The organism is uncultured Bradyrhizobium sp., assembly GCF_964252615.1.
Classification (GTDB): Bacteria; Pseudomonadota; Alphaproteobacteria; order Rhizobiales; family Xanthobacteraceae; genus Bradyrhizobium.
The window spans coordinates 57,672-115,342 of the sequence record NZ_CAXUNQ010000006.1; the positions used below are offsets into that span (position 1 = coordinate 57,672).

48 protein-coding genes and 1 pseudogene (1 of these 49 only partly in view) are annotated in these 57,671 nt (G+C 61.1%); 13 read left to right on the forward strand and 36 right to left on the reverse strand.

The window, feature by feature from the left end; genetic code table 11:
- Window positions 1-609: 609 nt before the first annotated feature.
- Together ACFE72_RS05705 and ACFE72_RS05710 are read left to right on the forward strand one after the other, a co-directional pair.
- Complete coding sequence (locus tag ACFE72_RS05705) at window positions 610-999, forward strand: tautomerase family protein (RefSeq protein WP_375412096.1); 390 nt, start codon at window positions 610-612, stop codon at window positions 997-999.
- A gap of 138 nt (window positions 1,000-1,137) precedes the next feature.
- Complete coding sequence (locus ACFE72_RS05710; protein WP_375412097.1) at window positions 1,138-2,451, forward strand: MFS transporter; 1,314 nt, start codon at window positions 1,138-1,140, stop codon at window positions 2,449-2,451.
- Between the two features lie 199 nt (window positions 2,452-2,650).
- Here the strand turns inward: ACFE72_RS05710 and ACFE72_RS05715 are convergent, their stop codons facing one another.
- The 7 genes from ACFE72_RS05715 to ACFE72_RS05745 all read right to left on the reverse strand — a co-directional run bounded on the left by ACFE72_RS05715 (window position 2,651) and on the right by ACFE72_RS05745 (window position 9,438).
- Entirely contained in the window at window positions 2,651-3,262 is a 612-nt protein-coding gene (locus ACFE72_RS05715; RefSeq protein WP_375412098.1) for a cell envelope biogenesis protein TolA, read from the reverse strand.
- Window positions 3,263-3,315: 53 nt separating this feature from the next.
- Window positions 3,316-4,449, reverse strand: coding sequence for a M20 family metallopeptidase (locus ACFE72_RS05720; RefSeq protein WP_375412099.1), 1,134 nt, complete (start codon window positions 4,447-4,449; stop codon window positions 3,316-3,318).
- A 375-nt stretch (window positions 4,450-4,824) separates the two neighbouring features.
- Complete coding sequence (locus ACFE72_RS05725; protein WP_375412100.1) at window positions 4,825-6,504, reverse strand: cation acetate symporter; 1,680 nt, start codon at window positions 6,502-6,504, stop codon at window positions 4,825-4,827.
- 11 nt (window positions 6,505-6,515) lie between these two features.
- Complete coding sequence (locus tag ACFE72_RS05730; RefSeq protein WP_375412202.1) at window positions 6,516-6,824, reverse strand: DUF485 domain-containing protein; 309 nt, start codon at window positions 6,822-6,824, stop codon at window positions 6,516-6,518.
- A 955-nt stretch (window positions 6,825-7,779) separates the two neighbouring features.
- On the reverse strand, window positions 7,780-7,992 hold the full coding sequence (locus ACFE72_RS05735) for a hypothetical protein (protein WP_375412101.1): 213 nt from the start codon (window positions 7,990-7,992) through the stop codon (window positions 7,780-7,782).
- Window positions 7,985-9,211, reverse strand: coding sequence for a radical SAM protein (locus tag ACFE72_RS05740; RefSeq protein WP_375412102.1), 1,227 nt, complete (start codon window positions 9,209-9,211; stop codon window positions 7,985-7,987). The genes ACFE72_RS05735 and ACFE72_RS05740 overlap by 8 nt, the downstream gene beginning before the upstream one ends.
- A gap of 2 nt (window positions 9,212-9,213) precedes the next feature.
- Entirely contained in the window at window positions 9,214-9,438 is a 225-nt protein-coding gene (locus ACFE72_RS05745; protein WP_375412103.1) for a hypothetical protein, read from the reverse strand.
- A 320-nt stretch (window positions 9,439-9,758) separates the two neighbouring features.
- Between ACFE72_RS05745 and ACFE72_RS05750 the strand changes: the two genes are divergently transcribed.
- Window positions 9,759-11,381 carry an ABC-F family ATP-binding cassette domain-containing protein gene (locus ACFE72_RS05750; protein WP_375412104.1) on the forward strand — a complete coding sequence of 541 codons (1,623 nt, stop codon included), beginning with the start codon at window positions 9,759-9,761 and terminating at the stop codon, window positions 11,379-11,381.
- 113 nt (window positions 11,382-11,494) lie between these two features.
- Window positions 11,495-11,943: pseudogene (locus ACFE72_RS05755) on the forward strand (cupin domain-containing protein).
- Between the two features lie 92 nt (window positions 11,944-12,035).
- Here the strand turns inward: ACFE72_RS05755 and ACFE72_RS05760 are convergent.
- From ACFE72_RS05760 to ACFE72_RS05775, 4 genes are all read right to left on the reverse strand, one after another.
- Window positions 12,036-12,758: a sulfite exporter TauE/SafE family protein gene (locus tag ACFE72_RS05760; protein ID WP_375412105.1), complete on the reverse strand. Its 723-nt coding sequence runs from the start codon at window positions 12,756-12,758 to the stop codon at window positions 12,036-12,038.
- A 96-nt stretch (window positions 12,759-12,854) separates the two neighbouring features.
- Window positions 12,855-13,850 (reverse strand): ABC transporter substrate-binding protein, encoded by a 996-nt coding sequence (locus ACFE72_RS05765; RefSeq protein WP_375412106.1) that lies wholly within the window; start codon window positions 13,848-13,850, stop codon window positions 12,855-12,857.
- Between the two features lie 25 nt (window positions 13,851-13,875).
- Entirely contained in the window at window positions 13,876-14,700 is an 825-nt protein-coding gene (locus ACFE72_RS05770) for an ABC transporter ATP-binding protein (protein ID WP_375412107.1), read from the reverse strand.
- Window positions 14,697-15,467, reverse strand: coding sequence for an ABC transporter permease (locus tag ACFE72_RS05775; RefSeq protein ID WP_375412108.1), 771 nt, complete (start codon window positions 15,465-15,467; stop codon window positions 14,697-14,699). The genes ACFE72_RS05770 and ACFE72_RS05775 overlap by 4 nt, the downstream gene beginning before the upstream one ends.
- Before the next feature lie 109 nt (window positions 15,468-15,576).
- Between ACFE72_RS05775 and ACFE72_RS05780 the strand changes: the two genes are divergently transcribed.
- Genes ACFE72_RS05780 through ACFE72_RS05790 form a run of 3 tightly spaced genes read left to right on the forward strand, consistent with a single transcriptional unit; the run spans window position 15,577 to window position 19,087 of the window.
- Window positions 15,577-16,704, forward strand: a complete 1,128-nt coding sequence (locus tag ACFE72_RS05780) for a mandelate racemase/muconate lactonizing enzyme family protein (RefSeq protein ID WP_375412109.1) — start codon at window positions 15,577-15,579, stop codon at window positions 16,702-16,704.
- Window positions 16,705-16,722: 18 nt separating this feature from the next.
- Window positions 16,723-18,318, forward strand: a complete 1,596-nt coding sequence (locus ACFE72_RS05785) for a GMC family oxidoreductase (RefSeq protein WP_375412110.1) — start codon at window positions 16,723-16,725, stop codon at window positions 18,316-18,318.
- A gap of 46 nt (window positions 18,319-18,364) precedes the next feature.
- Window positions 18,365-19,087 (forward strand): GntR family transcriptional regulator, encoded by a 723-nt coding sequence (locus tag ACFE72_RS05790; protein ID WP_375412111.1) that lies wholly within the window; start codon window positions 18,365-18,367, stop codon window positions 19,085-19,087.
- A 10-nt stretch (window positions 19,088-19,097) separates the two neighbouring features.
- Here ACFE72_RS05790 and ACFE72_RS05795 read toward each other — a convergent pair whose 3' ends face one another.
- The 11 genes from ACFE72_RS05795 to ACFE72_RS05845 form a co-directional block, all read right to left on the reverse strand.
- Window positions 19,098-20,918, reverse strand: coding sequence for a chloride channel protein (locus ACFE72_RS05795; protein WP_375412112.1), 1,821 nt, complete (start codon window positions 20,916-20,918; stop codon window positions 19,098-19,100).
- Between the two features lie 56 nt (window positions 20,919-20,974).
- A complete protein-coding gene (locus tag ACFE72_RS05800; RefSeq protein WP_375412113.1) occupies window positions 20,975-22,615 on the reverse strand; it encodes an arylsulfatase in 1,641 nt (546 codons plus the stop codon).
- 45 nt (window positions 22,616-22,660) lie between these two features.
- Complete coding sequence (locus tag ACFE72_RS05805) at window positions 22,661-23,407, reverse strand: GntR family transcriptional regulator (protein ID WP_375412114.1); 747 nt, start codon at window positions 23,405-23,407, stop codon at window positions 22,661-22,663.
- Between the two features lie 47 nt (window positions 23,408-23,454).
- Window positions 23,455-24,507, reverse strand: coding sequence for an ABC transporter ATP-binding protein (locus ACFE72_RS05810; protein WP_375412115.1), 1,053 nt, complete (start codon window positions 24,505-24,507; stop codon window positions 23,455-23,457).
- Window positions 24,504-25,343, reverse strand: a complete 840-nt coding sequence (locus ACFE72_RS05815; protein ID WP_375412116.1) for a carbohydrate ABC transporter permease — start codon at window positions 25,341-25,343, stop codon at window positions 24,504-24,506. Before ACFE72_RS05815 ends, ACFE72_RS05810 begins: the two co-directional genes overlap by 4 nt.
- A complete protein-coding gene (locus tag ACFE72_RS05820) occupies window positions 25,340-26,257 on the reverse strand; it encodes a carbohydrate ABC transporter permease (protein WP_375412117.1) in 918 nt (305 codons plus the stop codon). Before ACFE72_RS05820 ends, ACFE72_RS05815 begins: the two co-directional genes overlap by 4 nt.
- A 23-nt stretch (window positions 26,258-26,280) precedes the next feature.
- A complete protein-coding gene (locus ACFE72_RS05825; protein WP_375412118.1) occupies window positions 26,281-27,675 on the reverse strand; it encodes an ABC transporter substrate-binding protein in 1,395 nt (464 codons plus the stop codon).
- Window positions 27,676-27,796: 121 nt separating this feature from the next.
- Entirely contained in the window at window positions 27,797-29,665 is a 1,869-nt protein-coding gene (recQ, locus tag ACFE72_RS05830) for a DNA helicase RecQ (RefSeq protein ID WP_375412119.1), read from the reverse strand.
- A gap of 217 nt (window positions 29,666-29,882) precedes the next feature.
- A complete protein-coding gene (locus ACFE72_RS05835) occupies window positions 29,883-30,860 on the reverse strand; it encodes an NAD(P)-dependent oxidoreductase (protein WP_375412203.1) in 978 nt (325 codons plus the stop codon).
- 29 nt (window positions 30,861-30,889) lie between these two features.
- Complete coding sequence (locus ACFE72_RS05840; protein WP_375412120.1) at window positions 30,890-32,737, reverse strand: TRAP transporter large permease subunit; 1,848 nt, start codon at window positions 32,735-32,737, stop codon at window positions 30,890-30,892.
- Window positions 32,738-32,858: 121 nt separating this feature from the next.
- Window positions 32,859-33,890, reverse strand: coding sequence for a TRAP transporter substrate-binding protein (locus ACFE72_RS05845; protein WP_375412121.1), 1,032 nt, complete (start codon window positions 33,888-33,890; stop codon window positions 32,859-32,861).
- Window positions 33,891-34,133: 243 nt separating this feature from the next.
- Between ACFE72_RS05845 and ACFE72_RS05850 the strand changes: the two genes are divergently transcribed.
- From ACFE72_RS05850 to ACFE72_RS05865, 4 genes are read left to right on the forward strand one after another with little or no spacing between them, the layout of a single operon-like run.
- Window positions 34,134-35,009, forward strand: coding sequence for an S-methyl-5'-thioadenosine phosphorylase (locus ACFE72_RS05850; RefSeq protein WP_375412122.1), 876 nt, complete (start codon window positions 34,134-34,136; stop codon window positions 35,007-35,009).
- Between the two features lie 25 nt (window positions 35,010-35,034).
- Entirely contained in the window at window positions 35,035-36,144 is a 1,110-nt protein-coding gene (gene mtnA / locus ACFE72_RS05855) for an S-methyl-5-thioribose-1-phosphate isomerase (RefSeq protein WP_375412123.1), read from the forward strand.
- Window positions 36,145-36,159: 15 nt separating this feature from the next.
- Window positions 36,160-38,211 (forward strand): bifunctional aldolase/short-chain dehydrogenase, encoded by a 2,052-nt coding sequence (locus ACFE72_RS05860; protein ID WP_375412124.1) that lies wholly within the window; start codon window positions 36,160-36,162, stop codon window positions 38,209-38,211.
- Between the two features lie 31 nt (window positions 38,212-38,242).
- Window positions 38,243-39,637 (forward strand): M20 family metallopeptidase, encoded by a 1,395-nt coding sequence (locus tag ACFE72_RS05865; RefSeq protein ID WP_375412125.1) that lies wholly within the window; start codon window positions 38,243-38,245, stop codon window positions 39,635-39,637.
- On the opposite strand, the gene ACFE72_RS05870 is transcribed toward ACFE72_RS05865, so the two are convergent.
- The gene (locus ACFE72_RS05870; RefSeq protein ID WP_375412126.1) at window positions 39,627-40,484 is read right to left on the reverse strand and encodes a VOC family protein; all 858 of its coding nucleotides are present in this window, start codon (window positions 40,482-40,484) and stop codon (window positions 39,627-39,629) included. The two genes, ACFE72_RS05865 and ACFE72_RS05870, sit on opposite strands and share 11 nt — an antisense overlap.
- 90 nt (window positions 40,485-40,574) lie before the next feature.
- Here ACFE72_RS05870 and ACFE72_RS05875 point away from each other — a divergent pair, with 90 nt between their 5' ends.
- Complete coding sequence (locus ACFE72_RS05875) at window positions 40,575-41,903, forward strand: NAD(P)/FAD-dependent oxidoreductase (protein WP_375412127.1); 1,329 nt, start codon at window positions 40,575-40,577, stop codon at window positions 41,901-41,903.
- An 89-nt stretch (window positions 41,904-41,992) separates the two neighbouring features.
- Here ACFE72_RS05875 and ACFE72_RS05880 read toward each other — a convergent pair whose 3' ends face one another.
- From ACFE72_RS05880 to ACFE72_RS05900, 5 genes are all read right to left on the reverse strand, one after another.
- Window positions 41,993-43,627 (reverse strand): ABC transporter ATP-binding protein, encoded by a 1,635-nt coding sequence (locus ACFE72_RS05880; RefSeq protein WP_375412128.1) that lies wholly within the window; start codon window positions 43,625-43,627, stop codon window positions 41,993-41,995.
- Window positions 43,624-44,454: an ABC transporter permease gene (locus tag ACFE72_RS05885; protein WP_375412129.1), complete on the reverse strand. Its 831-nt coding sequence runs from the start codon at window positions 44,452-44,454 to the stop codon at window positions 43,624-43,626. The genes ACFE72_RS05880 and ACFE72_RS05885 overlap by 4 nt, the downstream gene beginning before the upstream one ends.
- A 3-nt stretch (window positions 44,455-44,457) precedes the next feature.
- Window positions 44,458-45,435, reverse strand: a complete 978-nt coding sequence (locus ACFE72_RS05890; protein ID WP_375412130.1) for an ABC transporter permease — start codon at window positions 45,433-45,435, stop codon at window positions 44,458-44,460.
- A 24-nt stretch (window positions 45,436-45,459) separates the two neighbouring features.
- The gene (locus ACFE72_RS05895; RefSeq protein WP_375412131.1) at window positions 45,460-47,076 is read right to left on the reverse strand and encodes an ABC transporter substrate-binding protein; all 1,617 of its coding nucleotides are present in this window, start codon (window positions 47,074-47,076) and stop codon (window positions 45,460-45,462) included.
- A 132-nt stretch (window positions 47,077-47,208) separates the two neighbouring features.
- On the reverse strand, window positions 47,209-49,338 hold the full coding sequence (locus ACFE72_RS05900) for an acetate--CoA ligase family protein (RefSeq protein WP_375412204.1): 2,130 nt from the start codon (window positions 49,336-49,338) through the stop codon (window positions 47,209-47,211).
- Window positions 49,339-49,642: 304 nt separating this feature from the next.
- Here ACFE72_RS05900 and maiA point away from each other — a divergent pair, with 304 nt between their 5' ends.
- A complete protein-coding gene (gene maiA / locus ACFE72_RS05905; RefSeq protein WP_375412132.1) occupies window positions 49,643-50,302 on the forward strand; it encodes a maleylacetoacetate isomerase in 660 nt (219 codons plus the stop codon).
- A gap of 41 nt (window positions 50,303-50,343) precedes the next feature.
- Here the strand turns inward: maiA and ACFE72_RS05910 are convergent, their stop codons facing one another.
- The 8 genes from ACFE72_RS05910 to ACFE72_RS05945 form a co-directional block, all read right to left on the reverse strand.
- Window positions 50,344-51,447, reverse strand: coding sequence for an amidohydrolase family protein (locus tag ACFE72_RS05910; RefSeq protein WP_375412133.1), 1,104 nt, complete (start codon window positions 51,445-51,447; stop codon window positions 50,344-50,346).
- Window positions 51,447-52,346: an NAD(P)-dependent oxidoreductase gene (locus tag ACFE72_RS05915; RefSeq protein ID WP_375412134.1), complete on the reverse strand. Its 900-nt coding sequence runs from the start codon at window positions 52,344-52,346 to the stop codon at window positions 51,447-51,449. Before ACFE72_RS05915 ends, ACFE72_RS05910 begins: the two co-directional genes overlap by 1 nt.
- 28 nt (window positions 52,347-52,374) lie before the next feature.
- Entirely contained in the window at window positions 52,375-53,100 is a 726-nt protein-coding gene (locus ACFE72_RS05920) for an ABC transporter ATP-binding protein (RefSeq protein WP_375412135.1), read from the reverse strand.
- Window positions 53,090-53,842: an ABC transporter ATP-binding protein gene (locus ACFE72_RS05925; protein WP_375412136.1), complete on the reverse strand. Its 753-nt coding sequence runs from the start codon at window positions 53,840-53,842 to the stop codon at window positions 53,090-53,092. The genes ACFE72_RS05920 and ACFE72_RS05925 overlap by 11 nt, the downstream gene beginning before the upstream one ends.
- Window positions 53,843-53,844: 2 nt before the next feature.
- A complete protein-coding gene (locus tag ACFE72_RS05930) occupies window positions 53,845-54,765 on the reverse strand; it encodes a branched-chain amino acid ABC transporter permease (protein WP_375412137.1) in 921 nt (306 codons plus the stop codon).
- On the reverse strand, window positions 54,762-55,628 hold the full coding sequence (locus tag ACFE72_RS05935) for a branched-chain amino acid ABC transporter permease (RefSeq protein ID WP_375412138.1): 867 nt from the start codon (window positions 55,626-55,628) through the stop codon (window positions 54,762-54,764). The genes ACFE72_RS05930 and ACFE72_RS05935 overlap by 4 nt, the downstream gene beginning before the upstream one ends.
- 55 nt (window positions 55,629-55,683) lie before the next feature.
- Window positions 55,684-56,931 carry an ABC transporter substrate-binding protein gene (locus tag ACFE72_RS05940; RefSeq protein WP_375412139.1) on the reverse strand — a complete coding sequence of 416 codons (1,248 nt, stop codon included), beginning with the start codon at window positions 56,929-56,931 and terminating at the stop codon, window positions 55,684-55,686.
- Window positions 56,932-57,258: 327 nt separating this feature from the next.
- Window positions 57,259-57,671, reverse strand: the final stretch of a protein-coding gene (locus ACFE72_RS05945; protein WP_375412140.1) for a DNA/RNA non-specific endonuclease. It continues 1,549 nt past the right edge of the window; the window shows 413 of its 1,962 coding nt (coding positions 1,550-1,962); its start codon lies beyond the right edge, outside the window — the gene reads right to left on this strand; it ends in the stop codon at window positions 57,259-57,261.

Genomic DNA, 57,671 nt, shown 5'->3' on the forward strand with positions numbered 1-57,671 from the left:
TGCCGCCGTTTGATATTTTCACGCTCCGGATATTTTCAGAAAATGCTTCGATGCGAAGCGCTCCAGAGCGTAGCGTGCAGACGTTGAACTGACCAGCCGGTTAGCAGACAATTTCCATTCACGAACTCTAGGCGAGGGAAACGTTAGGTATTTCCGAATTCACAATGCTTGAATTCCAGTTTGTCCGAGTCCGACTGTCCATATACGCAGTAGCATATGAACATCGCTGCACAAATTTTTTCGCGAAGCATTCTCCAATCGGTTGCATTGATTGGTTTTGCACGGGCCGATAATCGGAATGCGGCAAAAGCGGTTGCGCCCGGCATGCTGGTCACGTCATTCCACCTGGGATGTATATGCAAATCGCTCACGAGTTTGGCGAGAACATCGCGGCTAACTCGCCATTGAGCGTGCGAGCAGAACTGCTACGGCGCCGGAGGAATGATGAAGGCTGGGTAATGAAAACGATCTTCTTCAGCTTCGCTTGCAACGAGATCTATTGAGGTTTCTCAACCCGGTGATGCTGCTGAAGACAGAGTAAAAGGTGAATAAAGCAGCACCGTAAGCATTCAGGTCAACCAGAGAACGACAACGAGAGGGAAGTAAATAATGCCAGATATCCTAACCGAGGTGAGAGGCTCGTGGCTTCAAGGCAAGCAAGCCGCGTTTTTGGAAGCCATACACCAAGCGGTTGTGGAAGCTTTCAAAACGCCGGACGACGAACCGTTGGCGCGTCTCATAGAACATTCGGCCGGCAGTTATCTTACGCCGTTCGCAGCGGGAGAGCGCTTCACGCGGATTGAGATTGTTCTATTCGAGGGGCGGTCCCTCGAAGCCAAACGAGAATTATATCGGGCCATGGTACGAAATCTTCAACCGTTCGAAGTTCCTGCAGAGGATGTGAAGGTTGTTTTGGTTGAAACGACCCCTGAAAACGTCGGCTTCAGAGGCGGGCAGGCGGCCTGCGATCTCGATCTTGGGTACACGCTGCAGGTCTGAGTCGCAGCTTCCTGCAGCGTTATGAAGTTACCCTTTCAGAGTGATCCATCCCGACAAGGGATGCTTTGCACGATGGTCGCATCCGCCACCACAGTCACATCAACTTCAACCTTACCAAGGCATGGATCAGGGGCCGACATGCTCAAGCAGGCACCATCGAAACCATACGGCGAAGCCGATATGATCCCAAGCAAGTCGTCGGCAAGGAAGATTATCGTCGGCGCGGGAATCGGAAACGCCTTGGAGTGGTACGATTTCAGCATATATGCGATTTTCGCACCGTTTTTCGCCCATCAGTTCTTTTATCGCGACGATCCACGCGCAGCACTCCTGGCAAGTCTCGCTGTCTTCGCGGTCGGTTTCCTGTTCAGGCCGATTGGAGGAATATTTTTTGGTTGGCTGGCAGATCGCCGGGGTCGCCGGTATGCCATGCTTGCTTCAATGGTCTTAACCGCCGTCGGCAGCCTGATTATTGCAATAGCGCCCCCCTATGCCAGCATCGGCCTTTCGGCGCCTGTTCTCTTGGTGCTAGGCCGTCTCACCCAAGGATTCGGCTTGGGAGGCGAGATCGGGGCGTCGTTTACTTTCCTTGTCGAAAGCGCACCGCCGAAACATCGCGGTCTCTGGGCGAGCAGCATGTTTATCGCAGTGAGCTGTGGGGCGCTGTCGGCTGCGGGGGCCGGTCTGCTTCTCACCTCCATTTTCGATGGCGATGCCATGCAACGTTATGGCTGGAGAATCCCGTTCGCGGCTGGAGCGCTCCTTGGCTTATACGCGCTGTGGCTACGCCGCGACCTGGAAGAAACGCGCGTTTTTCGAGAAGAGGTAGCCGAAGTATACCAATCCGAGCGCCAAACAATGTGGCATGGCTTATGGATCAATAAGCTTGCCGTTCTTCAGGTAGTTGGCCTTACAGCGGGCGCATCGCTCGTGTATCACACATGGATCTCCGGCATCTCCAACTATGCGATCAGATTCAAACAGATGAGCGCGCCGGCTGCTTTAGGCGCCCTGACAATAGGAATTATCATATATGCAATAGCTCACCCGATCTGGGGACATATCTCGGATCGATACGGCCGTCGGCCTAATTTGTTGATCTTCGGATTTGGATCGGCCATTCTGATCGTGCCTCTGTTAAATCTAATTCAGGGCGAGTTTTGGCAGCTAACCCTCTCAATCTCCGTCGCCTTGGTCTTCCTCGCTGCATGGACCTCGATCTGCCCGGCTGTCTTTGCCGAACTTTTTCCAACGCGGGTTCGGGCATCAGGCGTTGCCATATCGTATTCGGTCACAGTTGCAACTTTTGGGGGAACAGCTCCGTACCTGCAGACCTATTGGGCCGACCAGAACAAAATAGGCTGGTTTGCAGCGTACGTGGTAATTGTCAGCCTTCTCACCATTGTGACGGTCATGTTTATGCCTGAGACGCGAGATCGCCCGCTGACTTAACCCGATGCAGGCAGCAGACCGTAACAGAAACCGGCGCTTCAATTAATTCACGATCGGCGAAGAACCAGGCTCCGTGGCCGGAATTTGCAGGTCTGTTCGGGAGAAACCACCCACATCACTTCAGCCAAACACTCCGTCGATCATCTGGCCGACATCCGGCGCATCACGTTCCGCAGCTTGGCGCAAGCACCGCCTGTTCCTACTGCGCCCGCGCTCTGCGCAGGGCGGCGTCCAGCTTCTCCCGTTGCTTTTCCCACCGAGCATCTTCGGCTTTCGACCGGATTTCGAGCGCGGCGCGCTCGGCTTCGATGGCGCCCGACCTCGCTTCATGTTCCCGTTTCGCTTTGTCGAGAGCAGTTTGCGCCTTGGCGACGGCGCTTTCGCGACGCTGACGCTCCTTCGCTCTTGTGGCCTCCTCTTTCCGCCGCTCGCTTTGGCGCTGCCGCTCGGTTATCTCGTACTCACGCGCCGCCCGTCGGGCTGCATTTTCACTGCTCTTGATTGGCGACTTCTGTTTCGGCTTCGGGCGAAGCCGTTTCCGCCGTTCATCTACGTCGCCCGCGAGGTCCGTAGGCAAGCCAGCATGTTCGGCGAACGGGCCGCCCGAGCCCACCGGGCGCCTGAGTACGATGCCGGGTCTTGCCATGGTCGCGGCGACGACCTCGGGCTCGTCGGTTTGGTTCGCGGCGCCTTGATGGAAAAGGTTGCTGTTCGAGCCCCATGCTTCCAAGGCTGCCTTCATGGAAGGCGCTGCTACAGCCAAATCGAAGAAACCGAGCGACGTTTGATAAGTCTTTAGCTTTCTTGCCATCGAGCCCCGTGGTGCCAGCCGCCGTTAATCTATCACGAGATCCGGTGAAGCGGCTATTCCGACCGTTCGCTCCATTTTGCAGCAAGCCTTGCGTAGATATCCGACGCCTCCCGAATGCGTTGAACGGAACAATACTCATCTGTCTGATGAGCTTTCGCGGCCTCGCCGGGGCCAAGGATGATGGTTGGAGGGTTGCCGAGGGCGGGGGTTAAGGCCGACGCGTCCGTAAAATAGGGCGCCGTTCGGGGTTCGGAGCCGGCCTCCTCTCCAGTGACGTCGCGCACGATCCCATACACGCCGCTGATCCAGGAGAGGGAGGGGTCGGTCCAGACGGCGCCGACATCGACAATCGTCTCTAACGAAACGTCTTCGCCGAGCTCCGCCTTCAGATGTTCCCGAATGCGGGAATGATCCAGCCCTGGAATGCTGCGGATATCGACGCCGATTTCAGCGAGATCAGGAACGGAATTTACATTAAGCCCGGCGTGAACAGTGCCAACGTTGAGGGTCGGAGATCCCAGATAGCGGTGTGGCGCCACGTTGAACTGGAAAGTTTCTAGCGCGGTGATTACGCGCGCGGCTTTGTAGGCCGCATTGATGCCGAGATGAGGCATCGATCCATGAGCAGTAGTGCCCTTGAGCGTCAAGCGAAGCCAAAGGGCGCCTTTGTGTCCGACCAGTGCTGCATTTGAAGTGGGCTCTGCCACAATGATCGCGCCGGCCGGTCCAAGAATGCCGGCGCGCGCCAGATGAAATGCCCCCTCGCAGCCAATTTCCTCTCCGGCAGTAATGACGAGAATCGCACCACTGGTGCCTTCAAGCTGCGCGGTCATGTTACCGATCGCCGCGACGAACGCCGCTACACCGCATTTCATGTCGGTCGAGCCACGGCCGTACATCTTGCCGTCGATAATCTCGCCCGCAAACGGGTCGACACTCCAGGGCGCGCTTCCGAGCGGGACCGTATCGACATGACCTGTGAAGCACAGCGGAGGATTCCTGCCGACCCCTCCTATCCGGGCGACCAGATTGGCCCGATCCGGAGCAAAATTTTGCAGCGACGTCTCCAGTCCGGAATCGCTAAGAATTTTCTCCAGGTGCCGAATGCAGCTCAGCTCGTTGCCGGGCGGGTTGATCGTATTGAAGGCAATGAGTTCGCGCGAGAGTTCGATGGGGTCAATCGGCATGATATGGTGTATGCCTCCGCTCGGTGTCCGATTGTATCCCCTAGCACATCCGCAGACCACAAATTCTGCCGGTTCGCCCGCCGAAGGACGCTTGCGCCACGACGCCGAGTGAAGCGCCATGCCCCTATCCAACCGCTACCTGGCAGCCTTCTGCCAATAGGCGATGAGTCGGCGCGCGGCGCCGTCGTCAGTTGCCGAGGAAACATCCAAAAAGGATCAAGGATGGCTCATCCCATGAGGTGTTTCACATCGCGTGTATTCTTGCCGGAGCATGGCTCCGCAGCGCAGTAACCGCAGCCGCCATAGGCGTGGACCAGGCGGAGAGCTCGATCCCAGTTCGCTCCCTCCGCCGGCTTGATCGGTCCCGGTATGCTCCTAGTGGACGTGCGCCGCGGCCGCTCCAATCCCGGTTTCCGAACGGATATATTGCGCCTCGAACGCGGTCTGTTCGGCGCGCGCGCGTGGGCTTGTATCGAGCTTTGAAAAAACCCAGATGCCCAGAAACGCGAGAGTCATTGAAAAGATCGCCGGGTTGTCGTACGGAAACAGCGCCTCCTTGAAGCCGAACGTGGTCACCCACACGGCCTTGCTGAGCACCACCATGACGACGGCGCTTACAAGGCCAAGCAGGCCGCCGATCACGGCGCCGCGAGTCGTGGTGCCCTTCCAGAGGATCGACATCAGAAGGACCGGGAAGTTGCAGCTTGCGGCAACCGCGAATGCAAGCCCCACCATGAAGGCGACGTTCTGGTTTTCGAAGACATAGCCTAGCACGACTGCAATAATACCGATAGCAATCGCCGCCATCTTCGAAATGTTGACCTCTTTCTGCTCTGCGATGCGGCCCTTCGCGATGACCGAAGCGTAGAGGTCGTGGCTTACCGCCGAGGCCCCCGACAAGGTCAGCCCCGCGACAACAGCGAGAATTGTGGCGAAAGCCACGGCGGAGATGAAGCCGTAGAATACGGAACCCCCGGTCGCGGCGGCAAGATGGACGGCCGCCATATTCGCGCCCCCAAGCAGATCGTTGAGCTTGTCGTAGGCGCCTCCAGCGCCGAGCTTGTAATAGTTCGGATCGTTCATGAGGTAGGTGATTGCCCCAAAACCGATGATGAAGGTAAGAATGTAAAAATACGCGATAAAGCCGGTGGCGTAGAAAACGGATTTCCGCGCCTCCTGCGCGTTCGCCACCGTAAAAAAGCGCATCAGGATATGCGGTAGGCCCGCGGTACCGAACATCAGCGCCATGCCCAGCGAGATCGCGGAGATCGGGTCAGAGACCAGTCCCCCCGGTGCCATGATGGCGTCACCCTTGGGGTGAGTTTTGACTGCTTCCCCGAACATAGCTTCAGGGCTGAAGCCGAACCGGTAAAGCACGATCAGCGACATGAACGTGGCGCCGGTGAGTAGAAGGCACGCCTTGATGATCTGCACCCAGGTGGTCGCTTTCATTCCGCCGAAGGCGACATAGATAATCATCAGCACGCCCACGATCGCTACCGCGTAGAGATATTCCATACCGAACAGCAGCTGGATCAACTTTCCCGCTCCCACCATCTGCGCGATCAGATAGAACGCGACGACCACCAGTGTACCGGTTGCCGACAGGATGCGAATCTGGGTTTGGTCAAGGCGAAATGAGGCGACATCGGCGAAGGTGAAGCTGCCGAGGTTGCGCAGGCGCTCGGCAATCAAGAACAGCATGACCGGCCAGCCGACCAAAAACCCGATCGAGTAAATCAGGCCGTCAAAGCCGGACGTGAACACGAACGCGGAAATTCCGAGGAATGAGGCGGCCGACATGAAGTCGCCGGCAATCGCGAGGCCGTTCTGGAGCCCGGTAATGCCGCCGCTGGCGGCATAAAAATCGGCCGTGGTCCTGGTCTGCGTCGCCGCACGATACGTGATCCCGAGGGTGCCCAGCACGAACAATGCAAAAATGCCGATCGCAGCCCAGTTCAGCGACTGCTTCTGAACAGGTCCCAGATCGGGACCGGCGGCCGCTGCGGCCAGAGAAAATGCTGCCGCGCCGATCAGGCCAACGAAAATTGCCATGAGATTGCGGTTCATCGCGTCACGCTCCCGATAAGTTTTCGCGTCAGCTCATCGAAACGGCCGTTTGCGCGCTGAACATAGAGCCCGGTAAGTACGCAGGCGGATATAATGACAAAAATGCCGAGCACGATTCCAAGGGAGGTGACGCCGCTGCCCACCTTTGTTGCCAGAAGCGGCTTGGCAAACGCGACAAGCAGGATGAATCCATAATAGATGACGAGCATCGCTGCCGAAAGAAGCCAGGCGAAGCGGGACCGTTCCCGGACAAGATTTTGGAACGCGGGGTCGTCGAGGATACGGCGGTAATCGTTCGTTGGCATACCGTTTAGCTCCTTATATCTGCGCGGTTCTTCCGGCTGGCTGAGGTCATCGAGCATGGTTGGGATCACGGAGGGTCGAGACGTCGCCGTGGCCGCGAAGATTGAGCATCGGCCCGGGGCCAGTTCTTGGCGATCACAAGGGTACCCTCTGTTAGGCGCGTCAGCACCCTTGCCATCAGCGTCCCACGACCTGCGGTCCGACATCGAAGAACGGCTGCCTCGGCAAGCTGGGCTTGTGTCGTGCCAGGAAATAGCGTAATCATAATACCAGAAGTAGTGAAATAATAATACCACGCGTTGTGGCTTGTCACCACGTATTGACGAGAGAGCAACGATTGTCGGTTGCGATCCGACGGCGCTCTGTAAGTTATTGACCTTGTGGCCGTCGATCACCTACCAGAATGCAGGGTTCGAGCGGTATGCGGGGAATCCTCTCAAACATGATGAGAGTGGAAATTGTAAAGCTCGAGCCATTGGAGTGACGGCAGTTGGCGGTCGGTTGCAATAGATGAACAGATTGGCGTCGTCGCCCGCGCTGACCATACCGGGTACGGCATGCAATTTGCCGGCGGGATCGGCAATGAACGCGTCAAGCGGTTCCGGCATCCATGCAATTCCGCTGCGCTTGATCGCCGGGGGGTTACGGAATTCGTTGAAATCGGCGGCCTGGGCCTAAATCCAGCGATTTGGCACGGTAGCGCCGACGGCCAGCTTGCGGCAGGCCGCACAATCTTGAATCTCACATTGCGGCGTGTGGTATCGCCGTCGACGCGGGCCGCGCCGACCAGCGGCAGCGTCACGACAACCCGCCGTCATCATGACGCGTCGATCGCGCAACAGCGGACCTGGTCTTTCACATAGCGGCTCTTGATCGCGTCCGCAGCCTAGCAGGCGGAGTAAGCCAACTGCTCGATCGGGTTGCGGGCTGAATTGTGCGGGAACGCGCCGATCGCGCTCAGGCCTTGCGATCCTCGACGCCTAGACGGGCCAACGCTTCGCGCAGCTCCGCTGCAGCATGACGCATATCGGCAACGCGTTTCTCATAATCGGCCTGCAGCGCGTTGACCTCGCCGCCGCAAAAAGGGCAGTCCGTATCGTTCAGGCGCACAAATTGGCGGCAGCCGCGGCAGAGGCGCAGCAATGGCGGGACACGGCCAGACTCAGCCATGAACGGAGGTGGAATCGGAAACGCGCGGCATGGCGGTCTCGACGACGATCTCGAACTCGCCATGGTCGAATGATTGACCTCCGGCATCCTTGACCTTCACCAGCCGCTCGCGCAGCCCGCTTCGCGCCATCTCGTTCGCCCGATGATAGCACATCGGGTTATTACCGGCGCGGCCCATCAGCGAATGCGCGGTCCAGGTGCAGCCGGCCATGCAGGTTTCTGCATAATAGCAGGTGCGGCAAAAACCCCACAGATCGTCGATGGTCCGGCGGCGAACAAAAGCGAGCGGGTCGGCGTTCTCCCAGATATCCCGCAACCGCGTTTGCCGGATATTGCCCCCGGCGTACGGACTGGGCAGACCGGGGCATGACTTTATGGTGCCGTCAGCCTCTATTCCCATCACCGTGTCGCCGGCATTGCAGCCGTGGAAGTAGATCTCGTCGTCGACGACATTGCGGATGGTCGATTCATAGGGGCCGTAATAGCCGACGTTGCTTGCCGGCTGCAGGAACAGGCCGCGTTTACGTCCCTCTACAGCGAGCTCCGCCAGCAATGGCATGACCTCGAGCATTTGCCATGGCTGCAGCAGCAGTTCCGGATGGTCGGCGGCATTACCCATCGCTGTCATGATCGCCAGCTGCCAATTGCTCGCCCCGGCATCTATGATGATGTCCATGAGTTCACGTAGTTGCGGCAGCGTGCGCGCGTTAATGGTGGTGTTTACTGCTGACGACAAGCCGTGAGCCCGGACCCGTTGCAGTGCCGCCAGTGCGAGCTCGAAAGATCCGGGCACGCCCCGGATCCCGTCATGGGTCGTGCCGATGCCGTCGATCGAAATGCCGACGCCGCACAGTCCCGCAGCGGCGGCGCGGGCGATGCGGTCCTCGCTCAGGTTACGCCCGCCGGTTTGCAGGTCGCATCGCATACCCGCGGCGCGGATCGCGGCGACAATCTTAAGCCAGTCCTTGCGTAGATAGGCTTCTCCGCCGATCAGACCGACGTCTCGTGCGCCGAGCTCGGCGATCTGCTCGACCAGGTCGAGAGCTTCGGATGTGGTGAGTTCGTCCCGACGGCGGCGCCCCGCGCGAGACCCGCAATGCTGGCACGCGAGGTCGCAAGCGAGCGTGATCTCCCAGACCACGCTCACCGGCACGCGTTTCAAGATATCGTCGAGCCCCGCATAGCGGACCGGCAGAGCCTCGGTCCGGCGCTCGGTCACCGCTATCCCTGGGCTTTTTTTGCCGCGCCTTCGAGTTTGGTGATCAGGCTGTCAAGATCGCCATAGTGGTCCTTGACCTCCCGGGCTCCCTTCAGCAGCGCCTGAATTTCGGCGAATTCGCCGCGGTGGAGGACGTCATCGACGGCGGGGCGATAAAAGACCCGACCGGGATCGAGCAGCTTATGAAGCGTCTCTAGGGTGAGGAATTGTGTAGGAGGCTTTGCCATACTTTATCTCCTTCAAGGGAGTTAGAGAGCGGCCTTGTCGCGGTTAAGAAGAGTATGTGCAAAATTAATTTCTGGCAAGATCGAAGGTCCCGGCGGGGTCGGCGGGCGGCGATCAGGGCGCGGACGGCTTCTCCTCAGTTGGCTGAAACTTCATAGGATGCGCGCTGCAAAGAGCGTAAAATCTTACGGATCGTCGCGTCGTTGCATTGATAGCGCGGGACCCGCCGTCATGGATTAATGGCGCATTCGAAATACCCTTCCACAGCCGCGCGCCATGGCCTAAGAGCAGCCGCAACTTAGTTTTTCGGGCTCCTGCGCACATGATTCGTCTCGATAACATCTCCAAGCAGAACGGCCATCAGATCCTCTTCATCGAGGCTGCCGCGGCGCTCCAGAAGGGCGAGAAGATCGGCCTTGTCGGCCCAAACGGATCCGGCAAGACCACGCTGTTCCGTATGATCACGGGCGAGGAGCTCCCCGACGAAGGCCAGGTGGCTGTCGATCGCGGCGTCACCATCGGCTATTTCAGCCAGGACGTGGGTGAGATGTCCGGCCGCAGCGCCGTATCCGAGGTGATGGACGGCGCCGGCCCTGTGAGCATCGTGGCTGCTGAATTGAAGGAGCTCGAGACCGCCATGGCCGATCCCGAGCGTGCCGACGAGATGGAAGACATCATCGCGCGCTACGGTGAAGTGCAGCACCGTTTCGAGGAATTGGATGGTTACGCCCTGGAGGGCTGCGCGCGCGAAGTCCTTAGCGGCCTGAGCTTCAGTCAGGAGATGATGGACGGCGACGTCGGCGCGCTGTCCGGCGGCTGGAAAATGCGCGTGGCGCTGGGCCGCATCCTGCTCATGCGTCCCGATGCCATGCTGCTGGACGAGCCCAGCAACCATCTGGATCTGGAGAGCTTGATCTGGCTGGAGCAGTTCCTGAAAGGTTATGAGGGCGCGCTGCTGATGACCTCGCATGACCGCGAGTTCATGAACCGCATCATTACCAAGGTGGTGGAGATCGATGGCGGTCAGCTTACGACCTATTCGGGCAATTACGAGTTCTACGAGCAGCAGCGCGCGCTGGCAGAGAAGCAGCAGCAGGCGCAGTTCGAACGTCAGCAGGCGATGCTTGCCAAAGAGATCAATTTCATCGAACGCTTCAAGGCGCGCGCGTCTCATGCGGCGCAAGTGCAGAGCCGGGTCAAGAAGCTGGACAAGATCGAAAGGGTAGAGCCGCCGCGGCGCCGCGAGACGGTGTCGTTCGATTTCCTGCCCGCTCCTCGCTCGGGCGAGGACGTCGTGAGCCTGAAGAATGTGCGCAAGGGTTACGGCAGCCGCAACATTTACGAAGGCCTAGACTTCATGGTGAGCCGCCGGGAGCGCTGGTGCGTCATGGGTGTCAACGGCGCGGGCAAGTCCACGTTGCTGAAACTGGTCGCGGGCTCCACGCAGCCGGACGACGGCACGGTCGCCGTGGGTGGCAGCGTGAAGATGGGTTACTTCGCACAGCACGCCATGGATCTGCTCGACGGCGAGCGCACGGTATTCCAGTCGCTGGAGGACTCTTTCCCTCAGGCAGGGCAGGGCAGCTTGCGCGCGCTGGCCGGCTGCTTTGGTTTCTCCGGTGACGACGTGGAGAAGAAGTGCCGGGTTCTGTCGGGTGGGGAGAAGGCGCGGCTGGTGATGGCGAAGATGCTGTACGATCCGCCTAATTTCCTGGTGTTGGATGAGCCGACCAACCATCTGGACATGGCGACAAAGGAGATGCTCATCGCGGCCTTGTCCGAATATGAGGGCACCATGCTGTTCGTCTCGCATGACCGGCATTTCCTCGCAGCATTGTCCAACAGGGTGCTGGAACTGACGCCCGAAGGCATTCACCAGTATGGCGGCGGTTATACGGAGTACGTGGCTCGTACCGGCCACGAGGCGCCCGGCCTGCGCAGTTGAGCGAGGCGAATCCGGACGAAGCGGCAGGGTATGACCGCGCTTGGATTGACGCCGGCAGACGAGTGCGCGCGAAGCTGCTATGATCGTGCAAAATCATTGCAACGGAGGATCGCATGGATGCCGTGACGCCAAAAAGCGCGCAGACCGCCGGCACGCATTCCCACCTTGTTCGCCCTGAGAACATGGAGTGGCAGAAAACCCGCTTCCCCGGTTGCGAGGCCAAGACGCTGCTGTTCGACCGCAGGACCGGCCTGATGACTGCGCTGATGCGGTTTCAGCCAGGCGCGGTGCTGCCCGACCACGAGCACGTCAACATCGAGCAGACCTACGTTATAGAGGGCAGCCTGGTCGACAAGGAAGGCCCCGCAGAGGGCATCGAGGCCAAGGCCGGCGAATCATCTGGCGCGAGCAGGGCAGCCGCCACGTCGCATGGTGTCCGCAGGGCGGGCTGATGCTCGCGATCTTTCAAGTTCCCAACAAGTTCTTTGAGGCCGACGGCCGCGTCGTCGATGCCGCAGGGGAGGATTGGGACCGGACCTGGGGCCACACCGCCAAGGGCTGAAAACCCTTCGCTTCATCGCATTCTGCACGGGATGCGGAGCTATGCGCGGGAGATCACGCCAGTGCCGTCGTCTGCAGGCGCGGAGGTGTTGATCAAGACGCCCTCAGCATGGCCATGACACCCTGCAAGCCGGTCAAAAGTGCGAGCACCATCAACAGGACCAATATCCAGCGGCGGAACGCGACCGGGTTTGCAGTCTCAAAGTTACGCGCGCCGATCCACTGGCCGGCCAGCAACCCCGGGACAAAAGCGACAAAGCGATGGAACGCTTCGTTGGTCACCAGCCCCTCGGCAGCCAAAAAGGTCAGCGCCACCGCGTCGGTGCCGATAAAGAACGCGATCAGGGAAGCGCGGCCGATTGCAATTCCGGCCGGCGAATTGAAAAAGAACACGACGATCGGCGGCCCGCCGATGCCGACGGCGCCGTTCAACAGACCGGAGATGCCGCCCATTGCGATCGTTTCCGACGCACCGGGCATGGTCTTGCGGGTATAGCCGGACCAAAGGAATCCGGCTGAAACGACTACGGCCGACGCCAGCACGATCTTCATGGGGGCGGCGGGCACACTTGCAAGAACCCGCACGCCGACCGGAGTGCCTACCAGGCATCCGGCGCCCAGCAGACCCAGCGAGCGCCAGTGAATATCCTTCCAGATGCCGGGCAGCAGGCTGATACTTGCCGCGACCTCCATCATGAAAACCGGCGGGATCACTTCCGTCGGCGGCAGCACCAGCGACAATGACGTAATTGCGAGGAGTGAGAAGCCGAATCCGCTATAGCCGCGGACGATGGCCGCGGCGAAGACGCAGGCCATGACGTAGGTTGCCGGTCCCCATGTCAAGCAGGAACACCCTTGGAAACCCGGCCTTCGCGAAAAGCAATCGTCAAAGCCGTTCTCGTGGATCGCGACTCACGCGATCGTCTTGAGATAGAGGCCTGGATCGAAATATTTGCTTGCGGGCGTGAAGTCCTTGATTCCGGCATTTGCCATGAAGAAGTCGGTCGATTGCTGCAGCCAGCCGGTAACGGTGCCATCGGAGTATAGCCGTTTCCAGTCCCGCGAACTGAACATCTTTTGCGCCTTGAACGACTCGTTGATATCCGCCAGCGGCGTCTGGCTGTAGTGGGCCTTCTGCAGCGATTCCATCGCTTCGTTGCTGTTGGCGATAATGTAATCATTGGCCTCGGCCCACCCCTTGATGAGCTTGGCAAGGGTTTCCTTGTTGGGTTCATAATAGTCATTGGCGGCGGCCCAGCCGCCGATGATCGCGGCCTGCGGATAGTAGGCCGACGCATCGGCAAGTTTAACCGCGCCAGGAACTTTGTCGCGCACGGTGACATTGAACGGCACCCATAGCGCCACCGCCGGAACGGCGCCGGAAATGAACGACGTCACCGCCGCCGGCATGGTCTGATTCAAAAGCTCGACATCCTTCGGATCGATTTTGTTGGCGCGCAACGCCTTGTCGAGGAAAACGTGGGCAGTGGTGCCGGTCGCGGTTGCGATGCGCTTGCCCTTCAAGTCCTCGAACGATTTGATGCCTGCATCGGAGCGCACCCAAAGCTGCGCGGTCGCCACCTCGATATCGTTGATCAGAAACACCTTGCCCTGTCCGCGCGCGGGGAAGTTCGACAGCACCGCGCCCGTCGCCAGCACGTCGAGGCTGCCGCCGATAAGCGCCTGGAAGATCTCGAGGCCGGTGTTGAACTGGCGCAATTCCAGATCGAGGCCCTGCTTTTCGAATGTGCCGCGGTCCATCCCGGTCCAGATCTGCCCGTCGACGGCAACCGTGTGCAGATAGCCGACGCGAAGTTTGGTCTTGGCCTGCGCGAGAGCCGGTGCGGAAGCTGCAAATCCGCCGAGCGCGATGCCTGCCGTCGTGGCCAGAAACTGTCGTCGATCCATGGTGTTCCTCCGTTATTTTTTTTGATCATTCCGAAAATGAAACCGGCCGCAGCTGCGCCTGCTGGGCGCGGTATTCGCTCATGACCAGTTCCCTGATGTGGCTTCTCAACGCGCCGAATTCGACGCGCTCCTGCAGCGATTCGTCGCGGGGGTAAGCAAAGGGCACCTCGATAATCTGCTTGATCCGGGCGGGTCGCGCCGTCACCACGACAATGCGCGAGGCAAGATAGATCGCTTCCTCCACCGAATGGGTGATAAGCATGACGGTTTTGCTTTCGGTGCCGAGCACCTTGAGCAGCAGATTCTGCATGTTTGCCCTGGTCTGGGCGTCGAGTGCCCCGAACGGTTCATCCATCAGCAGAAACTGCGGCTTAACGGCGTAGGCCCGCGCGATGGCAAGCCGCTGCCGCATTCCGCCCGACAGATGTTTTGGATAGGAATTGGCAAAATCCGAAAGGCCCATCAGCGCGAGATAGTGTTCGCAGATATGGTCCCGCTCCGAAACGGGAACATGGTTGGCCTTCAACTGCAGGCCGAACGCGATGTTCTCCTTGGCCGTCAACCAGGGGAAGACGCCGTATTCCTGGAAGATGACCCCGCGCTCGGGGCCGGGCCCTCTCACGGGTTGTCCGTCGAACAGCACGGTGCCTGCAGTCGGCTTCTGAAAGCCGGCCAGCATGTTCATCATCGTGGTCTTGCCGCAGCCGGACGGACCGATTACGGCAATAAAGTCGCCGTCATTGATGTCGTAGGTTACGTCCTCGACCACGGTGAGTTTGCCTTTCGGCGTGTCGAACATCAGCGAGACGCGATCGAATTGCGCGCGATGAATGCTTGTGACCGCGCTCATGCCGCAGCTCTTTCCTGCCACACCAGCAGGCGTGCGCTGATCCGACGCAAGACCATGTCCATGATCAAAGCAACGCATCCGATGCAGATGATGCCGACGTAGATGACGTCGAGCAGGAAGTAGGTCGAGGCATTCTGAATCATTGCGCCTAGCCCGCGCTGTGCCGCGATCAGTTCGGATGCGACCAGGGTTGCCCAGGCTACCCCCAGCGCGACCCGAAGCGCGGTAAGAATGTGCGGCAAGGTCAGCGGAATAATGACTTTACGAAATATTTCCAACTCGCCGGCCCCCAGGGTTTGCGCGACCCGGATGTAGAGCGGGGTGATTTGGGAGACGCCCTCATACATCACGATGACGCCCGCGAAGAACGAGGCGTAGAACAGGATCACGAGTTTTGCGACCTCGTCGACGCCGAAATAAACGATCACGAGGGGGATCAGCGCGATCGGCGGCAGCGCACGGAAGAAATTGATCATCGGATCGGCAAAGGTGCGCGCCGGTCGATACCAACCCAGCAGGAAGCCGATCGGAACGGCGGCGAAAATCCCCAGAGCGACGCCGAGAAAAACCCGCCGTGTCGAAGCATAGACGTCAAACAGCAGGCCTTCGTGAAACAACAGTTCGACGAACTTGGATGCGACCTGATGCGGCGCAGGGATCAGGGATGCGTTGACAAATCCGGCCCAGCGCACGCCATACCAGATCGCGATCGCGCCGGCCCAGGGCGCAAGTCCGAGTAAAAAGCGTCTCGCGACACTTCCGTCCATGAAGCGCAGGTCCAGGCGATTGCAGTTGATCCAGATCAGGTCATATTATAGATAGGATGACCATACAAGAGGCGGTTGCGGAGTTACGAATCGCTGTTCGGATTGCCAAATGATCTCGCAGACTTTCGCCCTCCGTAAGCTCGAAGCCTTCTGTTATCGCTATCCGTTGTCGACTCCGGTGGTGACCTCGTTCGGCCGCATGCTGAACCGACCGGCCGTGTTCGTTCGCGTTGAAGACCATGACGGCCATATCGGCTGGGGCGAGGTCTGGGCAAATTTTCCGTCAACCGGCGCTGAACACCGGGCGCGTCTTGTAAATGAGGTGTTGGCGCCAGCACTGACGGGATTTGCCGCTAGCGAGCCCGCCGATATATTCGAACATCTGACACAAGTCACTTCCGTGCTTGCGCTGCAATCCGGCGAGCCCGGCCCTTTCGCGCAAGCGATCGCCGGGATTGATCTTGCGGTTTGGGATCTTTTCGCGCGGCGATGCGGCACAGCGCTTTGGAAGCTGCTTGGCGGCGCCCGCAGCCGGATCAAAGTGTACGGCAGCGGCATTAATCCTATGGGTTCGCGGCAAATGGCCGAAGCCGCCTTGAGCCGGGGGCATCGCGCGTTGAAACTGAAGGTCGGTTTCGATCTCAAAAACGACTGCGCCAACCTGGGGTCCCTTCGCCAACTGGTAGGCGATGGCATGCTGGCGGCTGACGCCAATCAGGCGTGGTCAACGCAGCAAGCGCTTGAGGTGGCGCCGCATCTCAGCCGGTTCGGACTTGCATGGCTCGAAGAACCAATCCGCGCCGACCGGTCGTGGCAGGAATGGCAGACGTTGCACATGGGCACCGAGATTCCTCTCGCCGCAGGAGAAAACATTGCAAGCCGCGCCGGTTTCCAGCAGGTCGTGAGCGACGACGTCCTGCGCGTCGTACAGCCCGATATCGCGAAATGGGGCGGTTTCAGCGTCTGCTCCGGCATTGCGCGCGACATCCTGAAATCCGGCAAGATTTTCTGTCCGCATTTTCTTGGCGGCGGCATAGGCCTGCTCGCATCGGCCCATTTGCTGGCGGGGGTCGGCGGCGACGGATGGCTGGAGGTCGATTCAAACGACAATCCGTTGCGCGACCTGTTCTGCGGTCCCATCCTCAACATCGCGGACGGCATGGTGACGCTGGACAACGATCCAGGCCTCGGAATCGAGCCGGACCTGGCTTCGATCGAGCAGTATCGGACAGCCTGACCCGACGGGAAGCTTTGGATGGCTGCACAGGGATATGACTACGTCATCGTCGGGGCCGGGTCGGCCGGCTGCGTGGTCGCGAATCGACTGTCCGCCGATCCGTCGTGTCGCGTGCTGCTGCTTGAGGCGGGAGGATCCGACCGCAATTTCTGGCTGAAGCTGCCGGTGGGCTATTATCGGACGATTTATAACGAGCGCTTTTCCCGCCTGTTCAGGACCGAACCGAGCGAGACTACCGGCGGTCGGCCGATCGTCTGGCCGCGCGGCCGCGTGCTCGGCGGATCGTCTTCGATCAACGGCCTGATTTTCATTCGCGGTCAGCACGAGGATTTCGACGATTGGGAGCGGCTCGGCGCCAAGGGGTGGGGCTATCGCGAACTGCTGCCGTACTTCCGCCGGTACGAACGTTATTCCGGCGGCGAAAACCAGTATCACGGCGGCCTTGGTGAATTCGAGGTTTCGGACCTTCGCACCGGCAATCGCGCGTCCGCGGCGTGGGTGGATGCCGGTGTGGAGTTTGGCCTTCCGCGCAATCCGGACTTCAACGGCGCGACTACGCTCGGCGTAGGCAGCTATCAGCTCGGGATCGGTCGGCACTGGCGAACCAGTTCGGCGTCGGCGTTTTTGCGCCCAGCCGAGCATCGACCGAACCTGACCGTGATCGTCGGCGCGCAGGTCAGCAAGGTGCTGTTCAAAGGGCGCATTGCCGTCGGCGTGGAATGGATTCAAAACGGCCGGACGTTCGATGCAGCAGCCGACCGCGAAGTCGTGTTGTCGGCCGGCGCGCTGCAATCGCCGCAACTGCTGCAACTTTCCGGTGTCGGTCCTTCGGCGCTGTTGCGCGGGCTCGGCATTCCCGTGGTCGCCGACGCGCCGGAGGTCGGCCGCAACCTGCAGGACCACTATCAGGCGCGTCTGATTGTACGGTTGAAGCAGCGGAACTCTCTCAACGATCAGGTCCGCAATCCGGTTGAGCTTGCGAAGATGGGCTTGCAGTGGATGTTCGCGGGCCGCGGTCCGCTGACCGCGGGTGCGGGGCAGGTCGGCGGCGCTGCTTGCACGGAATATGCCGTTGGCGGGCGCCCCGATGTTCAGTTCAACGTGATGCCGCTGTCGGTCGACAAACCCGGCGATCCCTTGCACAGCTATTCCGGGTTTACGGCATCGGTCTGGCAATGCCACGCAGAATCGCGCGGACAGCTAGCGATCCGCTCGACCGATCCGTTCGATCAGCCGCGCATCGAGCCGAATTACTTTGCCAAGGAGATCGACCGCAAGACGATCGTTGCGGGCCTGAAAATATTGCGCGACATCTACCGGCAGGCATCGTTCCGCGATCTGTGGGATGTCGAGATGGTTCCTGGCGAGGCCGTCAACAGCCCGGCCGGCCTTTGGGATTTTGCCCGCAGTACTGGCGGGACGGTGTTTCACTGCGTCGGCACCTGCCGAATGGGAAGCGACGAGAAATCGGTGCTCGATTCGCAGCTGCGCGTTTGTGGCGTCGAGCGCCTGCGCGTGATCGACGCCTCCGTGATGCCGCGCATCACGTCCGCCAATACCAATGCGAGCAGCTTGATGATCGGGGAAAAGGGCGCCGCCCTGGTAATGTTATAAGCGGCATCGTCCCGGTGTTTGCGGGCTCAGTTTTGGGATCGCGTAAATGGACCTGATTTCCAACAGCCATGTTCCAAAATATGCGCAGATCGCCGATGTTTTCCGGCAGCGGATCGCTCGCGGAACCTGGCCGCGCGGTTTGCGGCTGCCGGCCAACGAGGTGCTTGCCGCCGAATTCGGCGTCTCGCGCGTCACCATCCGGCAGGCCGTCGGCCTTTTGGCGCGCGAAGGGATGCTCAAAGCGCAACAGGGCCGCGGCACCTTTATCACCGGCACATTGAAGCAGGATCGGTGGCTCAAGGTCGAAACTACGCTGGCCGACCTCGCCGAGGTCTATCGCGACACCTCGCCTGAGATCATCAACATTTCGGAAAGCCGCACCGATGCGCCCCTGCTTCCCGAGGATGGAAAGGCCGCGGCGCATTACGTCTTCATGCGTCGCGTGCACTCGCGCAATCGGCGGCCGTATTGCGTGATTTCGATCTACCTCGATGAAAAGCTGTTCCGGAAATCTCCAACGCGTTTCCGTACCGAAACTGTAATACCGATTCTTAAGGATCTGCGCGATCCTGCCATCAGCAGTGCGCGGCAGACGCTGACCATCGGGACAGCGGATCTGGAAGCAGCGAAGCTGCTGCAGATTCCTTTGAATTCTCCGGTCGCCGAAGTCCGGCGGGTTTTCACGACCGCAGACCAAACCGTCGTTTACCTCGGGGAAGTGACCTATCGCGGAGATTTTATCCGAATCGATATGGATCTGCGGCCTTGAAATACACCGTTCATCGGAAGAACAGTTCCTGATTGCGCCGCTCAAGCTCTTCGCCATAGGTGCGCAGAACATGCGCCTCGCTGACGGTCCCGATCGCAACCGGGTGGTCGGCGCGGGCTACGATGGCGAGAACGTCGGCTTCGGTTCGCTCGAAGGCCGCCATGATGTCGCGAATCGTGGCGTCGGGAAGCAGGAATTCGTCGCTCTGCTGCGCCAGCGTCGCTAACGGGAGGTTGTCAATGGCTGCGATCGAGTGCAGATCGGCTGACGAAACCAGACCGGCGTAGCTTCCCTCCGGATTGCGCAATACGATCTGCTTGACCCGGGCGGGGGAGAACAGCTTTTGGGCCTCGGTGATCGGCATGGTGCTCAGTGCGTTCTCGAAATCCGAACGCATCAGCGACGTGGCGCTCAACTGCTGAATCCAGCCGACATCCTGGGGCCCGCGAATGACTTCGCCGCGCAGATGAAACCGCCACGTTGCGAAACTATAGCCAAACAATTCTCTGACGATCAGGGCGCTGACCGACGAGGCGACCACGGCGCCCACGGTCACGGAAAAATCGCCGGTAATCTCGAGCGCCAGGCAAACCATGCTGAACGGCGCGCCGAGCACGCCGGTGCCGAGCGCTGCCAGCGCTGCGATGGCGGCGGTTCCCGGCTGCAGCGCAAGGTTCGGAAAGGGCACGCTCAGCACGGTACTGTAGAGCTGGCCGATCAGCGCGCCCAGCAACAGCGATGCGAAGAACAGTCCGCCGCGAAACCCGGATCCCAGCGATATCGCCGATGCCACGGTCTTGAGGGCGATCGTCGTCGTCAGCAGCAGCCAGGTCGGGTTGCTCACGAGCAGTATTTGCATTGCCCCATGTCCGGCGCCGAGCACCGTTGGCGTCAGCAGCGCGAGAGCGCCGAGCAGCACGCCTCCGAGCACCGGCCTCAGCAAACCGTTCAGGAGTGTCACCCGCTGAAAACAGCGCTCGGATAAGGCCACCGCCAGCATCACGACAATGCTGGCAAACGCGCAGATGATGCCGATCAGGACGGTCTGGCCGATCATTTCGACGGAGACCGGAGAGGGGAATCCGGGAACCATCAGGAACGATTGATGGGTCAGCTGTCGCGCGACAAGCCAGGAAGCAACAGAACTGGCAATGACCGGCACCAGGCCTGCCGAGGTATATGCGCCGAGCACGACTTCAAATGCGAAGAACGCACCGGCGAGCGGGGCCGAAAATGCGGCGCTGATGGCGCCCGCTGCGCCGCAGGCCACCAGCAGCCGCATATCGCTGCGGCGCGCCGCCAGCCGCTGGCCGATATGAGAGCCGAAAGCCGCGCAAATTTGCGTATAGCCTGCTTCAAGGCCGACCGATCCGCCAAAACCGTTCGAGAGCAGGGTCTGCATCGAGATCAGCAGGCTGCCGCGAAAGGAGACACGCCCGCCGTAGAGCGCATTGGCCTCGATTGCGTCGGCCAGTTGCTGTCCCTTGAGCCGGCGAGCAAAAAACATTCCGATCGCCGCAAGAACCGCCCCGCCGAGGATCGGGACCAGCAGCGTGCGCTGCCAGGAGATGACGCCGGTCGCGCTCAGATGGGCGTCGAATGGAATATCGAACAAAAGTCCATGCGCGATCTCACTCAATTTCGCGATAGTCGCAACAAGCAGCCCGCTCAGAAGCCCGATTACGATAGCGACCGTGACGACGCCGGTTTCGCGGTTGCGGACGAAGTTGCGCAGGCTCGCGGGCAACAGATAGTGGCCGGCGATGGCTGCTTTCTTAGCCGGCTCCGGCGGAGAAACCCTGACGTGTCCCGCCGCTGCGTCGTCGGTCATATCAAATCAGCGATGCGTATCGCGCTCCATGCTCATTTTTGGCAATTCCGCAGCCTTTAGGCCTGTTTCTCTTCTTCCCAGAATGCCGTACCGCCTTCCGCCTTCATCAATTCGAGAATTTTCTCGCGCGGGATCACGCCACAGCGATTTGCCCAGGCGCTGTATTTTTCGCTCATCTCTCGAACCCGTTCCGGGTGCTGGGCGGCCAGATCCTGCATTTCGGTCCGATCCGCCTCCATGTCATAGAGCTCCCATGGACCGGGATATTTGCGCACCAGTTTCCATTTTCCGCTACGCATGGCGGCATTGCCTTCGTGTTCCCAGAACAGCGGGCTGCGGCCGCCATACCCCGCCGCAAATGAAGGTACGAGGCTTTCGCCCTCGCACGGCAGGATGTCGTTTCCGTCGAAAACCGTTGGGTAGGTCGCACCAGTCACGTCAATTATGGTCGCCATGATATCAGGCAACTGGCCGGGATTGTGCCGTAGCCCGCCCCCATCCTTGATGCCGCGCGGCCAGTGAACGATGAAGGGCGTGGCAATGCCGCCTTCGTGGACCCAGTGCTTGTAGAGGCGGAACGGCGCGTTCGAGAGATTGGCCCACGCGGTACCATAGCTCTGATAGGTGTCTTCGCCGCCGGGCATCAGTGACGGATCGTTGCCGAAACGCACCGGTTTACCGGTCCGCGTCTTTGCCTTCGCAATCATCAATTGATCTACCAATTCACGCGCGGTGACGCTGTCCGGAATATCCTCGGCGCATGCGCCGTTATCGGACAGGAAGATGATGAGCGTGTTTTCAAGCTGATTCGTTTCCTCCAGTGCCGCGATGATCCGGCCGATTCCCTGATCCATGCGATCGATCTGGGCGGCGTAGACCTCCATGCAGCGCAGCGTCCATTCGCGATTCTCCGCCTCGGTCCATGGCGGCTGAGTCGGATCGCGATCCGTCAATTGCCAGTTCGGATGGATGATGCCATCATCGACAAGCCGCTTCAGCCGCTGTGTGCGCAAGCTGTCCCAACCTTCGTCAAATCGGCCTTTATACCTTGCGATGTCTTCCGGATGCGCGTGCAGCGGCCAGTGCGGAGCCGTGAAGGCGACATATTGAAAGAATGGCGTATCCGGGCTGGCGGTGCTGTGCTGGCGAATATAGGCGGCAGCCTGATCGCTGATCGCATCTGTGTAGAAAAAGGCCGGGTCATTTTCGGCCTCATGTTCGATATTGTCATTACCGCGCGTCAGCGTGTTCGGGTTATAGAAACTTCCGGCGCCGATGATGGTGCCGAAGAAGTAGTCGAAGCCGCGTTGCAGCGGCCAAGCATCGGTCGGCTCAGTCAGGCTGCTGGAGATGTGCCACTTGCCGCTGAGATATGTCGTGTAGTTCTTCTGCTTGAGAACCTCGGCCACGGTAACGCAGCTCTTGTTCAGATTGCCGGCATAACCTTCCGGTCCATTGCTGTAAGTGAGAATTCCGATTCCGGTCTGATGCGGATGCAGGCCGGTCAGCAGCGACGCACGCGACGGGCTGCAGCGAGCCGTGTTGTAGAATTGGGAATAGCGAAGCCCGTTGGCGGCAAGGCGGTCGAGGTTAGGCGTTTCGATCTCACCGCCGTAGCAGCCGATATCGGAAAATCCCATGTCATCGTTGAGGATGATCAGAATGTTGGGGCTGTCCGGTACTTTGCCATTTGGCATGGTTCTTGATCCTTGTTGATACGGGGGTATTCGGGGTGTTACCAGTCAGGAACGGCGCCTTGTGAGATTGATGCTGAGGCGAAAATAGTTCGGCAGATAGACCGAACGCAGCAGTTCCAGCGGCCGTCCGTCCGTGTTCACGGTAAGGCGCTCGATCGATAGCAACGGGCTGCCGGCCTTCACTCCTAGAAGTTTGGCGCTGGTGGTGTCCGCGAGCGAAGCGCTGATTGTCTGCGTCGCTTCCTTGATTTCGAAGCCGATTTCGGCCTCGAACACACGATACATAACGATCGAAGTGAGATCACGTTTCTCCAATTCCAGCCCGATGTCGGGGGGATAAAAGGCGTGCTCAATCGCGATTGGAATGTCGTCGGCAAGGCGGACGCGCTTGAGCTGCCAGACGGCACGCTCCCTTAATTGATTGCGGACTTCGGCGTCGTGACTATTGGTCATCCCCTGCAGCAGGATCTTTGCGCCCGGTCGATAGCCGGCGTCCTTGATGGTCTCGGAGAAACCCATCAGCCGCCCCACCCAGTTTTCCGGCTGGTTGGTGCGCAGGAACGTGCCGCGCCCGCGCTCGCGTTCGAACATGCCTTCGTCGACCAGCGGCTTGATGGCATTTCGAATGGTGATGCGGCTGACGCCAAAGTGTTTTCCGAGCTCGGCCTCCGTCATCAGCCGCCCGGTCTCGTCGATCAGTTCGCCGGCCCTGACCTGACGGCGTATGGTTTCGCGGACCTGGATGTGAAGCGGCCTGGAACTGGTTGACGCCGGCTCTTGAGCGTCTCTCATGGCGCCCGCTATACGCTTTTGATAATGCAAACGTCTCACCGCAGTCATCATAACCGCCTGCGTGTCGTTGGATCGAACAGATGAATGTCGTGGGCGCGGGCGGTGATCGACAGCGCCGCTCCTTCGTGCGGGATATCGCCGTCGCTGATGCGTGCGCGAATGAAGGTGCCGCCGCAATCGAGATCAAGGATTGCGGTATCGCCGAGATCTTCGACCAGTTCCACTGTCGCCGGAATTCCGCACGCGGCGATTCGGACCGCGCCGGGCCGGATGCCGACGACCACGTCACGATCACCGGCTTCTTTTTGGCTCGTCTCGAGGCGAGAGCCGGCGATCTCGACGCTGCCGCTGCTATAACGGGCGGGAATCAGGTTCATCGGCGGGCTGCCGATGAAGGCAGCAACGTCGATCGAGTTCGGCCGGGCGAAAACTTCCGCAGGCCGGCCGGTCTGCTGGATCTGGCCGGCCATGAAAACCGCCATGCGGTCGGCCAGCGTCATGGCCTCCTCTTGGTCATGTGTCACATAAACGGCCGTTACGCCCAGCGAGCGCTGCAGCTTCTTCAGTTCAGTGCGGGTCTCCAGTCGCAATTTGGCGTCAAGGTTGGACAGCGGCTCGTCAAGCAGAAACAGGCGGGCTTTACGGACAATGGCGCGAGCCAGCGCGCAACGCTGCTGCTGGCCGCCCGACAGTTGGCCGGGCTTGCGATCGAGGAGATGGTCGATCGCGACTTTGCGCGCGGCCTCCTGCACCGCCGGACCAATTGCTGCCTTCGATAGTTTCGCCATTTCAAGCGGAAAGGCGATATTTTCGTAGACGGTCATGTGGGGATAAAGCGCGTAGCTTTGAAACACCATGGCAATGTCGCGGTCGCGGGCGTCCGACGCCGTGATGTCCTGGCCATCGATGAACACGCGACCCGAAGTCGGCGCGTCCAACCCCGCCAAAATTCGCAGTGTGGTGCTTTTGCCGGAGCCGGAAGGGCCGAGCAGCGCAAAGAACTCGCCGGATTCGATCGCAAAGCTTACGTCTTTCAGCGCCGCAAAATCACCGTGCATCTTGACGATATTCTCAAATCGTACTTGACCCCGGCGGTTCATCGACGTCCTCCGCCCTTGACTGCTCCGACGGTAAGACCTTTGACAATATTCTTTTGCGCGATGACGCCGAGCAAGACCACGGGCAGCATTGCCAGCACCGAAACCGCAGCGAGCTTGGCCCACAAGGTTTGTTCAACGGAAACGAAGTTGAACATCGCGACCGTGACCGGCCGTACCGTGTTGCCGCTGAGCACGACCGCAAACAGAAATTCGTTCCAGGCATTGAGGAAGACGAAAACGATGGTCACGGCAATGCCGCCCTTCACTTGCGGGATGATGATCCGCCACAGCGTGCGCAGCCGGCCGGCGCCATCGAGATAGGCGGCTTCTTCCATCTCGAAGGGAATGTCCTCGAAATACGAAACCAGCAGCCAGATAGCGAAAGGAAGCGAGAACGACAGGTAGATCAGGATAATGCCGTGATAGGTGTCGATCCAGCCGATATTCCGCAGGATCAGGAAGTAGGGGATGATGATGCCGACCGGCGGCAGCATTTGGGTAGTGAGCACATAAAAGCCTGCGAATTTCTTACCTCCAAAACGTAAGCGCGCCAGCGCATAGGCTGCCGGCACCGCCATCAGCATCGTGATAACCGTGGTTCCGATCGAGATGATGAAGCTGCTGACGAGATTCGGCAGGATCGAGGACGAGCCGAACAGCACGTCGCGATAGGCGTCGAAGGTCGGGGAAAAGATGAGCTTTGGCGGATAGGCCAATACGTCGCGGTCGCTTTTTAGCGAATTCAATACGCTCCAGACGATAGGAAATGACCAAGCCAGCAGGAAAACCATCGAGGTCACCAGTGCAGCAATCAGGCGAAAATGTTTTACCGTCATTTCGCTCTCCGCAACGCGAACAGCATGCCCGAGATCAGAATGGTCACAACGAGAAGGGCGACCGCAAGCGCAGAACCATAACCGATCGATAGTTCGGTGAAGGATTTCCGGTAGGCATACAGGTTGAGAATTTCCGTCGCGGTGCCCGGCCCGCCGCCGGTAACCGTGAAGATCGCAGCGAATGCCGTCAGCGCCACCATGGTGCGCATGATTACCACCATGACGATCGCAGGCCGCAGCAGGGGCAGGGTGATGCGCCGAAACCGCTGCCATGCGCTGGCGCGGTCCAGCCGCGCCGCTTCATAAATGTCTTCCGGCAGAGACGCGAGGCTTGCCAGCAGCACCATGAATGCAAAGGGGGTCCATTGCCAGGTATGGATGACGATCACCGAAATCATGGCGAGCAGGGGGTCGCCGAGCCAGTTCTTGCTGCCGAGGCCGGCGTTGACCGCGAGGTAGTCGACGATACCGAATTCCGGCGCCAGCATGAAGGTGCGCCAGATCATTCCGACAACGGCGGGCGATAGCACCACCGGCAGGATGGCAATGAGGCGAAACCAGCTTTGGCCGCGCTTCATGTCCATCACCAGCAAGGCCAGCGCCAGCCCAAGCCCGACCTGCAGCACGACAGTCGAGCCGGTGTAACTCAGGCTGACCAGCAGCGACGACCAGAAACGCTGGTCGACAAACAGGGTACGATAATTGTCGAAGCCGGCAAAACCGTCCGCAAATGGCATCGCCAGGTCCATCCGGAACGCGCTGGTCCAAAGCAGAAACATCAGGGGGAAGGTTGTCGTTGCCAACAGCGCAAGGAATGCCGGCGCCAGCAGCGCCGCCGCAAACCGGCGCTCGCGTTGCGCGAGCACGCGGCCGAGATCGCTCGAGGCGGCCGCGCCGCCGGCGGCAGGGACCATCGTTGTCGCAGGCTTCCTCAAAGTCAGCTGCGCATCATCGGTTCGACGCGGCGTTGAGCTTCGTCAAGTGCTGCCTTGACGGTGGCTTGACCGGACAATGCAGACTGGACCGCCGTTGCCATGGTATCGCCGATCGCGGGCCATTGCGGTACGCGCGGACGCCAATCGACATCGGTGTCGCCTTGTAGCGTTTGCATTGTGGCTTCGACGAAATTATCGCCAAAGCCGTTCATGAGCTTGACGTATTCCGGATCGCGCCAGATCGAAGTCCGGTTGACGCCCGAACGTTTCGCAGGTCCCGCGAAACGATGCGCCGTACGCGCCTGGGTTTCGGCGCTCGCGGCCCACTGGATGAATAGCCAAGTGGCTTTCTTCCGTTTGTCGGAAAGCGCGGCGTTGATCGGGAAACCCCAGTTCCAGATCGATGTCACGCGCTTGCCGGACGGGCCTTTGGGCCAACGCGCATAGGCGATCTTGCCAATCACCTTTGATTTTTCAGCATTGTTGACGACTGATGCCGAGGAATGCGCATCGATGTAGGACGCAACCGTTCCTTGCGAGAATGCGTCCGCAATGTCGGGCCAGTTCCAGTTTGCCGCCGCCGTCGGGGCGTATTTGCGCATCAGGTCGACATACCAGGCAAGTGCGGCTTCAGCTTCGGATCCGTTCACCGTGAGCTTGCCGCCCTTGAACCATTCCCCTCCGAACTCACGGAAGATGGAGGGATAAATATACATGTTCTGGCCGGCGCCGGCGACCCCGCGCAACGCCGTGCCCCAGATACGATCGTTCGGTGTATTCAGCGAGGCGGCATTGGAAACGAAGGTTTCGAGATCATCGGCCGGCTTGAGGCCCTTCGCGTCAAACAAGTCCTTGCGGTAGACTTGGATAGTAACCTCGCCGTCGTACGGCACGCCATAAAGCCTGCCATCGACGCTATCGGCCGTGCGCCATGCGGGAATAATGTCATCGAAATTCAACCAGTCGGCGTCGGTCAGGGATTTATCGGCAAGGTAGCTGTCGAGCGGGTCGATCCATCTGTTCGCGGCGTAAAGCGAATAATACATCGGGTCGGCGGCGTGGGTCGCATAGGTTCCGGTCTTCGAGGTGAGATCGATGACGCTCTTCTGCCGGATCTGCGCGGGCGGGATTTTCTCGAAGCGGACGTCGATACCGGTCAGCGCCTTGAACTGCGGCGCGATCGTGATCAGGTTTTCGAAATAGCTTGCCGGAATAACGGCAACCGTGATGGTTTCACCGGCCACCTGCTGCCAGTCGATCTTGGCTGATTTGTACGGTGCGAGATCGGCATCCTGCGCCGCCGCTTGGCGAAACACGGCCGGCGCCAGACCTATCAGCGCCGTTGCGGCGGTGCCTGCCTTCAGGAATGTGCGCCGCGTGGGCGTCAATGACTTCATTTCCCTCGTCCTCCCTGGATTGCGGCTTTTGCCGATTAAGTTAGGACGTTATCGAAATGTTATAACATGTCAAACCGCGAGGCGATGGGACGAGCAGCGCTTTCCATCGGCCGCAGATGGATCACCCTTCCGCCGCGTTCACCAGCGCAATCAGTTCGGCTCCATAATGTTCGAGCTTTTTGTCGCCAATGCCGGGAATGCCGTGGAGTTGTTGGAGCGTCGTCGGATGCTGCGTCGCGATGCCGTCGATCGTCGAGTCGTGCAGCACGACATAGGCCGGCACACCGCGCTTGCGGGCCACCTCGGAACGCCATGCCCTGAGTGCGCCGACCAGAGTTAGATTGCTGGTTTCGCCCCGGCCGTTGGCCCCTGCAACAAGGTCGCCGCGCCTCGATCTGGTTCTGTTTGCACGATTACGGGAACTGGCGGGTTGCTCGCGCAGCATCACCCCGGTCTCGCCCTTCAACACGCCGCGCGCCGATTCCGTCAGCTTCAGGGCGCCGAAGGCTTCGCTGTCGGACCGAAGATGGCCCATGGCCAGCAACTGGCGTATGGCGGCGCGCCACTGCTTTTCATTGAGTTCGCGGCCGATGCCAAAAACGGTCAGCTTGTCATGGCCGAATTGCTTGACGCGGTCTGTGAGGCGTCCGACCAGAACATCGATCAGGTGCATGGCTCCGAAGCGCTGCCCGGTACGATAGACGCATGACAACAGCTTTTGCGCGATGACCTTGCCGTCACGAACCACCGGCGGCGATAGGCAGTTGTCGCAGTTGCCGCATTTGTCGGCGCCAGGCGTTTCGCCGAAATATCCGAGCAGGCGAGTGCGGCGGCACTGGGTAGTTTCGGCGAGACTCACCAGCGCGTCAAGCTTGCCGACCGACACCCGCTTGAACGCTTCGGAGCCGCTGGACTCGTCGATCATACGGCGCTGCTGGACAATGTCGGACAGGCCAAACGCCATCCATGCGCTCGACGGTTTGCCGTCGCGCCCCGCGCGCCCGGTTTCCTGATAATAGGCCTCGATACTTTTCGGTAAGTCGAGATGCGCGACGAAACGCACGTCCGGTTTGTCGATGCCCATGCCGAACGCGATCGTGGCGACGATCACGACTCCGTCCTCGTTGATGAAACGGTCCTGGTTGCGGGCGCGCAGATCGGCATCGAGGCCGGCGTGATAGGGCAGCGCGCGCATGCCGGCCCACGTCAGCGCAGCGGCGGTATCTTCGACCTTGGCGCGCGACAGGCAATAGACGATGCCGGCATCGCCGGCGTGGCGCTCTGTAATGAAAGCCTCGAGCTGCGCCGGCGCATTCTGCTTGTCGACGATTTCATATCTGATATTTGGGCGATCGAAACTCGCGACGAAGCTCGGCGCGCCGGCAAGCCCGAGCCGATCGATGATTTCCTTTCGTGTGACGTCGTCGGCCGTGGCCGTAAGCGCGATGCGCGGTACATTGGGAAAGCGCTCGGCGATCATGGACAGGCCGATGTATTCCGGGCGGAAGTCATGCCCCCATTGCGATACGCAGTGGGCCTCGTCGATCGCAAACAACGCGATTTTCGCGCGGTCGAGCAAAGCGAGGCAGCGTGGTGTCAGCAGCCGTTCAGGCGCAATGTAAAGCAGATCGAGGTCGCCCGCGAGCAGCCGCCGCTCCACTGCGGCGGCTTCGTCATAAGACAGCGTGGAATTCAGGACCGCCGCCTTGACGCCGGCCTCTAGCAGCCCGGCGACCTGGTCGCGCATTAGCGCGATCAGCGGCGAGACCACGATGCCGCAGCCTTCGCGCAAGAGCGACGGCAATTGATAGCACAGCGACTTGCCGCCGCCGGTGGGCATCAGCACCAGGCAATTGCCGCCGTCCACGACGTGCCCGACGATCCGTTCCTGGGCACCGCGAAAGGCGGGGAGGCCGAACACGGAATTCAGGACGGAAAGGGCGTCGCGAGGCTCGCGTTCCTGAGCTGAGGCAGTAGCGGAAACAGACATGCGGCTTCGGTCAATCTCAATAGGAAGTCAGCCACCGATCATGACAGGTATTTTCCTGATTCGGGCCGCTCAACGTTCGATCCCAAATCGGTTAGAGCAAATACCCGCCGGAGGCGCTACTGCCAATTGCCACCTCGGCGAAGCAGAACAGGCCGCGATCCTTTATGAGACCGCCGCACGGCTTTACTCGGTGTGAGTTTGCCTGCTTCGAAGCCGCTCAGGGACGGCGCGTCCAATGATCGGCGTTGACGGCGCCCGGCGGGATACCGCCGCGGGTAATCGCTGTAATCTGATGAACGGTTTCCAGCGACTGACTCTCGATCGCCGGCGGAGTGAGCCCGCCGATGTGCGGTGTCGCGATAACGTTTGGGAGCCTCGCCAATTCCGGCGTCGGCATCTGGTCGCGCGCGCGGCCGACATCTAGTGCCGCCCCGGCAATGCGTTTCTCGCGCAATGCGGCGGTCAATGCGGCTTCGTCGACCAGATTGCCGCGGGACAGATTGATAAAAAACGCGTGAGGCCGCATGCGCGCCAGCGCGGCCTGTCCGATCAGATTCTCCGTCTGTTCGTTGGCTACCGCCAGGCAGACGACGTAGTCGGAACGCTCAAGAAGATCTTCAAGCGGCATATGCGTTATCCTCATATCGTTCACAATTGCGAATGGATCGGCCACCAGGACCTCCATGCCCAGCGCAAGACCGATCGGGGCAAGTGTCTGGCCGATGCTGCCGTAACCGATGATACCAAGGCTGCTGCCCGCCAACTGCCGCCCCATCATGATTTCCGGCTGCCGCCCGGCATGGTAATCGGCCGTTGCCCGGGATATCCCGCGCGCCAGGTCCACGAGGTAGCCGATCGCCAGTTCGGCGACGGAGTGAACAAAACCGGGCCCGGCGCGCGTGACCAGCACGCCCGCAGCGGAGGCCGCGCCGACGTCGATGTTGCGGATATCGACCGCGCAGCGCACGAATGCGCGCAGCTTTGGAAGCTGCGAAAAAATTTCGCCCGGTCCTTCCGTCAAGCGGTCGGCTAGAATGACATCGACATCGCGCGCAGCGCAGATCAGGCCGGCTGCATTCAGCGCTTCGTCAGCTTCGTGCAAAGTTATCTGCGCCACTGCGTGCAGGCCGTTCAGGCTGCGCTCGCCGTAATACTGGAGGCGCGCCTGCGGCGTGTGGGTCAGCAGAACCTTCAACGTCATGCCGGCCTCCCCTGGAGCGGGATTTAATAACCGAAAGCGCGCGGCAAGGCCGTGCTGATGGCGGGAACGAAGGCAATCACCAGCAGACACAATAACAGCAATCCGAGATAGCCCATGATCGGCTTGACGGTCTGTTCGATCGGAACGTTGCCGATCAAGCAGGCTCCGTAGAGGCCGAGGCCAAGCGGCGGTGCAAACAGGCCGAGCCCCATCGCAATCACCAGCACCACGCCGAAATGCAGCGGATCGATGCCGAGCTTGACCGCGACCGGCAGGAGGAGCGGTCCGAAGATGATTAGCGCCGCGGCACCTTCCAGCACCGAGCCCATCACGATCAGCACGGCGATCGACGCCAGCATGAACAACCATCTGCCATGTGTGCCGGACAGCGCCAGCATCATGTCGCCGACGGCATGCGGCACTTGCTGCAATGTGAGGATGAATGCGAGCGACTGTGCCGCCGCGACGATGAACAACACCAGCCCGGAGCGCGTCGCCGCCTGCACGAAGCTGTACGCCGCAGTCGCCAAGCCGAGTTCGCCGAACACCAGGCTGCCGATCACGATGGCATAGACTGCGGCGAACGCCGAAATTTCAGTGGCGGTCGCAAATCCGCTTTTGAAACCAGCAAAAATCATGAAAATCAATCCGAACGACGCGATCGCGCCACTCCAAAGCCCCGACATCGGAATTCGCGGCTCGATTTCGTCGGCAGGCGCCGGACGCTTTCCGAAGATGATCGATACCGCGATGAGGGCCAGTGCCATCAATCCTGCCGGTAGGAGCCCTGCGACGAACAGGCCGCCGATCGACAGGTTCGCGACAAAGCCGAGGATGATTAGATTGATGCAGGGAGGAATGGTTTCCGCCATGACCGCCGAGGCGGCCAGCAGGGCGACCGCGCTGCCCGGATTCTGTCTGGAGCGGCGGGCCGCGGGAATCAACACCGATCCAACGGCGGCAACGTCGGCCATCTTGGAGCCGGAGATGCCGGAGAACAGCACCATCGACGTTACCATGACCACGTTGAGGCCGCCGCGCAGCGTTCCCACCGCGCGCTGCAGCAGTTCGATGAGGCGAACCGACATGCCATTGGCTTCCATGAGATAGCCGACGAGAATGAAGAAGGGAATCGCGAGCAGGACGAAATTGTCGATGCCGCGCGCCATCTGCTGTGCGAAGATGACGCCCGGCAGCGTGCCTTCGATCCAGATGAATGTCAGTGCGGCCAGCGCGAGCGCAAAGCCGATCGGCAGCCCGCCGAACAGCGTGACGAAAAAGCCGGCCAGCATCAGCGTTCCCGACGCCGGCACCGAACCCGGAGCCGCGAAATCCCACGCCAGATAAAGTGCGGCGATCAGGCCAGTCGCGACCATTCCGGCGATCATGTCGCGGCGGGCACGCCGGCAAAAAAGATCGACCGCGAAAATCGTCATGACCAGCGCGCCAACACCCATCGGATAAAACGTCAGTTCCAGAGGCAGGCCGGAGCCGGAAGTCTGCCCGGTGGTCAGCCAGCCGAGCTTGATGGCGTTGAACGCCACATACCCCGAGATCACGGTCACCAGCAGTGCCCCCACCGAATCGACAACGCGGCGCGCGGCCACCGGGAGCATGTCGATAAAAAAGGCCACGCCGAGGTTTTCGCTGCGGGCAAGCGCGCTGGCGGCGCCGAAGAAACTCGATCCGACCATCAGACCGCGCGCGACATCGTCGGCCCATTCGACGGGAGCATTGAACAGGAACCGCAGCAGCACCGAACCGCAGACAACCACCAGGTCGGCGGCAAGAAGAATCGCCGCCACCCCGTCGCTGAGTGCCAGCAGCGGGATTATGATCCGATGGCCGGGGCTCGTTTTATTCTCCGTCATGGCCGGGCTTGTCCCGGCCATCCACGTCTGCCGGTCCCATAAGGAAACAAGACGTGGATGCCCGGGACAAGCCCGGGCATGACGAGTTCAATTCCAACCGGATGCATTCTGGGTCAGACTGTCAAGCCAATGTCGCGCGGATCATGTCCACGACGGGTTTTGCCTCCGGTCGAGCCTTTATGAAATTGTCGGTTTGCGGAAGAACGCGCTTGCGGAAAGCTTCCTTGTCGCATTCGACGACGGTCACGCCCTTGTCAACAAGAAGCGCAAGCGCTTCTTTCTCGATCGCAAGGCCGTGGGCGCGCGTATCCGCACCCGCTTTGCCTGCGGCATCGAGGAATCCCTCGCGCAATGTCGGATCCATGCGCTTGAACGTCGCATCGCTGAAATAGGTCGCCAGCGGTGAGAAGATATGCTGCGTCAGCGCGTAGTGCTTCGAGGTTTCATAGAACTTGCTGGCGAGGATGGTCGGCGGGTCGTGTTCGAGCCCGTCGAGCACGCCGGCCTGCAACGCCGTATAGATTTCACCGAACGCCAGCGGCGTCGCGGCGGCGCCCATCAGCCGAAGGCATTCGGTGATAATGGGATTGGGCAGGGTTCTGATCTTGAGGCCGGCGAGGTCTTCCGGCGTCTTCACCGGCCGCTTTGCGAGCACGCTGCGGGCGCCGAAATTATACGCCCACGAGATGATCCGGATATTGGCGCCTTTCAGCAGCGCCTCCTCGATCGGTCTCGAGGCGCCGGCGTCGAATGCTTTGGTCTGTTGTTGATAGCTGGAGAACAAGTAGCCAAGGTCGAAGGTCCCGACCAGGGGAACGAGGTTGGCCGAAATCGACGAACCCGACACCATCAGGTCGATCACGCCGAGCTTCACCGAATTGATGACGTCGATCTCCTGGCCGAGCTGGTTGTCGGGAAAAAAGGTGACTTCGATCTGCTCGCCAAGTCCGTTGGCCTTCAGGTTCTTGACCAGGTTGTCGTAATAAACGCGGCCGTTGGCATATTTGGGATCGTTGGGAAGCGACGATGAACATTTCAGCTTCGTCGTGGCAGCTTGCGCGCGCCCGATCAATGTGGGCGAAAAAGCAAGCCATGCAGCCATTGCCTTCGAGGATTTCAGCAACACGCGGCGGCTGACCGGCACGGTCTTCATGATGCTTCCTCCGGAGCGCGCTTTTCTCGCGCCGCACTTGATTGTTCGCGGGCGTTCGCTTGCCATTGATCATAAATGTAGGACCAAACGGAAGCCTCTTGCAAGGGCGGGGATATTCGAGAAGTTGGTGCGTTGGACACGGCAAAGGGTCGATGGTGCCACCAGCCGCGGCGAAACTGAAATACGTTGTGGATGCTTCACCGGCGTGCTGAATCGGGATACCGGACAGGCGAAAGGAAAATCATGACCAAAGCGGTTGTTGGCATTATTGGCGGGTCTGGCATCTACGACCTGCCGGGGCTGGAGAACGTCCGCGAGGAGACAATTCGCAGCCCGTGGGGCGAGCCGTCGGCGCCGGTGCGGCATGGCAGCATCGCCGGCCGAACCGTGGTGTTTATGCCTCGCCACGACAAGGGCCACCGGCTGTCGCCATCGGACATCAATTACCGCGCCAACATCGACGTGCTGAAACGTGCCGGCGTAACCGATCTCGTCTCATTGTCGGCCTGCGGATCGTTCAAAGAGGAACTGCCGCCCGGCACCTTCGTGCTGGTCGATCAGTTCGTCGACCGTACCTACAAACGCGAGAGTTCGTTCTTCGGCAAAGGTTGCGTTGCGCATGTATCGATGGCGCACCCGGTATCGCCGCGGCTGCGCTTCCGTCTTGCGGCGGCGGCCGAGGCCGAGGGTATCGCGATCGCGCGCGGCGGCACCTATATCTGCATGGAGGGTCCGCAATTCTCGAGCTACGCTGAAAGCGTGACTTACAAGAACCTTGACTATTCGGTGATCGGGATGACCAATATGCCCGAAGCAAAACTCGCCCGCGAGGCGGAGATCTGTTACGCGACGGTCGCCATGGTGACTGATTTCGATTGCTGGCATCCCGACCACGACGCGGTGACGGTGCAGGACATCATCCAGGTGCTGACTTCGAATGCGGACAAGGCGAAAGGACTGGTCGCGCGGCTTGCAAGGGATTTTCCGCGGGAACATGAGCCATGCCCGATTGGCTCTGACCGCGCGCTTGACACCGCCTTGATCACCGCACCGGAAGCGCGCGATCCTGAGCTGCTGAAGAAGCTCGATGCGGTGGCGGGGCGGATCCTGCGGGCGTGAGGTTGATCCAGACGATAGGGACGCGATGAAGGTCAGAGGCAAACATATCCGCAGCATCTGGCTCGAGCCGGACGGCTGGTCGGTCGGCGCGATAGACCAGAGGCGGCTGCCGCATGATTTTGTCGCCGCGCGCTTGACCACGTGTGATGCCGCCGCTGACGCGATCCGGTCGATGCTGGTGCGCGGCGCACCGCTGATCGGCGCCACCGCCGCCTATGGGGTGGCGCTGGCGATGCGCGCTGACGGTTCGGATGCGGCGCTCGTTTCCGCCTGCAAGACGCTGATCGCGACGCGACCGACGGCGATCAACCTGGCATGGGCGCTCGACGAAATGCGATCCGTGTTGCGGCCACTGCCCCCCTCGAAGCGGGCTGAGGCGGCCTATGCTCGCGCCGCGCGGATTGCCGAGCAGGACATCGCCATCAACAAGGGCATCGGCCAGCATGGTCTTGCCTTGATCGAAGCAATCGCCGCGATGAAGAAGCCGAATGAGCGCGTCAACGTGCTGACCCATTGCAATGCCGGCTGGCTTGCAACCGTCGATTGGGGCACGGCCACCGCGCCAATCTACCTGGCGCATGATCAAGGCCTTGCCGTCCACGTGTGGGTCGATGAGACGCGGCCGCGCAACCAGGGTGCTTCGCTCACTGCCTGGGAGCTCGGCCATCACGGCGTGCCGCACACCGTTATTCCGGATAACACCGGCGGTCACCTGATGCAGCATGCGATGGTCGATCTTGTGATCGTCGGCACCGACCGGGTGAGCGCGAACGGTGACGTCTGCAACAAGATCGGCACCTATCTCAAGGCCCTTGCCGCGCACGATAACGGCGTGCCGTTCTATGTCGCGCTGCCGTCGCCCACCATCGACTTCAGTATCGATGACGGCGTGCGCCAGATCCCGATTGAGCAGCGTGCTGCGGAAGAGGTTACGACTATGACGGGGCGGACCGCCGACGGGCGGATGGAAACCGTGCGCATTCTTCCTGACGGCTCACCGGTCGCCAATTACGGATTCGATGTCACACCGGCGCGGCTGGTGACCGGATTGATTACCGAGCGCGGCGTACTCGAGGCCGATCGCGCCGCGCTGCTGGCGGCATTTCCCGAGCGCGTGACCGCTGCCGCCGAATGAGGTTAAGACAAGCGCATGCAGAGCGGCTGGAACGATAGCGACGCCGATGCGGCGGTCGCAGCCTATGAAAACCTCGGCCGCGATGTCGCGCTCCGGGTATATACCACGCGTCTGCTCGGCCGGGATCCGCGCCTGGTGCTGCATGGCGGCGGCAATACCTCGGTGAAGACGCGCGCCGCCGACCTCAATGGCGACGCCGTCGACGTTCTGTGCGTCAAAGGCTCCGGCTGGGATATGGGCTCGATCGAGCCTGCGGGCCTGCCGGCGGTCCGGCTCGCGCCGCTCATAAAACTTCGCGCGCGTGAGGCGCTGTCCGATGAGGAGATGGTACGCCTGCAACGCGCCAACCTGATCGACCCGACGGCTCCGAATCCTTCGGTCGAGACGCTGCTGCATGCGTTCATTCCGCACAAGTACATCGATCACACCCATTCGACGGCGGTGCTCGCGCTCACCGACCAGCCCGACGGCGAAGCGCTGTGCCGCGAGGTCTATGGCACGCGCGTCGGTTATGTGCCGTATCTGATGCCGGGTTTTGGTCTGGCGAAAGCTGCGGCTGACGTGTTCGATGCGAATCCTTCCGTCGAAGGCCTGATCCTCGTCAAGCACGGCATTTTCAGCTTCGGCGCCGATGCGCGGGAATCCTACGAGCGCATGATCGCGCTGGTGACGTCGGCCGAGCAGCGGCTGACGAAGAATCGCAGGCCGGCCTTCGCCGGCACACGGCTGCCGGCCCGCCCGGCGCGGGTAGCGGAGGTGGCGCCCATCGTCCGCGGCGCCTGCAGCCTGCCGGGCAGCATCGACGGAGCCTGGAAGCGCTTCGTCCTCGAATTCCGCGGGTCCGACGCGGTGATGAGCTTCGTCAACGGCGCCGAAGTCGCACGCTACGGCCAGGCTGGGGTGGTGACGCCGGACCACAACATCCGCATCAAGAATCTGCCGCTTGCGGTCGCGGCGCCGGATGATGGCGCGCTCACCGATTTCGGCGCGTCGGTCCGCACCGCCGTTGCGTCCTATGCCGAGCGCTACCGGGATTACTTCACCCGCAACAACGCGCGGGTCGGCGGGATCAAGACCATGCTCGACCCGATGCCGAGAGTTGTACTGGTCCCCGCTGTCGGCCTGTTCGGCCTCGGCCGCAGCAAAAAGGAGGCAAAGATCGCCGCCGATCTTGCCGAGGCCGGCGTTGCCACCATTACCGATGCCGAGGCGGTCGGCCGCTTCGACCCGCTGCCGGAGTCCGATCTGTTCGACGTCGAATACTGGTCGCTCGAGCAGGCAAAGCTGAGCAGCGCCAAGGAGCCGCCCCTTGCGGGACAGGTGGCCGTCATTACCGGCGCGGCCGGGGCAATCGGGTTTGCCACCGCCAAGGCGTTTGCGGCGGCAGGTGCGGAAGTGGCGCTTCTGGATATCGACGAGGCGGCGGCGCAAGCCAAAGCCAGGGCGATCGGCGGCGCGGCCCTCGGGCTGCGGTGCGACGTCACCGACGCAGCGTCGGTGCGGGATGCCTTCGCACAGGTGGCATCCGCATTCGGCGGGGTCGACATCACCGTGTCGAATGCCGGCGCTGCCTGGCAAGGCCGGATCGGCGAAGTCGACGAGGCGGTGCTGCGGCAAAGCTTCGAACTCAATTTTTACGGCCACCAGCGCGTGGCGCAGGCCGCAGTTGGGATCATGCGGGCACAGGGCACCGGCGGCTGCCTGCTGTTCAATGTTTCCAAACAGGCCGTCAATCCCGGACCCGGTTTCGGCCCTTACGGCCTGCCGAAGGCGGCGACGCTGTTTCTGGTGCGGCAATATGCAGTCGATTACGGCAGCGAAGGTATTCGCGCCAATGCCGTCAATGCCGACCGGATCCGTTCCGGACTGCTTACCGAGCAGATGATCGCCTCACGCTCAAGCGCGCGCGGCGTCAGCGAACAGGATTACATGCGGGGCAATCTCCTTGGCCGGGAAGTGGCGGCCGAGGATGTAGCGCAGGCATTCCTGGCCCAGGCGCTCGCGCTCAAGACCACCGCCGACGTGACCACCGTCGATGGCGGCAATATCGCCGCCGCGCTGCGGTGACGGCACCCGCGCATTCTAGGGATCGACCATCATGAGCAGGGATGAAGCTATTGATCGTGCAGGCCAGTACTTTCACTCCGGCGGATTCCTTGCCGAGCTCGACCGCAGGATTGCCTACAGGACCGAAAGCCAGAATCCGGATCGAGCCGACGCGATGCGCGCCTATCTGGAGCATGAACTGCAGCAGGCATTTTCGGAGCTTGGCTTTTCCGCCAGATTGATCGAATCGCCGAGCGGCAAAAGCCCGTATCTTCTGGCCGAGTACCGCGAACATCCGTCCGCGCCGACCGTTCTCATGTATGGGCACGGCGATGTCGTCGACGGCATGGAAAGCGAGTGGCGCGACAGCCTCGATCCGTGGCGGGCAACCAAGGTCGGGAACAGAATTTATGGGCGCGGTACTGCGGATAATAAGGGGCAGCATAGCATCAATCTGTCGGCCCTGCGCGCGGTTCGCGAAGTTCGGGGCGGTCGGCTCGGCTTCAATGCAAAATTCATCGTCGAGATGGGTGAGGAGATCGGTTCTCCGGACTTGCGGCAAGTCTGCGAATCGCGGCGCGACGAACTGGCTGCCGATCTATTTCTGGCCTCCGACGGACCGCGGCTGTCGGCGGATCGTCCCACGATATTTCTCGGCTGCCGTGGAGGGCTGCGAATTCATCTCGATGTCGATCTGCGCGACGGTTCGCACCATTCCGGCAATTGGGGCGGAATTCTCGCCAACGCCGCCACTATTCTGAGCGCCGCGATTGCGTCGCTTGTTGATGGAAAGGGGCGTCTGCTGCTGGACGACCTGAAGCCGCCGCGGATTTCCAATCAAATCCGCGTACTGCTTGCCGATGTGAAGATCGAGCCGGTGCCCGGCGAACCGGATGTGTCTTCCGACTGGGGCGAAGAAGGGTTATCAGCCGCGGAACGGTTGTATGCGGCGAATACGCTGGAGGTGCTGGCGATGTCGTCCGGCAACATCAAGAGTCCGGCAAATGCCATTCCGGGACAGGCGCAGGCTGTCCTGCAACTCCGCTTCGTGGTCGGCACCGGGACCGATCAGGTGCTGCCAGCCATTCGCCGGCATTTCGAACGGCGCGGCTTTTCCGTCGTAGCCGTGAGTGCGGCCCAAAGCTTCGCGGCGTCACGGACGGATTTCGCCAGCCCCTGGGTCGACTGGGCGGTCAATTCGATCCGGAGCACGACCGGTAAACAGCCGGCCGTGCTGCCGAATTTCGGCGGCTCGCTGCCTAACGACGTGTTTTCGGATACGCTCGGCCTGCCCACGATCTGGGTGCCGCACTCCTATCCGGGCTGCTCCCAGCACGCACCCGACGAGCATATTCTTCTGTCGGTTACCGAGGAAGCGCTCGGCATCATGGCCGGGTTGTTCTGGGATCTCGGCGAAATGCCGCGTTCGCGCGTTCTCAGTCGGTGACGAAGGCCAGCAACGTGCCGTTGGCAGCGGATGGCGCGACGCACACGGCGCCGGCGCTGCGAACGCCGGCGCTTTCGACCGCCCTCTCCGTGGATGCAAGGTCACTGGTTGCAAGCACCAGTCCGGCGCCGCCGCGCTCCGGGAGTCCCGCCAGCGAGACGTCGGGATAGCGTCGGCCCAATTGATCTTTTGAGAGGAATATGAAATCGGCGCGGTCCGAACCCGACGGCACCGCGACTGCGCCATCCGGCTCAGTGCGAACGTCGCGATTGATCATGCGCGCCATATGCGCAGCGTCCTTTGCCGCTTCCGGTGAAACGACCAGCGCCTGCTTGAGGCGTTTGGCGCCGTTGGCGTGCCTGATGAGTTCCGGAATCCAGACGGTTTCCCGCGTCTTGTGCTGGCAAGCGAAAATGCGAAGTCCGCCGGGGGCCTCGGCGATCGGCCATTGGAATATTCTGAATTTGGCCGCCGACAGGCTGCCGTCCGGCATCGTTACCGGGCGCTCGAAATCGATCGGACCGATCGGCTGGTAACCGCGGGAGCGAATTTCCTCAGCGCCGGCGGCAGCGTCGACCGCGGTGAATGCGATCCGCTCGATGCCTTCGCCGCGCTGCGCAAGAAACCTGCGGGTCGGCATATTATGGTCTGTTTCGATGAGCACGCCGAGCAATTCGATGTAGTCGGGATAGAGCATGATGGTGTAGTTGCCCGATCCCATCTTGACGCTGTGCGTGCCGCGCGGCGACACGGTGAAACCAAGCCGTTTCCAGTTTTCGGCAGCTTTATCGAGGTCCCCGACCACGACGACGGCGTGGTCGATTCCGATGATATTTTTGAGTGTCACTCTTCTGTTGCTCCGGCATGAACTGGCGTATGAAGCTAACCAGATCGATCCAGCGCCTGCAAGTCAGCCGGCAATCCGGGAATTCCAACGATGGATTCAGCAAACGGGCTTTGGAATGTCCCTTGGAACGTCCCTTGGCCGGATTCGCTGTGGGCTGCGGTAACGCCCCCGGGGCCCGATCTTCCGGAGCTCTCCGGCGATGTCGAAGCCGATGTCGTCGTGATCGGCGCCGGCTTTACCGGCCTCTCGAGTGCTCTCCACCTGCGCGAAGCGGGGGTGGATGTCGCCATCGTCGAAGCGATGGAGCCGGGATGGGGCGCATCGGGAAGCAATAACGGCCAGGTCATCCCCACATTGTCGCGATGCGATCCGGACGACATCGTCGCCAAACACGGTGCTGCCGGCGAGCGGTTCGTCGCGCTGCTGCGCGACAGCGCATCGGTGCTGTTCGACATCGCGCGGCGCTATCACATCCAGGCCGAGCAGGAGCAGTCGGGATGGGTGCAGCCGGTGCATTCGCCAGGGCGGATCAAGATCGCCGAACGCCGGGTTCGGCAATGGTCGAAATTCGGCGCGCCGGTCGAATTATTGTCGCGCGAGCAGACCCGCCGGATGCTGGGGTCGGATGCATGGTTCGGCGGGTTCTGGAACAGCACCGGCGGCCATATCAATCCGCTGGCACTGTCTCGCGGGCTTGCCCGCGCCGTACTGGAACGCGGCGGCCGCATTTACGCGCGCTCGCCCGCCATCAGCTTCGCCCGCCACAATGGCCGATGGGTGGTCAAGACGGCGCAGGGACAGATCGGCGGCCGGGCCTTGATCGTGGCCACCAACGCCTATACCGGCGAATTTTCGAACTCGCTGGCGCCTGACATCGCCCGCGAGGTTATGCCGGTGCTGTCTTGGCAAATGGCGACGCAGCCGTTGTCCGAAAACATTAGGAAAACCATCATTCCCGCCCGGCAGGCGATGTCGGACACGCATGGCGAGCTTTATTTCCCCCGCTACGACGCGCGAAATCGCCTCGTCACCGGGGGAGCCGTGATCGGTCCGGGCAACAAGCGGGAGCGGATCAAGGCCAGGGTCGCCGAACGCCTGCAGCGGTTATGGCCGCAGATCGGAGACGTCAGTTTCGACCACGTCTGGAATGGCTACGTCGGAATGACCACGGACTTCCTGCCGCGCATTCATCGCCTCGGCCCCGAAGCCTACGGCTGGACCGGCTGCAACGGTCGCGCGGTCGCGCTCGCGATCGCGCTTGGAGATGAATTGTCAAAGGCCGTGCGCGGTCATCCGGAAAGCGAGTTGGCGCTGCCGTTCACCGAGCCGGCGCCGATCGCAGCACACGGACTGCTGCGCCATCTGGCGCCGTTGATGCTGATGATCTACCGCCGGCGCGACGCCAGAGAAATCGCGTAAGTCCGTCCGTCATTGCGAACGAAGCGAAGCAATCCAGAGACTACAAGCAACAACTGATTGCTTCGTCGCTGCGCTCCTCGCAATGACAGCTACATCAGCGGTGCTGTCCCGCGCTTGTTCGCGAAACCCCCGCCGGGGATCGAGTCCAGCAGCGCTTGCGTATAGGGATGTTGCGGACGGCCGAAGACATCGCCGGCGAGTCCCTGCTCCACCACCACCCCGTCTTTCATCACCGCAACCAGATCGCAGATCTGCGCCGCTACCCTGAGATCGTGGGTGATGAAGACAATGGAAAGACCGAGGCGCCGACGCAATTCGGCGAGCAGCTTCAGCACCTGCGCCTGTACAGACACGTCCAGGGCGGAAACGGCTTCGTCGGCGACCAGCACGTCGGGCCGCAGCGCGAGGGCGCGGGCGAGGCCGATGCGCTGTCGCTGGCCGCCGGAGAATTCATGCGGAAAGCGATCGCTGGCCGACGGATCGAGCCCGACCAGCGCAAACAACTCTTTTGCGTCTGACATCGCCTTCGCTCTGGGCGTGCCGTGCACGATCGGACCCTGGGCGACCAGTTCGGCCGCCTTGCGGCGCGGATTGAGCGACGCGAACGGATCCTGAAACACCATCTGGATATGGCGGGTTTCACGGCGAACGTTCTCCCGGGTCATCTTTGCCCAGTCCTTGCCTTCGAGCACGATCGACCCCGTATCGGGGTCGATCAACCGGACGATGCAGCGGGCGAGCGTGGATTTTCCCGAACCGGATTCGCCGACGATGCCGAGCGTCGCGCCGCGCGGCAGTTTCAGCGATACGCTCTTGACCGCCGCCGTGACGCGCACACCTCGTCCGAGAAATCCGCCGCTGCGATAGGTCTTCGAGACGTTGTCAATGTTCAGGATGATCTCGTCGGAAAGCTTGCGCGGCGGCGGCGCGGTGAGCGGCGGCACGGCCGCGATCAATTGTTGGGTGTAGGAATGCTGCGGGGCGTTCAGGATCGACCATGCGTCGCCCTGTTCCACCACCAATCCATGTTGCATCACCGCGACACGGTCGGCAATCTCCGCGACCACGCCGAAATCGTGGGTGATGAACAGGACCGCGGTCTTCTTGCGTTTCTGCAGGTCGCGGATCAGCGCCAGGATTTGCGCCTGCGTGGTGACGTCGAGCGCGGTCGTCGGTTCATCCGCGATCAAAACGCGAGGATCCAGCGCCAGCGCCATCGCAATCATGGCGCGCTGGCGCTGACCGCCGGAGAGTTCGTGCGGATAGGCGCGGGCGGCAACCTTCGGATCGGGAATGCGCACGTCGGCCAGCAGCGCCAGCACTCTGGCGCGGATCGCCGCACCGGATAGATCGGTGTGGATCGAAAACATCTCGCCGATCTGGTCGCCGATGGTACGCAGCGGATTGAGCGCAGTCATCGGCTCCTGGAATATCATGGCGATGCCGGCGCCGCGCACGTTCCGCATCTCCGCCACGGTCGTCGCCGCCAGATCACGGCCTTCGAACATTACCCGGCCGCCATCGATTGCAACCTCGCCCGGCAACAGCCGCATGACCGCATTGGCCAGGACCGACTTGCCGGAACCGGACTCGCCGACCAAGCAGAGGATTTCATCGGCGGCGATCGAGAGCGAAACGTCGGACAGGGCATGAGACCGGTCCGCGCCGGCCGGCAATCGCACGCTGAGCCGGTCGAGCGTCAGGATGGCGCCTGGTTCGCTCATCGCCCCTTCAGCCTCGGATTGAGCGCGTCGTTCAGTCCCTGTCCCACCAGCGAGACGGCCAGCACCGTGATCAGGATGGCGATTCCGGGAATGGCGGAGACATACCACTGCACCCGCAGCACGTCGCGTCCCAAGCCGATCAGGTTGCCCCAGGAGGCGACGTTCGGATCGGACAGCCGCAGGAACGCCAGCGCGCTTTCGAGCAGGATCGCGACCGCCATCACCACGCTGGCGTAGACGATCACCGGCGGCAGCGCGTTGGGAAGGATTTCGCCGAGGATCAACCGCACGTCCTTCATGCCCAGCGTTCTTCCCGCCTGCACGAACTCCCGGTTCCGCAGCGACAGGAATTCCGCCCGCGTCAGCCGCGCCGGCGCCGGCCATGACACCACCCCGACCGCGACGGTGACGGTCGCCAGCGTCGAGCCGAACACCGCGACCAGCACCAGCAGCAGAACGAAGTTCGGCAATGTCTGAAACGCTTCGGTAATGCGCATCAGCACGTTGTCGACCCAGCCGCCATAATAGCCCGCAAAGGCGCCAATCAGGATTCCGATGGCAATGGCGATAACGGTCGCGACGCCGCCGATCAACAGTGAAATGCGCGCGCCGTGGAAGATCTGCGCGGCGATATCGCGGCCGGAATTATCGGTGCCCAGCAGGAAGCGCGGATTCGAGAATGGCCAGATCAACGGCCGACCGGCGAGCGCCAGGGGATCGCGCGGATAGAACCAGCCGGCGCTGATCGCTATGGCGATCACGACGAACAGCAACAGCAAGCCGATGACGGCGGCTGGACTGCGAAAATAGCGTTTCGCGGCGCCCATGTCTCACGCCTCGGCGGTGATGCGCGGATCCAGCCGCGCATAGATGATGTCGACGAAGAAATTGACGACAATGACAAGCAGCGCCGAGACGAAGACGATGCCAAGCAGCGTGTTAAGGTCGCGCTGCACCACAGACTCATAGGCGAGCCGCCCGAGGCCGGGCAGCGAGAATACGCTTTCCACCACGACCGAACCGCCCAGCATGGTGCCGGCCTGAAGTCCGATCAGGGTCACCATCGGCAGCAGCGCGTTGCGCAGCACGTGGCGGATCACCACGCGGGTTTCGTCAAGCCCCTTGGCGCGCGCGGTCCGGACAAAATCGAGATTAAGCACCTCGAGCATCGATGCGCGCATGATGCGCAAATAGATGGCGAGGAAGATCAGCCCGAGCGTCAGGGTCGGCAGGATCAAGTGGCGCGCGATATCGAAGGTGCGCCGGATTCCGAACTGGACCTGACCGATGTCCTCAAAACCGCCGGCCGGCAACCATTGCAGATAGATGGAGAACACGACGATCGCCATCAGCCCGAACCAGAACGATGGCGTTGCGTAGAACACCAACCCCACCGTCGAGATCAGCGTATCCGGCCATTTGTTGACACCGCGGGCGGCAATGACGCCGAGCACGAGACCGAAGAAGAATGCGAACGACAACGACGCTGTCATCAGCAGAATGGTCGGCGGCAGCCGCTCTAGAATGACGGTCGCCACAGGCTTGCCGTAGATCGAGGAAAATCCGAGATCAAGACGGATGAGCCGCCACAGATAATTGCCGAGTTGCACGGGAATCGACAGATCGAGGCCGTAAAACCGGCGCAGCTCCCGCGCGGTGGCGGCGTCGCCGCCCCCCATCTGCGCCATCATGGCGTCGACCGTATCGCCCGGCGCGAACTGCAACAGCAGAAACACGCCGATCAGGATCAGGATCAACGTCGGAATCGAGGCGGCGAGCCGCCGCCCTGCAAGGCTCAAGATGCGCATCGGGTCATCTTGTCGGAGATCGCCTCAGGCGGCCAGCCAAAGATCGTGCCAGCTGGTCGATCCCCAGCGCGGTGTATTGGAGTGATTGCGCGCCTTGGCATTGATCACAGTCACGAATATCTGCTCGATCGGCATCCAGACCGGCAAGTCGGTGTTGGCGTCCTTGACGAAATCGGCGTAAAGCGCCTTGCGCTTGACCGGATCGATTTCGGTTGCCGCATCGTCGATCACCTTATCGATCGCAGGATCTTGCCATCCCCACTGATTGGTCCAGGGCGCGCCTTTGGGCTGCCCCGAACGATACCATACCGTGGTCGAAACCGCCGGATCGTTGCGATACTGATGCCAGCCGGTGGCGAGATCGAAGGCGTGATCGTCATAGACCTGCTTGAGAAACCCGCCACCGTCGTTACGGATGTTCTCGACCTGGATGCCGACTTCCGACAACGATTGCTGAATGAAGGTCGCCCACAGCGAGATATCCTCGCCCCAGGGGGCCGGCAACAAGCGCAACGCGAAGCGGTTGCCGCCCGCGCCCGCCTTGAAGCCGGCCTCATCGAGCAGTGCGATCGCCTTTGCCTTGTCGTAAGGATATTGCGGCGTGTTCGGACCCGGAAAGAAATCTGTCGAGGTGGACGGGATCGGGCCTGTCCCGAGCTTGGCAAAATCGCCAAGAAAATTGTCGATGAAGAACGGCACGTTGATGGCATGCGCAATGGCGCGGCGAACCCGGATATCGGACAGCTCCTTGCGGCGGAAATTGAACTCGATAGTGTTGGTGCGGGCGTTGCCTTCGTTGCCCTTGGTCGAGACGATGAAGCGTTTGTCCTTGCCGAGCCGCGCCATGTCGGAGATCGTCAGCCCCGAGAACGGGCTGTAATGCAGATCGCCGGCTTCCATCTGCGCGGCAGCCGCGGCGCGATCGGTGATCACGCGCCAGACGATGCGGTCGAGATAGGGTGCGTTCGGCCGCCAGTAGTCGGGATTGCGGTCGGCGATGACATATTGTCCGCGCTCGTATTTGACGAATTTGAACGGGCCGGTGCCGACCGGAGAGAGGTTGGTCGGGTTCTGCCTGATATCGCCGGATTCATACAGGTGCTTGGCCGAGATGTAACCGAGGTCCGGCAATGCGCGCAGCAGCAGGTTGAGCGGCATCGGCCGCTCGTAACGGAACACCGCCGTCTGTGCATCGGGCGTTTTCACCGCGTCAAGAAACAGCTGCAGCGTCGACCCGTAGTTGAGGATCTTCTTCCACATCTGCATGGCGGTGAATTCGACGTCTGCCGACGTGAAGGGCTTGCCGTCGTGCCATGTGACGCCTTTGCGCAGCTTGAAGGTGACGGTCTTGCCGTCGGGTGAAGCTTCCCAGCTTTCAGCAAGTACGCCGACCGGCTGCCCGCCGGCGTCGAGGTCGATCAGGTTTTCCTGAATCTTTCCGCCGATGATGTAGACTCCGGTCGAGGCCTGGATGCTGGGATTAAGCTGGCGCTGCTCTGCGCCATAATGGACATTGAACACGCCGCCTTTGCGCGGTATTTCCTGCGCGAACGCCCGCAGCGGATCGAGCACGTTGACGGCGATTGCGGCCGACGTCAGCAGCGCGGTACGGCGGTTGATTTCCAAACGCGTCATGTCCATTGGTGCTCCCGATCACATACGCCGGCGTCCTTGGGACGCTCGGCAGGCATTTTCGGATGCTACGACACAATGGCGGACAGTGTCATTTTCTAATCACCTCTTGACCCGGAAAAATCATTCCGATCTGCACCCTCAATGACCGGCGGCGCTGTGGGCGGCGGCGTTGTTGAGAACGATCAGCCCGTCGACGGCGACGCCGGTCCTGGTATTGATCAGAAACGGATTGACATCGATTGAAGCGATGCGGGTACCGGCGTCGGCCATCAGATTGGACAGGCCGACCAGCGCTTTCACGACCGAAACCTCGTGCAGCGCGGGCTTGCTGCGATAACCCTTCAGCTTGACGCCGGCCTTGGTGCGGCCGATCAATTCCCTGGCTTCGGCCGCGTCGAGCGGCGCGCCGGCCAAAGCGATGTCCCGCATGAGTTCGACATCGACGCCGCCGGTCCCGAACAGCACTACCGGTCCCATCTCGGCGTCGAGCGACGCGCCCACCACAAGTTCAAGGTCGGCCTTGACCTGCTGCGCGATCAGGATGCCTTCGAGCTTCGGCTTGTTCTTCAATCTTTTCACCCGCGCGACGATGGCGCTGAATGCTTTTCTCACGTCGGCGGCGCTGTTGAGGTCCAGCACCACGCCGCCGATGTCGGACTTATGCAGGATGTCGGCGCTGACCACCTTGGCGACAACCGGAAAACCTATCTTTTCCGCGATTGTCACGGCATCGGCGGCATCGCGCGCGATGCCTTCCTTTGATACCGGAATGCCGTAGGCCCTGAGCAGCTTCTTTGATGCGACCTCATCCAGCGCTGCGCCGCTCGCGTTCTTCAGCGTCCGCTCCAAAGCTGCGCGCGCGGCGGCGGTCGAACTCGATACTACGTCCGGCACGTTCTTACGCAGCGTCGCATACTCGGTCAAAGCCTTGATCGCGCCCACCGCGCGGTCCAACCCCTGCATCACGGCGATATGCGGCAGCGACTTGCGCAAGGTCTTGGTGAATTCGGTGAAGCCGATCGACATCGTGCTGATATAGATCACCGGCTTGCCGGCGTTGCCAGCCATCTCGTTGACGATGCGCAGATTTTTCTCGCGCAGTTCGTGTGGCGCCTTGGGCAGTTCGGAGTCGATGATGACAATGTCGGTATCCGGATCATCGATCATGATCCCGATCGACTTCATGTAGACCGAAGGATCCACCACCGCCGCGAATCCGGCGTCGAGTGGATTGCCGACGGTGCTGCCGGGCCCCAGCATCTTCGCCAGTTCATTGCTCGCATGTCGGCTCAATGGTTTGAAATTCAGGCCGGCCGACGCGAATGCGTCGATCATCAGGCCGCGCTTGCCGCCGGACAGGCTGACCCCGGCGAGGCGGGCACCTTTGGGAACATCGGCGTGGACGAAGCATTCGGTGGTCTCGATCAATTCGTCGAGGCCGCGTACCCGGATCACGCCTTCCCGGGTCGAGACGGCATCGAATGTTTCGATCGAGCCCGCCAGCGCCCCGGTATGCGCCATCGCAGCGGCGCGTCCGCCCTCGGACGAGCCGAGTTTCAACGCGATCACGGGCTTGCCCGCGGCGCGCGCGGCCTTGCAGGCGTCGCGGAAGATCTTGGTATTACGCACGCCTTCAAGATAGACCACGATGACACGGATACCGGGATCCGCGGCGAAATAGGCCATCAAATCCGGCGTTTCAAGGCCGGCCTCGTTGCCTGTCGTGACCATGTAGCCGACGCCGACGCCGCGATCTTCCAGGGCCTGCCGGATCGCCATCACGATCGCGCCGGATTGGCCGGCGACCGCGACGGGACCTGCTTCCATCGTGACGATCCGGTCGTCGATGTTAGTAAACAGTTTTTCGCCGGCGCTTAGATTGCCGAGGCAATTCGGGCCGGTCACCGCCATGCCGGTTTCGCGAATAGCCCGTTGCAGCTCGGCGGCAAGTCTCTGGCTTTCCTCGTCCTGCAATTCGCTGAAGCCCGAGGTGACGATGGTGGCGGAGCGTGCACCGGCGGCGGCCGCGTCGCGGATCACTTGGACCGTAAAACGCGCGGGCACCAGCACCAGAACATGATCGGGCTTGTCCGGCAGGTCAGCGAAATCCTTGTAGCAGGCAGTGCCCCAGATCGTCTCGCGCTTGGCGTTGACCGGATAAAGCTTGCCTCCGTAGCGGTACTTGATCAGATTATTCCAGATGCGCTCGGCGTAGTTGCCCGGTTTGTCGGTTGCTCCGACCAGCACAATATTGCGCGGATGAAGCATCGCATGAATGTTTTTGATGATGTCGCTGGCGTCCGGCGAAGGCGCCCATTTGCCGGCCGGATGGGACACGGCGTTATCCAGATCTTCCATGGATGCAACCTCATCGTTCTTAATTCCGCGTGACAGAACGCCCGATGATTCCGGCGCGGCTTTGCGTTGTTGTTATTGAGAATCGCGCAAGGTGGCAACTCACGCGAGCGGGGGCCCGCTGTTCGGCGGCCAAATTTTTGTTCCGGGGCTTCGCCGCTTGGGCGGGCGTGATAGATTCGCGCGGCGCTGCTTTATTCAACAAAGGGCTGTTCCCATGGGGATCCGGATCTACGGTTTCTGGCGATCGATTGCCTCGTTTCGCGTGCGGGTCGCGCTACGGCTCAAGGGCCTGCCATTCGAGGAAATTCCGGTCGATATTCTGTCCGGAGAGCAATTCAGGCCGGAATACGCGGCCGTAAGCGCCGAACGCGTGGTGCCGACGTTCGTTCATGACGGCCATACGATCTTTCAGTCGCTGGCCATCATCGAATATCTCGAAACACTGCAGTCTGAGCCGCGGCTGATCCCGCAGGATGCGAAGGAGAGGGCCTACGCAAAGTCGCTGGCCCTGGTGACGGTGGCCGACGCGCATCCGCTGGTGACGCCGCGAGTCCGCAATCACCTTGCCGCAACGTTCGGCGCCGATGCACATGCGATCGAGGATTGGGGCAGGCACTGGACCACTGAAGGGCTTGCAACCTACGAGCGGCTGCTCGCGCAACGCCCGGCGGCACCGTTCGCGCTGGGGCCGGAACCGGGCCTGGCCGACATTTGCATCGCCGGGCAGGTGGTGACGGCGCAATACGTCAAACTCGAATTGAGGGACTTTCCAGCGGTGGCGCGGTTGGCCGAGCATTGCTTCAGGCTCCCGGCGTTCGCGAGTTCGCATCCGTTCGAGCAGCCCGGGTACAAGGCAGCAAAAGCGGCGCATTGAGTTTCCTAACTTCGCCCCGCTTGCGGGGAGAGGTAAAGGCTCTAGACGTCCAGCCCGAGCACCCGTGCCGCATTGCCGCCCGCGATCTGCGCCAGCGTTGCCTCGTCCATCCCGTGCACGCCGGCGATATGCCCGATCGGATTGTATTCGGCCATGTCGAACGGATAGTCGGTCCCCATCAAGATGCGGTCGGGGCCGAACACGTCGATCAGATAGGCGAGCTGGTGATAGGTGAACACCACGGTATCGAGATAGACCTGCCGCAGATAAGTGGTTGGCGGCAACGGCAGCTCGCCATGACAGTCCCTCCGCGCGCCCCAGGCGTGGTCGATGCGGCCGGAATACCCGGGCAGATAGCCGCCGCCATGCACCGCCATCAACTTCAGCTCGGGGAAGCGCGCCAGCGTTCCGGAAAAGATCAGGTTGTGCAGCGCAAGCGTGGTGTCGAGCGGATTGCCGAGAACGTTGTTGAAATAAAAATGGGTCAGGCGTTCCCCATGGGTGAACCCGTTCGGATGCATCATGATGAAGGCGCCGAGCTGTTCGGCCTTTGCAAAAAACGGTTGGAATTTCGGATCGGACAGCTCCTGGCCATCGACATTGGTCAGGATCTCGACGCCCTTCAGTTTCAGATCGCCCATGATGGTGTCGAGCTCGCGGACGGCGATTTCCGGCTGCTGCAAGGTGACGACGCCCAGCCCGACAAAACGATCGGGACGGCGCGCACAGTATTCCGCGACGCCTTCATTGCCGAGGCGATGCGCCTGTTCGGCGATCTTTGCATCGATCGAATAGTAGCACTGACCAGGCGCCGGCGCGACGACCTGGATGTCGATGCCCATGTTGTCGAGATCGCGCAGGCGGCGATCGATAGTTGTCATCACCTCGCTGACGTCTTTTTCCTGCGTGGCGTTGATTTCCTTGCTGGCGGCATCGGAAAAATGCGCCAGCGGAATCCGGCTGATGTCGACATGCGGCTGCGCCAGCTTGGCAGCCTGCGGGACCACGATATGGGCGTGGATGTCGATCGTCGGCGACGAAGGGCGCCGCGCGCGGCCGTCGGCGTCGTGGTTGCGCGCGGCGGTGCGGCCGTAGCGGTTCTTGCGCTCCAGCATAGGATGTTGTCCGTCGGTCGAGATGATCATCAGATGGTCCCTCTGTTTTTGTTTCGTCTGGTCCAATGCACCGGTACCGCGGTCGCATCGGCGTCGCCGAGGCCCGCCGCTTCGGCCGCCTCGAAGCACGCCAGGGCGCTCGCGGTGACCGGAAGCTCGGTATGGATCGATTGGCCGAACGCGATTGCGGTGGCGAGATCTTTTTTTGCAGCGCTGACCGCAAAGGCGGTTTCGCCTAGTGGTTGTCCGCCCAGTACTCTTGCGATGTCGGCGCCGCGTCCTTTCATGGCGGTTGGCGTGCCGGCAGTGTCGGACAGTATGTCGATCAGCCGGTCGGCGGGAAGATTGAGCGGCCCGCAGATGGTCAAGGCTTCACCAAGCGCCTGCCAGTAAACCAGCAGCGGCAGATTGATTGCGAGTTTCATCGTCGCACCTGAACCGAGTTCTCCGACGTGCTCGATGCGGCGGCATAATTGTTCGAGAATCGGCATTGCCCGGGCTACGTCTGCCTTGGCGCCGCCGGCAAGACCGAACAGTTTCCCCTCTTTCGCCGGCGCCGTACTGCCGCCGACCGGGCACTCGACGAAGGCAGCGCCCTGAACCGCCGCCGCCGTCCCGATCGAACTCATGGTGTCGGGACGAACCGTGCTCATGTCGATCAAAAGTTTGCCTGCGAGCTTGCCCTTCAATATGCCATTGGGTCCGCGATACACCGCCTCGGTCGCCGCGTCGTTCAGCAGCATCACGACGACGGCATCGCAGCCATCCAGGAGTTCAGCCGGAGATGCGAACAGCTTCGCGCCGGCCCCGGTCAGCGGTTTGGTTTTAGCCGCATCGCGATTCCAGACGTTTACCTCGTGTCCGACAGCCATCAACCGCTGCGCGATCGATGAGCCCATTCGTCCGGTTCCGCATACGCCGATTTTCATGTGCTTTGACCTTAACTGAAAGATTGGACTAGTGAGCGTGGAAGAGGCCAAGATTTTGCGCGACAAGGGTTTCGTTGTTCACAACCTCGGCTGCACTGCCTGCGAACACACAGCGTCCGGTATTGAGTATGACCGCCTGATCCGCAACGTCGAGTGCGAGCTGGCGGTTTTGTTCGACCAGGACGATGGATTGTCCCTCTTCCTTCAAACGCTGGATGGTGCGGCTGACTTCCGCGACGATCAGAGGCGCCAGCCCTTCCGACGGCTCGTCGAGCAGAAGCACTCGTGGATTGCCCATCAGCGCGCGGCCGATGGCCAGCATCTGCTGTTCGCCGCCTGACAGCGTGCCTGCGAGTTGCGCGTGGCGTTCGCACAGCCGCGGAAACATGTCGTAAATCCGATTGATGCTCCATGGCTTGCCGGTAGCGTTCTCGCGCTGCCGGGCCACCATGAGATTTTCCTTGACGGTCAGCGAGGGAAATATCCGCCGCCCCTGCGGCACCAGACCGATGCCGAGATGCGAGATTCGTTCAGGACTCAAGCCTCCGATCTGTTCGCCAAACAGCTTGATCTCGCCCTCCTGCGGCTTCAGAAAGCCGATGATGGTCGAGATGCAGGTGGTCTTTCCCGCGCCGTTGCGTCCAAGCAGGGCCAGCACGCCGCCCGGGTGCAATGAAAAACTGACGCCGTGCAGGACGTGGCTGTCGCCGTAAAACGTGTGGAGATTGATCAGGCTGAGCGCGTCAGGTGCCAAGGTACACCTCGCGTGTTCGTTTGTCCGCAATTACCTTGTCACGCTCACCATCGACGATGACACGGCCGTAGTTCAGCAGCGTGACCGTTTCGGCGAGATCAAGCGCCGTATCCATGTCGTGCTCGATCATGATCACGGCGGTTTCCCGCGGGATCGCCGCGATCAGTGACTTAATGGCGAAACGTTCGGTATTCGATAGGCCTGCCAGCGGCTCGTCCAGCAGCAATACCCGCGGCTTTTGCGCCAGCGCCATCGCCAGCTCCACACGGCGCTTTTCGCCATAGGCGATATCGGATACCGGATGCGCCGCCAGGTGCAACAATCCGACGCTGTCGAGGGTGCGCCTTGCCTCGCTTGTAAGGTCGCCGTAGTAAGACAATGGCCGCCACATCTGCCAGCGCGACGGCCTCAAACCAAGTAGACCAAGCGTGACATTGTGTTCAAGCGTGTCCTGGGCGAACAGAGTGATGATCTGATAGGTTCGCGACAGTCCGAAGTGCGCGCGCTTGTAGGGCGTAAATTGCGTGACATCGGTGCCGAACAGCCGAATCTGCCCGGAATTCGGCCTCATGTCTCCGGTGATCTGGTTGAATAATGTCGTCTTGCCGGCGCCATTTGGGCCGATGATCAGGCGCCGTTCGCCTGGCCGTATCGAAAGCGTCACGTCCTGCGTCACCGGAAGACCGCCAAATGCTTTTTTCAGGTTGACGATCTCGAGCGCATAGCCGGTCGAAGGGGTCATCGCTATCCTCCGCGCAGTCTCGCCGCAAGCTTGGTCAGGCCGGGAATAATCCCGGTCGGCATCAGCAGAACGATGAACAGGAAAACCAGGCCCAGCAGCATGTTCCAGCGTTCGACATAGGCGGAAGCGTAGTTCTTCAGCAGCAGCACCAGCGTCGCGCCGACCACAGGACCGCCGAGCGTTCCCGAGCCGCCGGCAATGACGCCCAGCAACGCTTCGGCCGAGCTGGTGATCGAGAGTGAAGTAGGGTGGATGTATTTATGATAATAGACATAGAGCAATCCCGACACGCCGCCCCAGAAGCCGGCATAGATAAAGGTGATCCACCTTATCATCCAGGGATTGAACCCGAGCGCGGCCATCCGGCGCGGCTGGTCGCGCACGCCCTTCAATGACGATCCGAACGAGGATGAGACGAAGATCGTCATCATCACGAAGGCGGCGCTCGCAATCACAAGCGCGAACCAGTAAAACGATGCCGCGCTCTCGAGCGGGATGCCGAGCGGCATTGGACGGGTCAGGCCGGCGATGCCATTGTCGCCGTTGGTCACGTTCGACATGCGGTAGGCAAGGCCCCACAGCACCTGCGACAACGCCAGCGTGATCATGAGAAAACCGAGACCGGTGGCGCGCAGCGCGACCAAACCGAACAAGCCTGCCATCACGGTGGTTCCCCCGATCGACACGACGGCAGCCGGACCGTGCCCCAGGCCGTAGCGGGTTGTCATCAGCGCGCAGATGTAGGCCGCCACGCCGAGGAACGATGCGTGTCCGAGCGACGTCATGCCGCCGTAGCCGACCAGCAAATTGAGGCTGAGCGCAAAGATCGCCGCGATCAATGCCTGGCTGGCGAGATTGACATAAAAATCGCCGGTGACGAACGGCAGCATCACGGTCAAGGCGGCAAGCACGATTCTGGTCATGCGCCGACACGCCCGAACAGGCCTTGCGGCCGGAATGCAATGACGAAGATCATCGGCAGGAACAGGATGATGTACGCCAGTTCGGGAAACAGCGCGCTGCCGAATGTATAGATGAAGCCGATGATAAAACTGCCAATGAACGCGCCGAGCAGGCTGCCGATGCCGCCCAATATGACGACGATCAGCGCCAGCGGCAGCATGTCGGCATCGAGCCCGGGATAGGCTGACAGGATCGGTCCGCCAAGCACGCCGGCGGCACCCGCAATGCCGGCGCCGAGACAAAACACCGTGGTGAACAGGTTGGCGACCGGGATACCCACCGCACGCGCCATCTGCCTGTCGTCGACGCCGGCACGGATCATCGCCCCTAACCGGGTTCGCTCGATCAAAAAATACAGCGCGATCGCCGCGGCGACGGCTATTCCTACCAGCACCAGCCGGTAAGTCGGAAACACGAAGCCGAACAGCCGGGTCGGCGCCCGCAGGTTCTGCGGCGTCGGCACCGGAATCGAATCGCCGCCCCACAGCGCAAGGCACGCGTCGGAAATGATGAACGCCATGCCGAGTGTCACCAGCACCTGGCCGAGTGGATTGCTCTTCAGCCGCGTCAGCACCAGCCGCTCGAAAACCCCGCCGAGCGCGGCGACGATAATTCCGGCGCCGATCGCGGTAACCCAGAGATTGAGACCGGCGAAGGAGCGCAATGCGACAGCGCCAAAATAAGTGCCGAGCATGAAGAAAGCGCCATGCGTGAGGTTAGCAAGCCGCATCAGCCCGAAAATCAGGGAAAATCCCGACGACAGCAGGAACAACAGTCCGCCGAGCGACAGGCTGTTGAGACCTTGGATGATCCAAAATTGCATCGACTGCCGATCTGTCCGGATACGTTTTGCGCGATCGTCGCCCCGTCGCAGACAGTTATTGCTCGAGGTTTTTTGCCGGCGGATAATCGCGCGAGTAGACCGGGTTTTTCAGGAATTCAGCCTTGTCATAGGTCCAGAACTGGCTGACGTCGGGATAGGTCTTGATGACGGAATTGACCAGCCGTCCGTCGCTGCGCGTCACCTTGCGGATATAGACGTTGCCGATTGCATTGCCGAATTCGTCAAATTTTACCAGGCCGCGCACGGTGTCGGCGTTGCTGCCGCGGATCGCCGTCATGAAAACCTTCTTGTCTTCCACCTTGCCGCCGGTCGCCTTCAGCGCCGCTTCCAGCACCGCGCCTGCGACATAGGTGCCGGCGGCGTAAAAGCCCGGGTCGTATTTGAACTGCTTGCGGAAGGCAGGTGCGAACGCCTTGTTGAGCGGGTTGTCTAGCTCTGCGGAATACCAGCTAGTGGTCAGGATCCCCAACGCCTCGTCGCCCATGTTGCGAAGTACGGATTCGTCGAGCGCGGTCATGCCGCCGATCACCGCCATCTTTTCCTTCAGGCCGTATTCGATGAACTGGCGCAGAAAGCGGAATCCGTTGGAGCCAGCGGTGCCGAGGAAGATGGCGTCGGCACCCTTTACCTGCGCGACGTAGCTGCCATAGTCCGGCGTGGCCAGCGGCGTAAAAATCTTCTGGATGATCTTTCCGCCATTGTCTTCGAAAGCGCGCTGAAAGCCGGCGCACATTTCATGGCCGTAGGCAAAATCGTCGGCGATAGTGACGATCTTCTTGTACTTCAGCTCTTTGGCGGCATAGTCGGCGAGCGGGTAGGCGCTTTGCGCCGACGTCGAGGTGGGGCGAACGAACCATGGACTCGGATGCCGCTGTGTCATGTCCTCCGCCGCCGCAACGCCAATCGTCGGCATTTCTTTCTCGGTAAGATAGTCCGCGATGGCGAGCGCCTCGAAGGCTGCGAGCGGGCCGACCAGGCAATGCACGTTATTCTTCTCGATCAACTCCTGCGCCTTGGTGCGCGCGGTAGTCGGGACCCCGGCGGTGTCGGCGACGATCAGCTCGATCTTGCGCCCCGCCAGCGCGTTGTCGCGCTCTTTCAGAAACATCGTGAGCGCCAGTTCCATGTCGATGCCGCCGGAGGCCAGCGGTCCGGTCTTGGCCGCCAGTAAACCGACGCGGATCGGTCCGCTGTTCTGAGCCAAGACGGGATTGGGCGCCGCTAAAGCGGCGACGCCTGCGCCGGCAACGCTGCCGACAAATTGCCGTCGCGATATCGTCATTCGATCCTCCCCGGGTCGTGTGCTTGATTATAGTGGCTTGTTGTTTCTTGATGGAGTGCCGGTTGGTCGGAACGATAACGGCCGCCGCCTTATGTACGCGATGTGCCGGCGCGTAAAATGTTCAGGCAGGCATATTTATCGGAAATAATAAATGATCAAGTGATAACTATGCGGCGGGAGGAGATTAATCTGCCCGCATGGGATCGAGTGCGGGCAACGCGAGTCACCAGGAGCTTGATGCAGTGCGGTAGAAGGCGGCCCCCTGCATGATCTCCGGCAGCACCGGGGCGGCGGGGATGTCGCGCCAGCGCCCAGCCGGAGATTGGGTTACAGCACGAGATCCGCGCTCTCTTCGATAGGAACCACGACCGGGATGCCGGCATTGATGGCTTCACGGCCCGCTTCGGTTTTCTTTAGCGGATCGGCGTCCTTGAGCCCGCCAAATCCATAGCCGGTTGCCGCTTCCAGATCTGCAATCGCGATCTGGAAGGTGCGGTAGGGTCCGAGCACAAAGCCCTCGACCGCCTCGGAACGATTGCGATCTTCCAGCAATTTGCGGATCAGCTGTCCCTGGCTGAGAAGATAGGCGGTGGCGTGCAGTTTGTTGCGGTCGCTGTCCTCCATCACCACCACCTTCCAGAACTCCAGCGGCACGCGGACATTCTCCTCCTCGAGCACCGGATCGTCGTCGGTATACACCGGAGCGGTGAATACGCAGGCCTTGAATCCGTGCGTACGCG

Bases quoted from the DNA above. Each gene is read 5' to 3' on its own strand.
- ACFE72_RS05790 (WP_375412111.1), top strand. From the start codon at position 18,365: ATGGACCTGATTTCCAACAGCCATGTTCCAAAATATGCGCAGATCGCC.
- ACFE72_RS05730 (WP_375412202.1), bottom strand. From the start codon at position 6,824: ATGCCAACGAACGATTACCGCCGTATCCTCGACGACCCCGCGTTCCAA.
- ACFE72_RS05865 (WP_375412125.1), top strand. From the start codon at position 38,243: ATGAGCAGGGATGAAGCTATTGATCGTGCAGGCCAGTACTTTCACTCC.
- ACFE72_RS05860 (WP_375412124.1), top strand. From the start codon at position 36,160: ATGCAGAGCGGCTGGAACGATAGCGACGCCGATGCGGCGGTCGCAGCC.
- recQ (WP_375412119.1), bottom strand. From the start codon at position 29,665: ATGTCTGTTTCCGCTACTGCCTCAGCTCAGGAACGCGAGCCTCGCGAC.
- ACFE72_RS05840 (WP_375412120.1), bottom strand. From the start codon at position 32,737: ATGACGGAGAATAAAACGAGCCCCGGCCATCGGATCATAATCCCGCTG.
- ACFE72_RS05900 (WP_375412204.1), bottom strand. From the start codon at position 49,338: ATGCTTCATCCGCGCAATATTGTGCTGGTCGGAGCAACCGACAAACCG.
- ACFE72_RS05885 (WP_375412129.1), bottom strand. From the start codon at position 44,454: ATGGGCGCCGCGAAACGCTATTTTCGCAGTCCAGCCGCCGTCATCGGC.
- ACFE72_RS05915 (WP_375412134.1), bottom strand. From the start codon at position 52,346: ATGAAAATCGGCGTATGCGGAACCGGACGAATGGGCTCATCGATCGCG.
- ACFE72_RS05875 (WP_375412127.1), top strand. From the start codon at position 40,575: ATGGATTCAGCAAACGGGCTTTGGAATGTCCCTTGGAACGTCCCTTGG.
- ACFE72_RS05820 (WP_375412117.1), bottom strand. From the start codon at position 26,257: ATGGTCCCTGCCGCCGGCGGCGCGGCCGCCTCGAGCGATCTCGGCCGC.
- ACFE72_RS05745 (WP_375412103.1), bottom strand. From the start codon at position 9,438: ATGGCAAAGCCTCCTACACAATTCCTCACCCTAGAGACGCTTCATAAG.
- ACFE72_RS05725 (WP_375412100.1), bottom strand. From the start codon at position 6,504: ATGGCAATTTTCGTTGGCCTGATCGGCGCGGCAGCATTTTCTCTGGCC.
- ACFE72_RS05770 (WP_375412107.1), bottom strand. From the start codon at position 14,700: ATGAGCGCGGTCACAAGCATTCATCGCGCGCAATTCGATCGCGTCTCG.
- ACFE72_RS05925 (WP_375412136.1), bottom strand. From the start codon at position 53,842: ATGACCCCTTCGACCGGCTATGCGCTCGAGATCGTCAACCTGAAAAAA.
- ACFE72_RS05810 (WP_375412115.1), bottom strand. From the start codon at position 24,507: ATGAACCGCCGGGGTCAAGTACGATTTGAGAATATCGTCAAGATGCAC.
- ACFE72_RS05795 (WP_375412112.1), bottom strand. From the start codon at position 20,918: ATGACCGACGACGCAGCGGCGGGACACGTCAGGGTTTCTCCGCCGGAG.
- ACFE72_RS05890 (WP_375412130.1), bottom strand. From the start codon at position 45,435: ATGCGCATCTTGAGCCTTGCAGGGCGGCGGCTCGCCGCCTCGATTCCG.
- ACFE72_RS05805 (WP_375412114.1), bottom strand. From the start codon at position 23,407: ATGAGAGACGCTCAAGAGCCGGCGTCAACCAGTTCCAGGCCGCTTCAC.
- ACFE72_RS05765 (WP_375412106.1), bottom strand. From the start codon at position 13,850: ATGGATCGACGACAGTTTCTGGCCACGACGGCAGGCATCGCGCTCGGC.
- ACFE72_RS05940 (WP_375412139.1), bottom strand. From the start codon at position 56,931: ATGACGATATCGCGACGGCAATTTGTCGGCAGCGTTGCCGGCGCAGGC.
- ACFE72_RS05760 (WP_375412105.1), bottom strand. From the start codon at position 12,758: ATGGCCTGCGTCTTCGCCGCGGCCATCGTCCGCGGCTATAGCGGATTC.
- ACFE72_RS05710 (WP_375412097.1), top strand. From the start codon at position 1,138: ATGCTCAAGCAGGCACCATCGAAACCATACGGCGAAGCCGATATGATC.
- ACFE72_RS05910 (WP_375412133.1), bottom strand. From the start codon at position 51,447: ATGATCATCTCGACCGACGGACAACATCCTATGCTGGAGCGCAAGAAC.
- ACFE72_RS05895 (WP_375412131.1), bottom strand. From the start codon at position 47,076: ATGGACATGACGCGTTTGGAAATCAACCGCCGTACCGCGCTGCTGACG.
- ACFE72_RS05880 (WP_375412128.1), bottom strand. From the start codon at position 43,627: ATGAGCGAACCAGGCGCCATCCTGACGCTCGACCGGCTCAGCGTGCGA.
- ACFE72_RS05815 (WP_375412116.1), bottom strand. From the start codon at position 25,343: ATGACGGTAAAACATTTTCGCCTGATTGCTGCACTGGTGACCTCGATG.
- maiA (WP_375412132.1), top strand. From the start codon at position 49,643: ATGGGGATCCGGATCTACGGTTTCTGGCGATCGATTGCCTCGTTTCGC.
- ACFE72_RS05780 (WP_375412109.1), top strand. From the start codon at position 15,577: ATGATCTCGCAGACTTTCGCCCTCCGTAAGCTCGAAGCCTTCTGTTAT.
- ACFE72_RS05850 (WP_375412122.1), top strand. From the start codon at position 34,134: ATGACCAAAGCGGTTGTTGGCATTATTGGCGGGTCTGGCATCTACGAC.
- ACFE72_RS05720 (WP_375412099.1), bottom strand. From the start codon at position 4,449: ATGCCGATTGACCCCATCGAACTCTCGCGCGAACTCATTGCCTTCAAT.
- ACFE72_RS05825 (WP_375412118.1), bottom strand. From the start codon at position 27,675: ATGAAGTCATTGACGCCCACGCGGCGCACATTCCTGAAGGCAGGCACC.
- ACFE72_RS05800 (WP_375412113.1), bottom strand. From the start codon at position 22,615: ATGCCAAATGGCAAAGTACCGGACAGCCCCAACATTCTGATCATCCTC.
- ACFE72_RS05935 (WP_375412138.1), bottom strand. From the start codon at position 55,628: ATGCAATTTTGGATCATCCAAGGTCTCAACAGCCTGTCGCTCGGCGGA.
- ACFE72_RS05715 (WP_375412098.1), bottom strand. From the start codon at position 3,262: ATGGCAAGAAAGCTAAAGACTTATCAAACGTCGCTCGGTTTCTTCGAT.
- ACFE72_RS05750 (WP_375412104.1), top strand. From the start codon at position 9,759: ATGATTCGTCTCGATAACATCTCCAAGCAGAACGGCCATCAGATCCTC.
- ACFE72_RS05845 (WP_375412121.1), bottom strand. From the start codon at position 33,890: ATGAAGACCGTGCCGGTCAGCCGCCGCGTGTTGCTGAAATCCTCGAAG.
- ACFE72_RS05785 (WP_375412110.1), top strand. From the start codon at position 16,723: ATGGCTGCACAGGGATATGACTACGTCATCGTCGGGGCCGGGTCGGCC.
- ACFE72_RS05735 (WP_375412101.1), bottom strand. From the start codon at position 7,992: ATGGCTGAGTCTGGCCGTGTCCCGCCATTGCTGCGCCTCTGCCGCGGC.
- ACFE72_RS05705 (WP_375412096.1), top strand. From the start codon at position 610: ATGCCAGATATCCTAACCGAGGTGAGAGGCTCGTGGCTTCAAGGCAAG.
- mtnA (WP_375412123.1), top strand. From the start codon at position 35,035: ATGAAGGTCAGAGGCAAACATATCCGCAGCATCTGGCTCGAGCCGGAC.
- ACFE72_RS05775 (WP_375412108.1), bottom strand. From the start codon at position 15,467: ATGGACGGAAGTGTCGCGAGACGCTTTTTACTCGGACTTGCGCCCTGG.
- ACFE72_RS05930 (WP_375412137.1), bottom strand. From the start codon at position 54,765: ATGACCAGAATCGTGCTTGCCGCCTTGACCGTGATGCTGCCGTTCGTC.